Origin of the sequence: Xanthomonas nasturtii, from assembly GCF_001660815.1 — a bacterium.
In the GTDB taxonomy this organism is placed as follows: Bacteria; Pseudomonadota; Gammaproteobacteria; order Xanthomonadales; family Xanthomonadaceae; genus Xanthomonas; species Xanthomonas nasturtii.
Genome location: NZ_LYMI01000022.1, coordinates 1 through 56,506 on the forward strand (window position 1 = coordinate 1; position 56,506 = coordinate 56,506).

Sequence of the window (56,506 nt, forward strand, 5' to 3'; positions counted from 1 at the left end):
CTTCAACCCGGCCCTGCGCGAGTTTTACCAGCGGCTACGCACGCAGGGCAAAGCGGGCAAGGTCGCCCTCGTGGCGGCGATGCGCAAATTATTGGTCATCCTCAACGCCAAGATGCGAGATCAACTGGCGGCTAGCGCCGCCAGTTGATCAAGACAGTTGCTCTCCCGATGGGAGAGGGACTTAGGATCTGCTCCTCTTCGGGAGAGTTTGGTAGTGGCTTGTTGATGCAGAGCCGTTGTTTCCCTGAAGCGTCGTCCGCAACGCCTTTGTTTCGCAAACTTCATCCGCGACATTTTTATGCGGACATAGAACATGCCTCCTGGGAAGCGGATGGTCGGGGAGATGGCCTTGCCCGAAGTCAAAAGCGCACAGCGGCAGAAGCCGATCAATATGCTTTTCTGAAGCCTATGCATCGGCACGGTCGCTCCTGCGCCCGCTGCGCCAGGCAGCGACATGCGAAATGCTAGGCTGCCGATCCCGTCCACTTGCGGTGCTGCGATGAACACTTTGTTTGGGAGCGACAGCTGGCTCTACATCTTGCTGGTCGGTTTTGTGGTCGGGCTGCTGGCCCGCTTCATTACGCCAGGGACGCAACGCCTGGGCTGCCTGCTGACCATCGTGCTGGGCATCGCCGGTGCCGTGGTGGCCAGCTGGTTTGGGCGCTACATGGGGTGGTACCGCGCGGGTGAGCCGGCCGGTTTCCTCGGCGCATTGCTCGGGGCGATCGCCATCCTGGCGTTGTTGCGGTTGTTCAGCGGCAGCAAGCGCTGAGCCCTGCAATCCGCGTCTTGCCCGTTTTATTCATCACTTCACTACACCCATTCAATTCATGACGTCACTCCATCCGGATACCGCGCGCGACGCGCTTCGCCTGCGTTGGGCACAACAGGCGCTCGACGATCCACAAGTGTCGCTGCAGCGCGCATCGGTCGATGCGGGGTTTCGCAGTTACTGGCGCACGCAAGGCCGCGGTGTGGATCGCATCTTGATGGATGCGCCGCCACAGCTGGAAAATGTGGCACCGTGGCTGCGCATGCATGCGCTGTTGGGCGCGAACGGTGTGCGCGTGCCGCAGGTGATTGCGCAGGACCTGGAGACCGGATTTCTGCTGCTGGAAGATCTTGGCGTGCTCACGCTGGCGCAGGTGCTCACCGAGGCCAACGCCGATGACGTGCTGGATGGCGCGATCGGCCAGCTGCTGTTGCTGCAACAGATCCCGCCACCTGCCGCCAGCGGCATGTTCGGTGAAGCGCTGCTGCAACGCGACGCGGGTTTGTTCGAAGAATGGTTCCTGGGCCGCCACCTGGGCGTGCACCTGGAGTGCAGCCATGCCGAGCAGTTGCAACTGGTGCAGCGCCGTTTGATGGACAACGCGCTCGCGCAGCCGTGCGTGTTCACCCATCGCGATTTCATGCCGCGCAATCTGATGCCGGTGCCCGATGGCCCGGCGGTGCTGGATTTTCAGGATTGCGTGATCGGCCCGATTGCCTACGATCCGGTGAGCCTGTTCAAGGACACCTCGGTGAGCTGGCCGATCGCGCGGGTGGATGCCTGGCTGGAGCGCTACCACGCACGTGCCGCAGCGGCCGGATTGCCGGTGCCGCCGCTGGCGCAGTTTCTGCGCGATGCGGACTGGATGGGCGTGCAGCGGCATCTGAAGAATCTGGGTATTTTCTCGCGCCTGAGCCATCGCGATGGCAAGCATTGGTATCTGGAGAACGTGCCGCGTTTCATCGCGTATCTGGACGAGGTGCTGCCCCGCCATGCCGAGCTTGCGCCGCTGATCGGCCTGCTGGACGAGGTGATCAAGCCCGCATTGGCAGCACGCGCGCAGCAGGTCACGACATGAAAGCGCTGATCTTTGCGGCAGGATTCGGCGAGCGCATGCGCCCGCTCACCGAGCGCACGCCCAAGCCGCTGCTTTCGGTCGGCGGCATGCCGTTGATCGTGTGGCATCTACGCAAATTGGCGGCACTGGGCGTGGACGAGGTGGTCATCAACACCTCATGGCTGGCCGAGCAGTTTCCGCAGGTCCTGGGCGACGGCAGCGCGTTCGGTCTACGGCTGACCTATTCCTACGAAGGTGCGACGCCACTGGAAACCGGCGGCGGCATGCTGCATGCGCTGCCGCTGCTGGGCGATGCACCGTTTCTGCTGGTCAATGGCGACATCTGGACCGATTTCGATTTTGCCCGCCTGTCGCGTGCGCCGGCAGGAATGGCGCAACTGGTGCTGGTCGACCAACCTGCATATGCAGCGCGTGCGGATTTCGCACTGGACGCCGATGGCAAGGTACGCGCCGATCTCCCTGCTACGCATACCTACGCCGGCATCGGTGTCTATCGGCCGGCGTTGCTACGCGACTGGCAATCGGTGATTGGCCCGCTGCCAGCACAGGGCAGCACGGCGCCGCGGTTTGCGCTGGCGCCCATCCTGCGCGCACAGATGGCGGCAGGCCTGATCGACGGTATCCACCATGCCGGACGCTGGACCGATGTCGGAACGCCGCAACGATTGGCGGCGCTGGATGCGCAGTTGCTGCACGAGGGCGGCTGATCGCGACCACACTGCTACAACGCCCGGCCGCGCACCGTGCATTGCTTGCACCATGCACACCGACCATCTCGAGGGTGCTTGCGGCCAACCCGAAGGCCGTCGCTCCTGCTCTTATCCATGCACAACGACCATCCCGATGGGTTCTTGCCCGCTCGCCATTGCGGGACCCTGATCGGCATGGAGGCAGCGCCAGGGCCTACATGGACGTACTTGCGGCGTGTCCCGCGATGATGGGCGGGCAAGGGCCTTGCAGCAGCGCCACAGACCCTCTGCTCTGCAAGCTCTAGGCGATGTGCCTCAAGTGCCAGGACACTGCGACAGATGTGCTGATGGGAGGCGCCAGGCAGCCCGTGTCTGCGTAGCGGTGCGAGTGGTAACGCTGTCAGCTGCTCGAAGAGCCACGATCCTCAAGCACCCGCCGCAAAAACGGCACCGTGATGCGGCGCTTGGCGGCCAGCGATTCGCGATCCAGCCGATCCAGCACGGCCACCAGCCCGGCCAGTTCGCGCTCGCTATGGGTCAGCAGCCAGTCGATTGCAGCCTCGTCCAGGGCCAGGCCGCGACGCTGCGCGCGGTCGCGCAGCACCGCCGCGCGTGCGGCATCGTCGAGCACCGGCAACCCGATCCGGATGCATTGCGACAGCCGCGAACGCAGATCGGGCAACACCAATGGCAATCCGTCGGGCATCTGCCGTGCGGTGTACAACAGCGTGCTGCCGGCCGCGCGGGCGCGGTTGTGGAAATCGAACAATGCCACTTCGTCGTCGCGCTGCCCGGCGATGTTTTCCACGCCATCCAACGCGACCAGGCTGCGGCCTTCCAGCGCTTCGAGTGCATCGCGCAAACGACCGGCGGCGGCCTGCAGCGGCAGGTAGGCAGCCGTGCGCCCGGCCTGCTCGGCGGCCGCGCATAGCGACAAGGCCAGGTGTGTCTTGCCGGTGCCGGCCGGGCCGGACAGGTACAGCCAATCGCTCACCTGCCCGGCCGCCAGCGCCTGCAATTGCGCAAGCAGGCCATCGGGTGCGGCGATGTAACTGTCAAAACGCTGATCGGGTGGCGCGCGCAACGCCAGTGGCAATTGCGGAACGCTCACAACCGCTCTGCGTCCTTGCCGGGGTCGATGATCTCGCTGCGCTCGGGCGTGGACTGCAGCACGATGCCGGAACGCTCGCCCGCATACAGATCGCTGCGGGTGTACTGCTCATGCGCATAGCGCAGCAGCACGTTGGCCACCGCCGCCACCGGCAACGCCAGCAGCATGCCCAGGAAGCCGAACAACTGGCCGCCGGCCATCACCGCGAAGATCACCGCAACCGGATGCAGGCCGATCTTGTCGCCGACGATCCGCGGCGTGAGCACATAGCTTTCCAGCAACTGGCCCACGGTGAACACCACGCCCACGCCGATCAGCAACTTCAGGTCCAGCCCCTGCGCCTGCACGATGGCCGCCAGCAGTGCGAGCACGATGCCGGTGGTCGCGCCCAGGTACGGGATGAAGCTGATAAGGCCGGCAATGATGCCGATCAACAGGCCAAGATTGAGCCCGATGATGGACAGGCCGGTAGCGTAGATCGCACCCAGCGCCAGCATCACCAGGAACTGCCCGCGGATGAAGCCACCCAGCACGTCGTTGGATTCCAGCGCCAGCCGGCTCACGGTGCCGATGTAGGCGCGCGGAACCACTGCAGCCACCCGTTCGACCAGGCGGTCCCAGTCGCGCAGGAAATAGAACGCCAGGATCGGCAGCAGCGCCAGGTTGATCACCCAGGTCACCATCGCAAAGCCCGAACGCTGCACGTAGCCGAAGAAGGTCTTGGCAGCGCCGCCGGCCTGTTCCCAGTGGCTGCGGATCCAGTCGATCAGCCGCTCCGGGTCCAGCCAGCCCATCAGTTCCACGCCGGTCTTGGCTTCCAGCCACGGGATCGCCGTGCTGATCGCCCAGGTGCGCATCTGCGGCAGCGCATCGATCAAGGTCATGATCTGGCGCTCGATCATCGGCACCAGAATCATCAGCGCCAACACGAAGATCAGCGTTGCCAGCACGAACACCAGCACCACCGCCACATTGCGCGAGCGCCCGGCGCGTTCGATGCGGTCCACCAGCGGGTCGCCCAACCATGCCAGCAACAGCGCCAGCACGAACGGGGTCAGGATCGGGGACAGCAGCGAGACCACCCACAACACGCCGACAATCACCGCCACCCATTTCAGGCGACGCAGGAACTGGGCAATTTCGGCTTCGGGAGTCAAAGTCATTTCAGGCGGTACTCGGCGTGCTCGTTTTCGAGAATGATCGGGCCCTCGGTCGGTACCGAGACCGAGACCAGCGGGCTGTTGTCGCCGAGCATACGGTTCAGGCCGGAAATGCCCGTGAGCAATTCCAGATCCAACTCCATGCGGTCGCCATTGGCGCTGACCGGGCGGATGCTGCGCACCACCGACACGCCCTGCAAGGCAGCCGATACCCGCAGGTAGTCGTCGGCGCTGCTGATGCCGGTGATCACCGCGCGATAGACGCCGGGCACGCCCGAATCCACGCGCTTGGCGTAGCGCTTGACCAAGGCATCGGCGGCGCCGTCGGCACCGGCGGCCATTGCGCGGCGGGCATCGCCGTCGCTGCTGGTCCAGCTGGACAGCACGTTGCCGTTGTCCACGAACACCCAGTCGGCGATCCAGCCGTCGGCGTTGCGGTAGAGCTTGCCGATCAACTGCATCGGCGGGCTGTACTTGGCGGACGCGCGCGACACTGCGGCGGTGTCCCTGCGCCAGATTGCGCCGGCCAGCGCCTGCTCGGCGGCAGCGCCGCCCGGCAGACCGAGCCGGTAGCCGCGCTCGATGGCACGGTCGAGCACGCTACGCGCCGCGTTGGCCTGGGTCAGCCCGACCAACCGCGGGCCGCTGCCGTCGTCGATGGCCAGCCACAGCACCGGCTTGGGCCGCGGCAATGGCCACACCGGCAAGCCGAGTGCGGCGATCAGGCCATCCACATCCGATTGCCGGAAGCGCGCCACCAGGGTGGTCCGGAAGGTCGGCGCGCCAGTGCGCGAGGTCCCCTGATCCTGGCGGTAGTCGTAGTGGTCGACGTAATTGGGCGCATTGCGCAGCGCCTGCGGCACACCGGGGCGGCTCATTACGCCGCGGTCGCCGGAGACCTTGCCCAGCACCGCGCCCAGCGCGCGCGCCAGTGCGCCGGGGCGATCGGATTCGCTCTGGCTGTTGACCGGCACTTCGGCATCGTAGGCACTTTGCGCCTTGGCAACGTCGCCCTCGGTGCGCAGATCTGCCTGCGCAAAGGCCGGAGCGACGGGCATTGCGACCACGAGGGCGAGAAAGAAAGCGAGACTGCGGCGCATCGACGGTTCCATGACATAAGCGTATCCGGGTGAATTGTTGCCCGAATGGGGCGCTAGCGCCAACGTGGCTGCTAAAATTGCCGCCTTTACTGCCGAGCCACCCCCGCCCGTGACCAGCCAAACGCCTTCCAGCCCCTCGCCCATGACCTACCGCGACGCGGGTGTCGACATCGACGCCGGCAATGCGTTGGTCGAACGCATCAAGCCGCTGGTCAAGCGCAGCTTCCGGCCGGAGGTGATGGGTGGCCTGGGCGGCTTCGGTGCACTATTCGACCTGTCCGGCAAGTACAAGGAGCCGGTGCTGGTCTCCGGCACCGACGGCGTCGGCACCAAGCTCAAGCTGGCGCAGCAACTTGGCCGCCACGACACCATCGGCATCGATCTGGTCGGCATGTGCGTCAACGACGTGCTGGTGCAGGGCGCCGAGCCGTTGTTCTTTCTGGACTATTTCGCCACCGGCAAGCTTGACGTGGACACCGCTGCGGCAGTGGTCGGCGGCATCGCACGCGGCTGCGAGCTGTCAGGTTGCGCACTGATCGGCGGCGAGACCGCTGAAATGCCCGACATGTACCCGCCGGGCGAATACGACCTGGCCGGCTTCACCGTCGGCGCAGTGGAAAAATCGCAGCTGCTGGATGGCGCGCAGGTGCGCGCAGGCGACGTGCTGATCGGCATCGCCTCGTCGGGCCCGCATTCCAATGGCTATTCGCTGATCCGCAAGATCTACGAGCGTGCCGGTGCGCCGGCCGAGCACGTGTTGGACGATGGCACCCGGTTGATCGATGCGCTGATGGCGCCGACCGCGCTGTACGTCAAGCCGGTGCTGGCGCTGCTGAAGTCGCACGGCGAATCGATCCATGCCATGGCGCACATCACCGGGGGCGGGCTCACCGAAAACATCATTCGCGTCATTCCCGACGGACTGGGCCTGGACATCGACGCCAGCGCCTGGACGCTGCCGCCGGTCTTCGCCTGGCTGCAGCGCGAGGGGGCGGTGGCCGATGCCGAAATGTGGCGCACCTTCAACTGCGGGATCGGCTTCGTGCTGATCGCCGCGCCCGCGCAGGCGGCCGCGCTGGAACAGGCGCTGGACGCGCAGTCGCTGGCCCATTGGCGCATTGGCGAGGTGGTGCCGGCGCATGGTGACGAGCGCGTGCGCATCGGCTGAGCGAGGAACCTGCATGGACGCGCCCCCACTCACACCGCCGGCGTTGGCATCGGCCAGCGCCGACGACGTGCAGCATCTCAAGCTGCTGTCGATCTTTCACTACGTGCTGGCCGGCATCACCGGGCTGTTCTCGTTGTTCCCGCTGATCCACCTGTTCATGGGGCTGGCCATCGTCACCGGGCAATTGCCGACGCAGGGCAGCAATGGAGAAGCGGCACCGGATGAACTGCGCTTGTTCGGCTGGTTCTTCGTGGTGTTTGCGGCCGCGCTTATCCTTTGCGGCCTGACGCTGGCCGGTTTCATGGCCTACGCCGGGCGCTGCATCGCCCAGCGCAGACGGCATCTGCTGTGCCTGATCGTGGCCGGCATTTCCTGTTCCTTCATGCCGTTCGGCACCGTGCTTGGCGTGTTTACGCTGGTGACGTTGCTGCGTCCTCAGGTCAAGGCTCTGTTCGGTGCCGGCACCCCTGCTGTCTGAGACGCCCGTGAGCACACTGTTCAATGCACGCCACTGACGCCCCCCTCCGCCTGGCCGTGCTGGCTTCCGGCCGCGGCAGCAACCTGCAGGCCATCCTCGATGCGATCGCCAGTGGACGCCTGCATGCCGAAGTGGTTGGAGTGTTTTCCGATCGCCCGCAGGCGGCGGCGTTGCAGAAGGTCGAGCAGGCGCGGCGCTGGAGCGCCAGCCCGCGCGATTTCGCCGACCGTGCTGCGTTCGACGCCGCGCTCGGCGATGCGATCGCCGCAGTGCAGCCGCACTGGGTGATCTGCGCCGGCTACATGCGCATCCTGGGCGAGCCGCTGGTGCGCCGTTTCGCCGGGCGCATGCTCAATATCCATCCGTCGCTGCTGCCCAAATATCGCGGCCTGCACACCCACGCGCGGGCGCTGGAAGCCGGCGATGCAGAGCATGGCGCCAGCGTGCATCTGGTGGTGCCGGAGCTGGATGCCGGCGCGGTGATCGCACAGGCGCGCGTGCCGGTGCTGCCGGACGACAGCGCCGAGCAACTGGCCGCGCGCGTGCTGCCCCGCGAGCACACGCTGCTGCTGGCCACGCTGGGCCTGCTCGCCAGCGGCCGCGTCGCCGTCCACGGCGAGAGTGTGCATCTCGACGGTCAGTGCCTGTTTACGCCTTTACGACTAGAGTCCGCAGATACCGCACTCGCCTGAATGCGGATACATCTCCCTCATCCCGTCTCGGACATTGTTGCGGCCCCCGTGCCCGCCACCAGCGCATGAACGTCACCCCGATCGCCGCCGCGCTGTTGACCACCGCCCTGCTCACCCAGGCCGGCACCGGCCGTGCGCAACAGCCGCCGGCCGCGCCTGCGCCAGCCACACCTGCTCCGGTTGCGGCGCCTGCCGCTGCACCGGCATCGGCCGCCGCCCTGCCAGCCAGCACCTGGACACCGCCGCCGCTGGAGCCATTCGTGGCGACTTATCAGGCGTTCTACCGTGGCAAGGAGGCCGGCGACGCCACCATGCAGGTCAGCCACGGCGACGGCAGCCAATGGCGCATCGACATGTCGGTGCGCGGCCGCAAGGGCTTCGCCAGCATCCTGGGCCTGAATCTGGAACAAAGCACGGTGTTCCGCGTCGACGGCGACACCTATGTGCCGCTGAGCCAGAGCACGGTACGCAAGGCGGTGTTCTTCGGTAAGAAAGTCACCGGCGTCTACAACTGGCAAGCCGGCACCGCGCAGTGGGACGGCGATCTGAAGAAGGAGCGGCAGCAGCCCATCCCGCTGCAGCATGGCGACCAGAGTGCGCTGTCGCTGAACCTGTCGCTTATGCGCGATGCGCAGCCCGGGCGCAGCCTGAGCTATCGCTACGTCGATGTGGGCAAGGTGCGCAAATACGACTACCGCGCTGCCGATACCACCGAAGTGGTGCAGGTAGGCGATCTGAGCTACGACGCTCTGCGCGTGTACCGGGTCAACAGCGGTGACAACGAAACCATCCTCTGGATTGCCAACGGGGTTCCGACCCCGGTGCGCATCCTGCAACGTGACAAAGGTGAGGATCAGGTCGATCTGCGCCTGGTCGAATACCAAGGAGCCTGACCCATGAAAATTTTCTCCCGTACCAGCGCCGTGATCGCCGCCGCAATGGCGATGACCAGCCTGCCCGCATTCGCCATGCAGCCATTCCAGGCCGAGTACTCGGCCAATTACATGGGGATGCAGGCCAATGGCACCATGACCCTGGCCGCCGCCGGCGCCAATCAGTGGCGCTACACGCTCACCATCCAGAACCAGCTCGCCAACCTGACCCAGAGCACGGTGTTCGAAGAAGCCAACGGTCAGCTGCGCCCGGTCAGCAGCAACGACACCTCGTCGATGATGGTCAAGCGCCGCAACGTCACTGCCAACTACGACTGGAAGACCAGCCAGGCGACCTGGAACGGCGATATCAAGCCGGACCGTCGCGGCCCGGTCAAACTGCAACCCGGCGATATGGACGCGCTGCTGATCAACCTGGCGATCACCCGCGATCTGGCTGCCGGCAAGCCGCTCAACTACCGCATGGTGGACGAAGGCCGCATCAAGCCGATGAGCTACAAGGTGGTCGGCGAGGAAACCATCACCGTCAACGGCAAACAGCAACAGGCCACCAAGGTATCGCGTGTGGACGGCGACAAGGAATTGATCGCGTGGGTAGTCAAGGACCTGCCGGTGCCGGCGCGCCTGCTGCAGAAGGAAAAGGGCCAGGACGCGCTGGACCTGACCATCAAGTCGCTGCGCTGAGCGCTCTGCGTTATCCGACCGTCTTGACTGGTCCTTGCCCGCTCACCGTAGCGGGACCTTCAGCGGCATGGATGCCGCGCCAGAGCTAGAAGGACGTACTTGCAGCGTGTCCTGCGATGGTGGGCGGGCAAGGGCCATGCAGCGAAGCCGCAGATCAGCGGCTCCGCAATCACTCTTTCATTTCAGCCAAGGCCGATCGCTTCTCAAGGCTTGCCGGCAGCCTTGTCGTCGCCGGTCGTAAATACGGTGCGGCAGTCCACCCGGATCTGCTCATCAGTGCCACGCCAATAGAACAGGTCGCAATGGCGCTTGCCCTCGACGGTCTTCTTGACCGCCACCGCATAGAACGACTGCGCAATCTCGTTGCGGCTGGCAGTGCCGTCGCCGTTCCAGTCCATGTTCTTGAACTCGACGCCCTGGGTGATCGCCATGCCCACGCTCCAGGCGTAGGCGAGCCACGCCAGGATCAGCACGATCACGCCCAGAAGGATCTTGCGACGGGTGGTGAAACGGCCGCGCAGGATCATGCGGTACGCCGGATGGTCGCGCCCAGCGCCCCCAGCTTCTCCTCGATGTTTTCGTAACCACGGTCCAGGTGGTAGATGCGATCGATGGTGGTGTCGCCGTCGGCCACCAGCCCGGCCAGGATCAACGACGCCGAGGCGCGCAGGTCGGTGGCCATGACCGGCGCGCCACTGAGGCGTTCGGCGCCGCGCACGATGGCAGTATGGCCTTCGACCTGGATGTCCGCACCCAGGCGCAGCAGTTCGTTGACGTGCATGAAGCGATTTTCGAAGATGGTTTCGTTGATCACGCCCACACCGTCGGCCACGCAGTTGAGCGCCATGAACTGCGCCTGCATGTCGGTGGGAAACGCAGGGTACGGCGCAGTGGTCAGGTTGACCGCGCGCGGGCGCTTGCCATGCATGTCCAGGGTGACACTGTCGGCGGTAGTGGTGATGGTGGCGCCGGCCTCGGTGAGCTTGTCCAGCACCGCGTCCAGCGTTTCCGGGCGCGCGCGGCGCACGGTGACGCTGCCACCGGTCATCGCTGCGGCGACCAGGAAGGTGCCGGTTTCGATGCGGTCCGGCAGCACCGCATGGTGCCCGCCGCCCAGACGCTCGACGCCCTGCACCACGATGCACGGGGTGCCGGCGCCTTCGATCTGCGCACCGAGCGCAATCAGGCAATCGGCCAGGTCGGTGACTTCCGGCTCCATCGCCGCGTTTTCCAGCACGGTGGTGCCCTCGGCCAGCACGGCGGCCATCAGCACGTTCTCGGTGCCGGTGACGCTGACCATGTCGAACACGTAACGGCCGCCTTTTAGACGCCCATTGCTGGTGGCCTTGATGTAGCCGTTCTCCACACTAATCTCGGCACCCAGTGCCTGCAGGCCCTTGATGTGCTGGTCGACCGGACGCGAACCGATCGCGCAGCCGCCGGGCAGCGACACTTCGGCGGTGCCGTAGCGCGCCAGCAGCGGGCCCAGGACCAGGATCGAAGCGCGCATGGTCTTGACCAGCTCGTACGGGGCGATTTGATGAGTCACCGAGCGCGGGTCGACCAGGATCGAGCGGCCTTTGGCCAGCGTGCCTTCGTCGATGGTGACCTCGGCGCCCAGCTCGCTGAGCAGTTTCACCGTGGTGATCACATCGTGCAGGTGCGGCACGTTGCTGATTTCCACCGGCGCATCGGCCAGCAGGGTGGCACACAGGATCGGCAGCACTGCGTTCTTGGCGCCGGAAATATTGACTTCGCCATGCAGCGCTTGGCCGCCGGTCACTACGATTTTTGCCATGGGAGCTTGGGAGATCCGAAAGTAAGTCGGGAAAACAAGGGGTCTGTTGGAACGGGTCGGCGTGGTGGTTCAGACAGCCATGCCGACCAGATGCGTCGCGGTAGGTCGCCGCTCGGAGTGCCTCCCTACCGTGGCGGGTAGTCGCCAGGCGAAATGGGGGGCCGGTTCAGAAGTGTACGAGTGGCGCCTGCCGATTCCGAGCACCAGCCGCGCCGTGTAGCGGTGAGCGCAGGCGTGGTCGGCCGCGCTCAGCCTTCGTCGGGGGTCAGCGTCTTGAGCTGCAGCGCATGGATTGCCCCGCCCATCAGCTCGCCCAGGGTCGCGTAGACCATGCGGTGGCGCGCCAAGGGGGCCTTGCCGGCGAATAAGGCGCTGATCACGGTGGCCTCGAAGTGCACGCCATCGTCGCCGTGCACGTCGACGCGGGCTTCGGGCAAGCCGGATTCGATGAGTTTACGGATGGTTTCGGCGTCCACAGGGCGTTTCCTCATAAAATGAGCGCACATTCTACTCTTCACCCGAGTTCTGCATGGCCGTCTCGCACCTGCCCTCCGCCACCGTCAGCGACGCCAGCCTGATCGACAGCGGCCAGCGCGTGCTGGAGATCGAGCGCGAGGCACTGGCCAGCGTGGGCGCGCGGATCGGCAGCGACTTTGCCGCCGCCTGCCGGCTGGTGCTGGCCTCGCGCGGGCGCGTGGTGGCCACCGGCATGGGCAAATCCGGACATATCGCGCGCAAGATCGCCGCCACCCTGGCATCGACCGGCACCCCGGCGTTCTTCGTGCATCCGGGCGAAGCCGGACACGGCGACCTGGGCATGATCACCGAGGCCGACATCGTGCTGGCGCTGTCGTACTCGGGCGAATCGGACGAAGTGCGCATGCTGCTGCCGGTGCTCAAGCGGCAGGGCAACCCGATCATCGCCATGACCGGCCGCCCCGGCTCCAGCCTGGCCCAGGCCGCCGATGTGCACCTGGATGTCAGCGTCTCGGCCGAAGCCTGCCCGCTGCACCTGGCCCCAACTTCCAGCACCACCGCCTCGCTCGCCATGGGCGATGCACTGGCGGTCGCCTTGCTCGACGCACGCGGCTTCACCGCCGACGACTTCGCCCGCTCGCATCCGGCCGGCAGCCTGGGCCGGCGCCTGCTGCTGCACATCACCGATGTGATGCACGCCGGCGAGGACCTGCCGCGCGTGCGCGAAGACGCCAGCCTGAGCGAGGCGCTGATGGAAATGAGCCGCAAGCGCCTCGGCATGACCGCCGTGGTGGACAGCGACGAGCGCCTGATCGGGCTGTTCACCGACGGCGACCTGCGCCGCGCGCTGGACAGCGACATCGATGTGCGCAGCGCCGGCATCGCGCAGGTGATGACGCGCAACCCGCGCACCATCGGCGCCGACCAGCTGGCCGCCGAGGCCGCGCGGCTGATGGAGGATTACAAGATCAATGGCCTGATCGTGGTCGACGCGCAACAGCGCGCGGTGGGCGCATTGAACATTCACGACCTGTTGCGCGCCAAGGTGGTTTAACAGGTTCAGTTTTCAACCGCCGGAACTCCGTTCTCACCGATTCGTGCCGATGCCCTATTCCCCTTTGCAGCACCTTCCCGCCGAGTTGATCGAACGCGCCGCGCGGATCCGCCTGGCCTGTTTCGACGTCGACGGAACCCTCACCGATGGCCGCTTGTATTACGACCACGCCGGCAACGAGAGCAAGGCATTCAACGTGCTGGACGGCCAGGGCCTCAAACAGCTCGACCATGCCGGCATCCACGTGGCGCTGATCACCGCGCGCGCCAGCCTGTCGGCGGAAAAGCGCGGCCAGGACCTGGGTCTGCACGTTCAGATCGGGGTCAAGAACAAGCGTCTGGCGGTGCTGGCGCTGTGCCAGGAGCATGGCTTGTCGCTGGACCAGGTGTTGTTCATGGGCGACGACCTGCCAGACCTGCCGGCGTTGCTGGCGGTCGGCCTGCCGGTGGCGCCGGCCAACGCGCACCCCTGGATCGCCGAGCGCGTGCAGTGGCATACCCAGGCACGTGGCGGCGAAGGTGCCGCCCGCGAGGTCTGCGATGTAGTGCTGGCCGCGCAAGGCCAGGTCGAGAGCATCATCGAAAGGTTTTCCGCATGAATTGGAACTGGAGAACCACCCTGGGCGTGGTGCTGTTCGCCGCCGCCGTGATCTCCGGCTGGTCGGCCTGGCAACAGCGCGCGCGCCCGGTCGCCGCAGTCGTGGACGAGTCCAAGGCCGATTACGTGCTGCGCGATTTCGAATTGATCGCGTTGGACAAGCAGAGCGGCAAGGAATCGATGACGCTGCGCGCGCCGGAAATGCACCGCAACCGCGCCGACCAGACCTCGGAAATCACCACGCCGGTTTTTCTGTTGCCCGACAACGCCAACCAGCCGTGGACGCTGCGCGCCAAGACCGGCTGGATCAGCCCCAAGGGCGACGAGTTGCGTCTGCGCGGTAATGTCGAAGGCGACAGCCCCACCACCGGCAATACCCCGCCAACCACCTTCCGCACCGAAAGCCTGGACGTGTTTCCGCAGCAGAACCTTGCCAAGACCGCTGCCCCGGTAAGCATGAGCCGGCCGGGTATCATGCAGAGCGGCGTCGGCTTCGAAGCCGACCTCAAATCACGCCAGTACAAGCTCCTTTCTCAGGTCAAGACCCGTTATGAACCGAATGCTGCCCGCTAAACTGGCGTTTGCCGCGCTGCTGTTGCCTGCACTGGCCATGGCCAAGACCAGCGACCGTAATCAGCCGATGGCGATCGACTCCAATGCCAACGATTGCAACATGCTCGACGACAGCGGCAAGTGCCGTTTCAGCGGCAATGTGGTGATCACCCAGGGCACGCTGGAAATCCATGCCGACACCGCCGACATCTTCCAGAAGAACGGCCAGACCGACCGTGTGGTACTGGTGGGCAAGCAGGCCACGCTCAAGCAGCAGATGGACGACGGCGCGATGATGAACGGCCAGGCCGACAACATCGAGTACCAGGTCGCCAACGAAGTCATCGTGCTGACCGGCAACTACAAGGTCGACTCGCCCAAGGGCACCAACGCTGGTCAGCGCATGGTCTACAACACCAAGACCGGCAACATGCAGAGCGGCGGCGACGGCAGCCGCGTGCGCACGATCATCCAGCCGAAGAACGCAGCCCCTGCCGCAGCCACACCGGCCCCGGCACCAGCCGCCAAGCCCGCTGCCAAGCCGCAGGGGAAGAAGTAATGCTGGTCGCCACCGGTCTGCGCAAGAAGTACAAGCAACGCGAAGTGGTCAAGGAATTCGGCCTCACGCTCGAGGCCGGCGAAGTGGTCGGCCTGCTCGGCCCCAACGGTGCCGGCAAGACCACCTGCTTCTACATGATCGTCGGCCTGGTCGAGGCCGATGCCGGGCGCATCGAGCTGGATGGCCGCGACCTCACCGCCGAGCCGATGTATGCACGCGCCAAGCTCGGCGTGGGCTACCTACCGCAGGAGCCGTCGATCTTCCGCAAGCTCACCGTGGCCGACAACATCCGCCTGGTGCTGGAACTGCGCGAGGAACTGGACACTGCCGGCCGCGAGAAGGAACTGGTCTCGTTGCTGGAAGAATTGCAGATCACCCATGTGGCCGATCAGCTCGGTGCCAGCCTCTCCGGTGGCGAGCGGCGCCGGTGCGAGATTGCGCGTGCGCTGGCGGCCAAGCCACGCATGATGCTGCTGGACGAACCATTCGCCGGCGTGGACCCGATTTCGGTCGGCGAGATCCAGCGCATCATCATCCACCTTAAGGAACGCGGCATCGGCGTGTTGATCACCGACCACAACGTCCGCGAGACCTTGGGAATCTGCGACCGCGCGTATATCCTCGCCGAGGGGGGCGTACTGGCGCAGGGGGCACCAGACACGTTGCTTGCCAATCCCGACGTCCGTCGCGTGTATCTGGGGGAAACCTTCCGCCTTTGAGCGTGGCGCCGCGCCATCGTTTTTTCCAGTCAGTGCCCGCATGAAAGCCCGGCTCCAGACATCGCTAGGACAGCAGTTGGTCATGACGCCGCAATTGCGTCAGGCGATCAAACTATTGCAGATGTCAACCACCGAGCTGGAAGTGGAAATCGCCGAGGCAGTGGAAACCAATCCACTGCTGGAGTGGGCCGATGAAGCCGCACAGGCCGCCAACGACACCGCGGTGGAAGCCTCGCCGTCAGCGTCCACCGAAGAACCCCAGCGCGAAGAAGCCGCACCTGCCGAGCGCGACGACGATTGGTCGCAGGACGAACTGCAGTGGACCGGCTCGGGCAGCGGCGGCAGCTTCGACGACGACGAGTCCGGCGATGCCGCCGAGCGTGTGGCCGAATCGGAAACCCTGGCCGACCACCTTCTTTGGCAGTTGCATCTGTCGCCGCTGTCGCCGCGCGACCGCCAGATCGGTGCGCTGCTGATCGATGCGCTGGACGAAGACGGCTATCTGCGCGAACCGCTGTCGGCCATTCTCGAAACGCTGGCGCTGGGCGCGGCGGTGGACGAGGCCGAAGTTCTCACCGTGCTGCATCAGATCCAGCGCTTCGACCCGGTCGGCGTGGGCGCGCGCGCCCTGGGCGAATGCCTGGCGCTGCAGCTGGCCGTACTCGACCCGGCCACGCCGGGGCGCGAGCTGGCGCTGCAGATCGTCGCCGGCCCGCTGGAACGGCTGCCGCGCAGCGGCGTGGCCGGCCTGGCGCACGAACTCAAGCGCTCGGCCGCCGATGTCGAGCAAGCAGTGCAACTGGTGCGCTCGCTGGACCCGCGCCCGGGCAAGCAGATCGGCGACCTCTCGCAAGACACCTATGTGGTGCCCGATTGCGTGATCTGGCGCCAGCGCGGGGTTTGGCGGGCCTCGCTGGCTGGCCGCGCGCAACCCAAGGTCACCATCCACCGCGGCTACGAAAACCTGATCCGCACCTGTTGTGAATCCGACGCCGGCTACCTGCGCGGGCAGCTGCAGGAGGCGCGCTGGCTGCTCAAGAGCCTGGAGGCGCGCGGCGAAACCTTGCTGCGGGTGGTGCGCTGCCTGCTGCAGCACCAGGCCGGGTTCCTGGAATTCGGTGCGCAGGCGCTGCGCCCGTTGACCCTGCGCGAGATCGCAGGCGAGCTCGGCCTGCACGAATCCACCATTTCCCGTGCAATTTCCCGCAAATACGTGCGCACCCCGCGCGGCACCATCGCGCTGCGCTCGTTCTTCGCCTCCGGCATCGACACCGACAGCGGCGGGGAGGCCTCCAGCACCGCCATCCAGGCCATGATCCGACGCCTGATCGATGCGGAAAACCCGCGCAAACCACTCTCCGACGCCAAGTTGGCAGATCTGTTGAAAACATCCGGCGTACCAGTAGCGCGGCGCACCGTTGCGAAGTATCGTGAGGCCATGAACATTTCCGCCTCCCACGAACGCGTCCGCATCGCCTGACGTTGCAACCACCGCAACGCCGGCCTGCGCCGGGTTTGTCGGAATACCGGAACGGTTCACTGGCCCACCGACCAATGGAGGTATCCGATGCGTATCGAGACGTATGGCCACCAGCTTGAAGTGACCCCCGCCCTGCGGGAGTACGTGGCAAGCAAGCTGCAGCGACTGCAGCGCCATTTCGACCAGCACTGTGAAGTCCGAACGCAGCTGGCCGTTCGCAAGCCGGACCACCACGTGGTCGCCACCGTCAACCTCCCCGGTCGCACGCTGCACGCAGATGCCAGCGGCTCCACCATGTACGCCGCCATCGACCTGCTGGTCGACAAGCTGGACCGCCTGGTGCTCAAGCACAAAGAAAAGAAATGTAACCACCATGCACGCGAGGTGCGCGACAATCCCGCGTGACGCTTCCTGCTTGATGCCCTCATGCCTTTAACCGATCTGATGGCGGCCGTGCGCACCGTGGTGTCGCCGGCCGCCGATCGCGACACCGTGCTGCATACCGCCGCCGATCTGCTGTCCTGCCGTCAGGCCGGTGCCGACGAGCTCTACGCCAACCTGTGCGAGCGCGAGGCCCTGGGCAGTACCGCCATCGGCCACGGCATCGCCATTCCGCATGGGCGCTGCCCCAATCTCACCGAACCACGCGGCGCGCTGCTGCGGCTGGACACGCCGGTGGCCTTCGGCGGCGATGAGCCGGTGGACCTGATCTTCGCCATGGCAGTGCCTGCGCACTACACCCACCAGCATCTGATGCTGTTGTCGGAACTGGCCGAACGCTTCTCCGATGCCGACTTCCGCCAGCAGCTGCGCGCCGCGCCCAACGCCGATGCCTTGATGGCGCTGCTGACCGACGCAACGCCACCGCAGGCCAGCGCAGCATGAATACCAGCATCACCGCACGCGAACTGTTCGACCAGCAGCGCGACAAGCTGGCGCTGCGCTGGGTCGCCGGGCAGAAGGGCGAGCACCGCGAGATCCAGGCCGGCAGCAACAATGCGCGCCGCCCGTCGCTGGCTGGCTATCTCAATGTGATCTACCCCAACAAGGTGCAGATCCTGGGCACCGAAGAACTGGCCTGGCTGGATTCGCTGGACGCGCGGCAGCGCTGGGAAACCATCGAAAAGATCATCCAGGTGCAGCCGCTGGCGCTGGCGATCAGCAAGAACCAGTCGTGCCCGGAAGACCTGCGGGCGGCCGCTGACGAATCCAATACGCCGCTGTGGATTTCGCCCAAGCGCGGCCACGAACTACTCAATCACCTCTCCTACCATCTGGCGCGCACGCTGGCGCCGCGGGTCACGCTGCACGGCGTGTTCATGGAGATCTATTCGATCGGCGTGCTGATCACCGGCGAAGCCGGCTCGGGCAAGAGCGAGCTGGCGCTGGAACTGCTCAGCCGCGGCCACCGGCTGGTGGCCGACGATGCGCCCGAATTCACCCAGATCGCCCCCGATGTGCTCGACGGCACCTGCCCCGAATTGCTGCAGGACCTGCTGGAAGTACGCGGCCTGGGCGTGTTGAACGTACGCGACATGTTCGGCGACACCGCGGTGAAGAAAAACAAATACCTGCGCCTGATCGTGCACCTGACCCGGCCGATGACCGAGCCCACGCCGTCCGGCTACGAGCGCCTGACCGGCGATTCCGGCAGCCGCCACGTGCTGGATCTGGACGTGCCGCTGATCACCCTGCCGGTGATGCCCGGCCGCAACCTGGCCGTCCTCACCGAGGCGGCCACCCGGCTGCATATCCTGCGCACCAAGGGTATCGACCCGGCGGCGATGTTCATCGCCCGCCACAGCAACCTGCTGGAGCGACGCACGCCATGAGTACCGCGCCCTCCACGTTGATGATCGTGAGCGGGCTGTCCGGCTCGGGCAAATCGGTTGCGTTGAAGACCTTCGAGGATCTGGACTACTACTGCTCGGACAACCTGCCGGTCGAATTGCTGCCGGACTTCGTCAAGAGCCGCCTGCGCGGCAACCCGCTCGGCGACCAGCGCCTGGCGGTGGGCATCGATGTGCGCAGCCGCAGCGACCTCACGCAGCTGGCGCAATGGCGACAGGCCGCGCAAGAATACGGTATCGAAGCGCGCCTGCTGTTTTTCGAGGCCAGCGACGAGGCGCTGATCAAGCGCTACGCCGACACCCGCCGCCGCCATCCGCTGAGCCATCTCGGCCTGGCCTTGCCGGAAGCGATCACCCGCGAGCGCCAGTTGACCGAGCCGCTGCGGGCGCAGGCCGATGCCATCATCGACACCAGCACGCTCAACGTGCATCAGTTGCGCCGCCGCGTGGTGACCGAATTTGCACTCGGCAGCAACGACCGTCTGTCGTTGCTGTTTGAGTCGTTTGCCTACAAGCGCGGCGTGCCGGCCGAAGCCGACTTCGCCTTCGATGCGCGCGTGCTGCCCAATCCGCACTGGGATCCGGAACTGCGCCCGCTCACCGGGCGCGATGCCGCAGTGCGCGACTATCTGGACAGGGAGCCGGACGTCCAGCGTTACAGCGCGCAGATCGTGGACCTGCTCGACACCTGGCTGCCGCGGTTGCGCAACGATACCCGTAGCTACGTGACCATCGCCTTCGGCTGCACCGGCGGCAAGCACCGCTCGGTGTATCTGGCCGAACGCATGGCCCGGCACGCACGCGAACAAGGCTGGCCGGAAGTGGCGACGTTTCATCGCGAGCAGGACTGAGAAGCCGGGAGTCGGGAATCGGGATTGGGGAATCGGTAGCGCGGAATGCTGGTGACTGACTTGTGCATGCACCCGTCGTTGAGCAGGTGCTGTTGCGGATTCTGGCTCGAAATGCGATTGCTGGCGGACGGTTTGGGTGGGATGGGCGTCGTGGAAGACACCTCGTCTTTAGCTGGCGCTGGTGAAGCGCTGACGCCCTGCAAAAACTGCACTGAGCTTTTTGCCTGGCGCGCAAGGCAGCGCCATATGAAAGGGGCGCATGGCGCAGCGCTGTAATGGCTCTCAGCATTGCCTTGCCTGCTGTCGCGCGCACTGCAGCGCTCGCTTGAGAGCCCGCATGCGCTGCCGACGCGCAACACGTCACAGATCAGCGCTACATAGCACTGCGACACGAAAGCAATACGCGGTGGAATCCGGTCACTGCAGCACTCCTAAACGGCTATTCAGTTCGCAACACATCGATGCCGGCAAACGCTATCGCGCAGTCATGCTGACCTGTTAACGTTTCGGCATGGCCTGTGGCATTCTCCTCATTACTCATCCCGGCATCGGCGCGGCGTTGTTGAACGTGGCGACGGGGCTGTTGCGGCATTTGCCGTTGAAGACCGAAGCATTCGATGTGCCGTTCGATGCGGACCTGGACGCGCTGTTGCCCCAGGCCTCGTCGGCGATGCGCCGGGTCGACAGCGGCGACGGCGTGCTGGTCATCACCGACCTGTATGGCGCCAGCCCCAGCAATCTCGCCAGCCGGTTGGCCAAGCTGGGCACACCGGTTCGCCGGGTCTCTGCATTGAGCCTGCCGATGCTGCTGCGGGTGATGAACTACCCCGAACAAGGACTGCAGGAGCTGCCCGCCACTGCGGCGGCCGGTACCCGCAACGGAGCGATCATCGACGATGCTTGAACGCGAACTCATAGTTTCCAACCGACTCGGACTGCATGCGCGGGCAACCGCCAAGCTGGTGCAGACGCTGTCGTCCTATCGCAGCAACGCCACGCTGGCGGCCAAGGGCCGCGAAGTGAATGCCAAGAGCATCATGGGCGTGATGTTGCTGGCCGCCGGTCAAGGCACCAGCGTGGTGGTGCGCCTGGATGGCGAAGACGAAGCGCAGGCCCTGCAGGCATTGGTCGACCTGTTCGAGCGTCGTTTCGACGAGGACAGCTGAGCATGCGCGGCGTCGGTGCAGTGACGACCGACACGGCGCGGCTGCGCCCGGGCCACGCGTGAGCCTGCGCGGACACGGCGCGGCGCGCGGCAACGCGCTTGGGCGCGCACGCGTGCGCCAGAGCCATACGCTGGAAGTGGCCGAACAACGCGTGCCCGCCAACCAGGTGGAGACGCAGTTGCAGCGTCTGCACACCGCCATCGAAGCGGCACGGGTGGAAATGCAGCAACTGCGCGATCGCCTGCATGGCGCACTTGCGCGCGAAGTCGGCGAATTTCTCGAGCTGCATGCCTTGCTGCTCGACGACCCGGAGCTGCTGCAAGGCCTGGATGAGCTGATCCGTACCCACCGCTACAGTGCCGACTACGCCTTGCGCGTACAGCGCGACCGGCTGGCGGCGGTGTTCGACGGCATGGAGGATGCGTACCTCAGAAGCCGCATGGACGACCTGGATCACGTCATCGGCCGCATCCATGCGTTCCTGCACAAGCGCGCGCCCGACCTCAAGGGCGTGGCCGGCGAGATCCTGGTCTGCGACAACGTGGCGCCCTCCGAGCTTGCGCAGCTGCAGGCGCAAGGGGTGGTCGGCATCGTTACCACCGCCGGCAGTGCGCTGTCGCATAGCGCGATCCTGGCGCGCAGCCTGCACCTGCCGTTGGTGGTGGGCGTCGGCGATGCGGTGCAGCGCATCGAGGATGGCGATGTCTTGATCGTCGATGCCGGCTCGGGCCAGGTGATCGTCGACCCCACCCCCGAGCACCTGCGCGACTACCGCGAACGCCTGCGCGCGCTGGCCAAGGAACAACGCGAGCTGGGCCGGCTGCGCTCCAAGCCCACGCGCACGCGCGACAACGTCGACATCACCCTGCTGGCCAATGCCGAATCGCTGGAAGATGTGGCAAAAGCGCATGCGCTGGGTGCCAGCGGGCTGGGGCTGTACCGCACCGAATTCCTGTTCCTGCAGCGCAACGAGTTGCCGGACGAAGACGAACAGTTCCACACCTACCGCGACACCGTGCTGGGCATGAGCGGCCGCCCGGTCACCATCCGCACGCTGGATCTGGGCGCCGACAAGGCCGACCGCACCGGCCTGACCTTGAGCGACGAAGACAACCCGGCGTTGGGCCTGCGTGGCGTGCGCCTGTCGCTCGCCCGGCCGGCGGTGGCGCAGACGCAGTTGCGCGCGATCCTGCGTGCGTCCGGCTACGGGCCGGTGCGCATCCTGGTACCGATGGTCAGCGGCCGCGAAGAAATCCTGCTGCTGCGCAAGCAGTTGAAGAAGCTCACCGCGCAGCTGCGCGAGGAAGGCCACGAGATCGCCGAGCACATTCCGCTGGGCGCAATGATCGAAGTGCCGGCGGCGGCACTGGCGCTGGATTGCTTCATCGACGACATCGATTTCCTCTCGATCGGCACCAACGATCTGGTGCAGTACCTGCTCGCGGTGGATCGCAACAACGAGGCCTTGGGCGAGCTGTATTCGCCGTTGCATCCGGCAGTGCTGCGCCTGATCGCGCAGGTGATCGCCACCGGGCGCACCTACGGCAAGCCGGTGGCGGTGTGCGGCGAGATCGCCGGCGACCCGCGCTTCGTGCCGATGTTGCTGGCGTTGGGGCTCACCGAATTCAGCCTGCATCCGGCCACCTTGCTGGAAGTGCGCCGCGCGGTGCGCGATATCCATCTGGGCGAGTTGCGCGTGCAGGGCGAAAAACTGCTGCGCGCCCGCGACCGCAAGGGCATCGAGAAGTGGTTGGCGGGCAATGCGCAGGGGCTGCTGCGCTAGCGGCGACCCGCACGACCCACACGCTGCGCCGAGCTGCATCGCGCCAAGCATCGCCAGCGAAAAACAGCGTGCGTTGGGCACGGCAGCTCTCGTGCCTTGACACCGGCAGTGTGCCGCCAGCTGCATCCGCTCAGCTATTGCTCGCTGCCTGGCGATGGCTCTCCTGGGTTGGATGCGCGATTGCGGCGCTGCTGTTCGAGCAGCGTGCGAGCGGCACTGTATGTTTCGTCACCATGCGCAAGCGATAATACCGTGCTGATCCAGCACCGCGTCTTCGATTGACGACGCGTCCACTCTTCCGGGGAGCCGCGCATGGCCGAAGCCGTCCGCCACGACAAAACCGCGCGCCAGCTACGCCTGCTGTCCGACGCGCTGGATAGCGGACGCTTAGGGCCGGTACGTCGGTTGGTCAACACGCTGGCGCCGGCGGAGATCGGCAACCTGCTCGAATCGCTGCCGCCCGGCAAACGCGAAGTGGTGTGGGGGCTGGTCGACCCGGAGGACGATGGCGAGGTGCTGCTGCACGTCGGCGATGAAGTGCGCGAAAGCCTGCTGGCAGACATGGACACCGACGAGATCGTCGCGGCGGTCGAAGACCTGGACATCGACGATCTGGCCAACCTGGTCGAAGACCTGCCCGACACCGTCATCGACGAAGTGCTCAAGTCGATGGACCGCGAGAACCGCGAGCGGCTCGAACAGGTGCTGTCGTATCCGGAAGACACCGCCGGCCGCCTGATGAACCCGGACGTGGTGACGGTGCGCGCGGACGTCAATGTCGATGTGGTGCTGCGCTACCTGCGCCTGCGCGGCGAGCTGCCCGACCATACCGACCATCTGTACGTGGTGAGCCGCCGCCATCAATACCTGGGCCGCGTGTCGCTGGCCGCACTGGTGACTCACGAAGACAGTACGCCGGTCAATCGCTTGATCGACGACGAGCAGCCCGCCATCGACGTGGGCGATGGCTCCGACGAAGTGGCGCGGCGCTTCTCCGACCACGACTGGATCTCGGCGCCGGTGGTGGACGACAACAACATCCTGCTCGGCCGCATCACCATCGACGACGTGGTGGACATCATCCGCGAGCAGGCCGAGCACCAGGCCATGAGCGCGGCCGGCCTGGACGAAGACGAAGACATGTTCAGCCCGGCACGGCGCGCATTCCGGCGCCGGCTGATCTGGCTGGGCATCAATCTGTGCACCGCGTTTCTGGCTTCCAGCGTGGTCAGCCGCTTCGAAGGCACCATCGAAAAGCTGGTAGCACTGGCGGCGTTGATGCCGATCGTGGCCGGCATGGGCGGCAATGCCGGCACCCAGGTATTGGCGCTGATGGTGCGCGGCCTGGCGCTGGGGCAGATCGGCTCGTCCAACGTGATGACCCTGCTCAAGAAGGAGCTCACCGTTGCGCTGATCAATGGGCTGTGTCTGGGCGTAGGGCTTGGGCTGATCGTGCTGGCCTGGTTCGGCCAGCCGATGCTGTCGCTGGTGATCGGCACTGCGCTGACGTTGAACATGCTGACCGCTGCCTTTGGCGGCGTGCTGGTGCCGGTGACGCTCAAACGGCTGGGCTTCGATCCGGCCCTGGCCGGTGGCGTGATCCTGACCACGCTGACCGACGTGATGGGCTTTTTGAGCTTCCTGGGCCTTGCCACGTTGATCTTGATGCCGTGAGCGCGTGCGCCCGACCGCATGCACGCGCAAGCGAGAATGAAGGGCGGCACGCGCATCCCCGGCGCTCGCCGCAACGCCACGTGCCAGCGCACCTGCATGCGGCGATACTGCGGCTTGATGATCGATGGGGAGTGCTGCGTGATCGTTCGTTGCGTCTTACTTGGAATTCTTGCGCTGGTGCTCGCCGGTTGCTCCAGCATGGCTGAGCGCCAGCACGATGGGCGGCGCGGCCACTTTGTCGCCCGCACCCTGCAGTTGGAGGGGCGGCTTTACCGCTACCAGGTGTTTGTGCCGGCCGCCAAGGCGCCGCAGCCACGGCCTATCGTGTTGTTTCTGCACGGCTCCGGCGAACGCGGCGATAACGGACGCGATCAGGCCGAAGTCGGCGTGGGCCCTTACCTGAGCGAACACACCGCCGAATTTCCCGCACTGGTGGTGCTGCCGCAAGTGCCCGACGACGAAGAATGGCTGGGCATCAACGCGCGCATGGCGATCGCCGCGCTGGATGCGGCCAGCGCCGAGTTCAGCGCCGATCCGCAGCGCACGTATCTCACCGGCATTTCGATGGGCGGCTATGGCGCCTGGGAAATCGGGCTGATGCAGCCGCAACGGTTTGCCGCAATCGTGCCGATCTGTGGCGCGCTCAAGGCACCGCGCGATGAGCGCCGCACGCTGTACGTGAGCCTGGTGGCCAAGGAAGCGGACCCGTACACCGCGGCAGTGACGCAACTCAAGCACGTGCCGATCTGGATGTTCCATGGCGCCAAGGACGATTCGGTGCCGCCGCACGACGACCGCGCGTTGTACCGCGCCGCAAAAGGCATGGGCGCCAACCTGCGCTACAGCGAATATCCCCAAGGCAACCACAACGTCTGGGACGCGACCTATGCGGACCCGGCGATGTGGGAGTGGATGTTCAAGCAGCGCCTGCGCTGAGCGTACTGCGGTTGGGCGCGATCCCCGCGCGCTCAGCCGCATGGGGATCGCTGCAGCGGGCGAACCCCGGCCCTGATCATGCCGGCACCGATCCAGGGTCATCGCGCGCTGCGCCTGCCGGTAAGCGCGACCCGCGCAGACGCGAAGCGACGACCGCTAACCGCTGCCATCAATGGTGGTAGCCGGTCTCGGCGGTGATCTTGCCGCGAAATACCCGATACGACCAAACCGTGTAGCCCAGGATCAGCGGCAGCAACATCACCAACCCCACCAGCGCGAACAGTTGCGACGACGGCGGCGCGGCAGCCTGCCAGATGGTGTACACCGGCGGCACCAGGTACGGCCACATGCCCAGCACCAGGCCCAGGAACCCGAGCACGAACAAGCCCATCGCCAGCAGGAACGGCGCCGTGTCCGGTCGCCCCGGCTCGGCCGCGCGCCACAGCGCATAACCCACCACGGCAACCAGCACCGGCACCGGCATCAACCACAGATAATGCGCATCGTTGAACCAGCGATCCATCACATGCGATTGCAACGACGGCAGCCACGCGCTGACCAGGCCGATGAAGACCAGTACGCTGAGGGTCAACGGCCGGCTCAACTGCCGCGCCAGCTGCTGCACATGGCCTTCGGTCTTGAGGATCAGCCAGGTGCTGCCGAGCAGCGCATAACCGAACACCAAGGCGGCACCGGTCAGCATCGCGAAGGGGCTGAACCAGCCCCAGATACCGCCGACATAGCGGTCGTTCTCGATCGGCAAGCCTTGCACCAGCGCGCCCAGGATCACGCCCTGCGCGAAGGTGGCCAGGATCGATCCGGCCGCAAAGGCGTTGCTCCACAAACGCCGCGAGCGATGTGCCTTGAAGCGGAATTCGAACGCCACGCCACGAAACACCAAGGCCATCACCATCAACAACACCGGCAGATACAGCGCCGACAAGATCACCGCATACGCCTTGGGAAACGCCGCCAGCAGCCCTGCCCCGCCCAGCACCAGCCAGGTTTCGTTGCCGTCCCAGATCGGCGCGGCGGTGTTCATCATCAAATCCAGTTGCGCTTCGTCCTTGCGGAACGGCGCCAGGATGCCGATGCCCAGGACGAACCCGTCCAGCACCACGTACATCAGCACGCCGAAGCCGATCACCGCAAACCACGCCACCGGCAACACGCTTGTCATGTCCATCATGCGGCTCCATCGATCGGTTCGTCGGCCGCAGAGAGCGGGCGTGCGGGCGTGTGTTCGCCATGGTCCAGCTGCGGGGCGTCGTGCGGGGTCGGCCCGATCTTGCCGATCTTGACCAGGTACCAGATGCCCCAGCCGAATACGAACGCATAGCCAGCCACATACACCGCCAGCGAGATGGCGGTCATCAGCGCAGACTGCGGGCCCACTGCATCGGCGGTGCGCAACAGGCCATAAACCACGTAGGGCTGCCGGCCGATTTCGGTAACGAACCAGCCCGAAATGAGCGCGATGAAGCCGCTTGGCAACATCCAGCGCCAGGTCGCCAGCAACCAGCGCCACTGCAGCAATTTGCCGCGCCACCAGGCGAATGCAGACACCCAGGCCACCAGCAACATCAACGAACCGATTCCCACCATGATGCGGAAGGCGAAAAACACCGGCGTCACCGGTGGACGCTCGCTGGCCGGCACCGAGGTCAGCGGCGCGATGCTGCCCTCCAGGCTATGGGTCAGAATCAGGCTGCCCAGGCGCGGAATCGCCACCTCGTAATCGTTGCGTTCGGCCTGCGTGTTGGGCAGCGCAAACACCACCAGCGGAAATCCCTTGCCCGGCTGCTCGGCATGCCAGTGCGCTTCCATTGCGGCGATCTTCATCGGCTGGTGCTTGAGCGTATTCAAGCCATGCATGTCGCCGACGAAGATCTGCAGCGGCACCGTGATGGCGGCGAAAGCCACCGCCAGCTTGAACATGCGCAGCCCGGCCTCGCGGTGCACGCCGCGGTGCAGGTACCACGCACCGACTGCGCCCACCACAAAACACGTAGTGATGAACGAGCCCAGCGCCATGTGCGCAAGCCGATACGGAAACGAGGGATTGAAGATGATCTGCAACCAGTTCACCGGATGCACAATGCCGTCGATCACCTCGAAGCCCGCCGGCGTCTGCAACCAGCTGTTGGACGAGAGAATCCAGAAGGTGGAAAACAGCGTACCCAGCGCCACCATGCAGGTGGCAAAGAAGTGCAGGCGCTCGGAAATGCGGCCCCAGCCGAACATCATCACGCCCAGAAAGCTGGCCTCGAGAAAAAACGCAGTAAGCACTTCATAGCTCAGCAACGGCCCGATCACGCTCCCGGCAATCCGGCTCAGTTCCGGCCAGTTGGCGCCGAACTGAAACGCCATCACGATGCCGCTAACCACGCCCATGCCGAACGACACGGCGAAGATCTTCTGCCAGAAAAAATACAGCTCGCGCCAGACCGGCAGGCGCGTGCGCAGCCAGCGCCATTCCAGGAACGCCAGCAGGCTGGAAAGCCCGATGGTGAATGCCGGAAACAGCACGTGGAAGGCAATGACAAACCCGAACTGGATCCGTGACAACAGCAAGGCATCCATGGAGATCCCTCAAGGAAAAGTGGGGTTAATCGTCAGCGTGCAGGTCGCACATCGATCGCCGGGTAGACGCTGCGGTGGTCGATGTGGCGCTGCCGCGCTACGTGATCATGATAGGGACGGTCGGGCCCGTTCCCGATGCGACACGGCGTCGCATCTGCGGCAAAACGTCGCTTCTGCGCTTTGGAGCGGCTGACAAAACTACGTCATGCCGGTCGGCTGGGGGCTGGCTGATCAGCGGTCTGGCTGCAAGCACGCTGATCTGCGGGTTGGCTGCAGGGCCCTTGCCCGCCCACCATCGCAGGACACGCCGTCAATCCGTCCCTGGAGGCTCTGGCGCGGCATCCATGCCGCTCAAGGTCCCGCGACGGTGAGCGGGCAAGGACCAGTCGAGATGGTCGGTGCGCACAGGTTTCGACAAGCGATCAGCAAACTGGTGAAGCTGTGTCTTCGCTCTTCCATAAAACCACCGACCAACTGTCTGGCGCGGTGTCCTTACCGATTGCGGGACCGTTGGCGGCATGGATGCCGCCACCGAGCCCCCATGGACGGGTTAACGGCGTGTCCCGCGAGCGGTGAGGGCACCGCGCACTCGACATCTTTGCGCTTGCTGCAGGGCCCTTGCCCGCCCACCATCGCGGGACACGCCGCAAGTACGTCCGTGTAGGCTCTTACGCGGCATCCATGCCGCGTAAGGTCCCGCGACGGTAGGCGGGCAAGGACCAGTCGAGATGGTCGGTGTGCACGGTAGGGGCCGTGACTAATGCGCATTGTTCGATCATGACGCGCAGGCTCAACACCTGATGCGCAGCGCGCTACAAGCAGCTTTAACGCAACCACCGACCAACTGTCTGGCGCGGTGTCATCGCCGCTTGCGGGACCGTTGGTGGCCTGGATGCCACCAACGGTTCCGCAAGGGTGGGTGCACGACCTGTCCCGCAAGCGGTGAGAGCACTGCGCGCTCACTCACTCAGCGTTTGACCCCGGACTACCGGCGCCGCTCCATCGCGCGCCAGCGCGCTGCAACCAAACGTTGTGGATGTTCAGTGCTGGCGACGCATCCGCCGTGCAAGCTCGCTGAACAACGCAAACGCTGCGGTCAAACCGACCATCGACAGGAACTGCGCGCGCGTGTCGGCCGAGCTGGCCAACAGCACGAAGATCACCGCCAGGATCGCCAGCGCCAACACCGTCAGAAACGGATAACCGCGCATACGGAACGGCAACGCGATGCCGGCGCGGTCGGCGCGGCCGCGCAGGATCAGCTGCGACACCAGCGAGATCGTCCACACCAGCAGGCAGGTGGCGCCAACGATGTTGAGCAGCATCGGCAACACCTTGTTGGGATACAGCAGCTCCAGCGCCGCCGCGGCAAAACCGAACAGCACGCTGGCGATCACTGCCACCAGCGGCACCTGCTCGCCGCTGGTCTTGCCAAGCAAGCGCGGCGCTTCGCCACGCTGGGCCAATGAGAAGATCATCCGCGAGGCGCCATACAGATTGGCATTGAGCGCCGACAGCAACGCCACGACCGCCACCAGGGTAATGGCCGTGGCCGCGCCGGGAATGCGTGCCACTTCCAGCACGGCAGCGAACGGCGAGCTGAGCGCGGCGCTGGTCCACGGCACCACCGCCACGATCACGCTGATCGAGCCGATGTAGAACACCAGGATGCGCCAGGCCACGGTGCGGATGGTGCGCGCCAGGCTACGGCCCGGGTCGGCAGTTTCTGCCGCGGCCACCGCCACGATCTCGGTGCCGCCAAAGGCAAACACCACCACCAGCAAGGCCGAACCGATACCGGCCAGGCCCTTCGGCGCAAAGCCGCCGTTCTGGGTGAAGTTGGACAACCCCGGCGACACCACACCGGGCAACCAGCCGGCCAGCAAGGCCACACCGATCAACAGGAACACGATGATCGCCACAACCTTGAGGATGGCGAACCAGAATTCGAACTCGCCGAAATTGCGCACCCCCAGCAGATTGATCGCGGTGAAGGTGGCCATGAACAGCAGCGCCAGCAAGGGCACCGGCAACGCGGGCCAGACGGTCGCGAGCAGGCCGGCGGCGCCGACGGCTTCGGCGGCAATCACCACCACCACCTGGAACCACCACAACCAGCCCACGGTCGCGCCGGCGGTCGGGCCCATCGCATCGGCCGCGTACACCGAGAACGCGCCGCTGGCCGGCTTGGCGGCCGCCATTTCGCCCAGCGCGTTCATCACGATGATGACCAACGCACCGGCAATCAGGTACGAGATCAGCACCGCCGGCCCGGCCGCATGGATCCCCACGCCGGAACCGAGAAACAGCCCGGCGCCGATCGCCGTGCCCAGGCCCATCATCATCAATTGCCGCGGCTTCAGCGCGTGGCGCAGTGCAGGCGCGGCGGACGCAGCGGTCTCAGCAACGGGATCGGTCGGAAGCGGCATGGACGGGTTTGAACGAATGGAATCGCCACACGATACCGCGTCGCGGCGCCTGCCGCGCCTCTTGACGCCGGCCCGGCGAAGGAGTGGCGAAGGAGTGGCGACGCCACGAAAGCGTGCCCTGCCCTCACTTGCAGCAGGCAACGCTCGGCCACCTGCCGGGACGTGCTGCCGCTTGCCTGCAGGTCCCGGTGGCCGATCTCGCTGCTGTCGCGCGAGGTCAGCGGTTTCCTGATGTTCTCGAAGGAGTTCGACGCGATCTTCGCCGCGCCGCCCGTGCGCACGTCGATGCCCGAACTGATCACATTGTTGACTGCGTAAACCCACATCCCCGGGCGGGCCGGGGATGTAGGTTGCTGCCACTACGCGCTGCCGGTCACTCGGCCAGGTTCTTGCCCGCACCCGCCGTGGCGATCACCTTGGCCTTGACCTGCGCGGCCGGGGTGATGGTGTAGGTGTAGCCCAGCGATTCCGGGAACACCTTGGAGCTCACCCAGTTGGTGGCATTGGCGTAGGGCTTGCTGCCATCGGGCGTGCCCCAAGTGATGCCGCTGCCGACGTAGTTGTTGATCAGGTCCCAGTAGCCGATCTCGCTGCTGTCGCGCGAGGTCACCGGGTTCTTGATGTTCTCGAAGTAGTTCGACTCGATCTTCGCCACGCCGCCCATGCGCACGTTGATGCCCGAGGTAAACACATTGTTGAAGTAGTTGTTGTAGATGTGGCTCAAGCCGCGGCGCTGCAACGGCACGCGCGATTCCACGTTCTCGAAGCGGTTGTGGTGATACGTAGTGCGCGCGGCCGAGTTCTTGGTGTCGCTGTCGCTGTAGCCATTCAGCGCGACCTTTTGATAGTTGTAGACGTAGTTGTAGGACACGGTGACGTGGTGCACGCCCTTCTTCATGTCGATGCCGCCATCGAAGGAGGCATCGCCCGCACCGGAGCATTTGGTCAACGAGGCGAACACGGTGTTGTGGTCGACCCAGATCCTGGACGGCGAGCCGCTGGAGTTGCCTTCCAGCGAAATCGAATCGGCATCTTCGCCACCTTGCAGCAGGCCGATGGTCATGTTCTGGATGATGATGTTGTTGGCGTTGCCCACGACCCACAGACCGAAGTTGGCCGCCGAGCCATTCGCCCCCCTGATGGTGACATCGCTCTTGTTCTTGATCTGCACGGTCTTGGCCGGCAGCTTCCACTGCGCGCAGACGTCCTTGATGGTGCCGTAGTCGAACTTGCCGGTGTAGTTGAGCACCAGCCCACCGCTGCCGGAATAACTGTCGATGGCGGCCTGCATGGCTTCGAACGTTGCCACGTTGACCGGTGTCTTGTTGCCGCCACCGGTGGTGGCCGCACCGTACCCGACCGGGCCGGCGATGGCGCTTGCTGCGCACGTGGATAGCGCAAGCGCGAGCGCGCCCTGGAGCATCTTGCTAGTCATGCAGCCTCTCCCAAAGAAGTCGATAAGCGATGCGTGCCGTCTGCGCAGTGGCAACGACAACGACAAAGCGGTGCGTGGGGGCCGCATTCTTCGCGCGATTTAAAACATAAAACAATTATCCATCACTGAAAGTTTGACGCACCACGGTGTTCTCTTTGCGGGACATGCAAAAGAGACAGCACAGGACAGCCGGGACAGGACACGGCATTGCGGCGAGATGCGATGGATGTGCTTGATCGATGCGCGTCTGCGCTGGTGCAGGCATGCCTGTGCTGCAGGTGCGTGTGCTCGAGCACGCACACCTGCGTGGATGCTTGCCACTTCACGCCTGTGGTGCTTGCGTACTGGTCGCCATTGCGGGCATGAGCTGCACATGCGCCTGGCGATGACAGCTGCGACGCAGCGAATTTGCAGCGCAGCAATACAACACGTGCACCGGAAAAGACGCGCCGATGCGTGTCGCCCGGTTTCTCGCGGGCTTCTGCAGGTTGCTTGCAGCGTTGCTGCACAGCAGCAGAACGCTCGCGTGCATTTACATTGCAAGCCTACGGTGGCGAAGACGCTGCACGTGGTGCGCGACGGCGCACGCAAACAGATTGCACCAGCAATCAGCACGCCGTCGAATCAAGCAGCTGTCTGCGTGTTCGTCCGCATGCCGCACGGTCCGCTCAACGTCGGACGCACTCAGAGATCGCAATGGTGAAGAATCGCAAACCACGCATATCGAACGTCAGCGTCCGCACACCGCGCACTCAAACAGCGCGATTGACCAGCGCCGAAGAACGCACCATCTGCCCACCGGGCCAGGGTGTCTGATCGTCCAGGAAGTTGCCGACCAGGCGCATGCAGGCCGCGCGTTCTTCCACGTGCGGCATGTGGCTGGAATTGGCGAACACATGCCAGCGCGCATCCGGAATCAGCCGCGCATACGGCTCGACGGTTTCCGGCGTGGCTTCGTCGTACTTGCCAGAAAGCACCAGTGTGGGCGCGGTGATGCGGTGCAGGCGCTCGATGATGCTCCAGTTGCGCAAGCTGCCCACCACATGAAACTCGGTCGGGCCGTTCATGGCGTGATACACGGTCGGGTCGGCATCGATGGCGGCAAAGGTGCGTGCCACTTCGGCAGGCCATGGCACGACGCGACACACGTGCTGTGCGTAGAACACCTGGCTGGCGGCGCGGTAGGCCGGATGGTCCAGCGTACCGGCGGCTTCGTGCTCGTCCAGCGCGGCCTGGATGTCCTCGGGCAGCCGTGCACGCAAACGTAGCGCCGCAGCACGCCACAAACCCATCGAAGCGGGGGAGTTGGCGATCACCAGCGCACGCAGGCCGGTAGGACGGCGCACTGCATGTTCGGCCGCCAGCATCCCGCCCCAGGACTGGCCCAGCAACGCGTACTGCGAAACCCCAAGATGCGCGATCAACGTCTGCAGCTCGTCCAGAAACAGCCCAACCGTCCAGAAGCCTGGGTCGGCGTTGGGCAGATGGGTGGAGTTGCCGTTGCCGAGCTGGTCGTAATGAATCACCGCACGGCCGCTGGCCGCCAGGTCCGTGAAGCTGTCCACGTAGTCGTGGGTGCACCCGGGGCCGCCATGCAGCACCAGCAACGGGCAGGCATCCGCGCGCAGGTCGCCGGTGATGCGGTACCAGGTGCGATAACCGCGAAATTCGACGTAACCCTCAGTGCACTGCATGACCTGCGCCTGCCTGCGGCAATAATGAGCCTTGAGCTTAGCGACGGCGCCGACTGGCGTTAACTGGCAAATCTCACAGGTTTGGATGCACCGGGGACGCGGTTGGCGCTGGCGGAAGACCAGTTCGACCGCAGGCTGCGCGTCGCCGCATGCCGCAAGGCATCGCACGACGCCACTTCGCATCTCGATCGAACCGTGCGCTTCGAATCAGCGTAACTATCTCGCGCGCGCAACGTCGCCGACGTTGGAGCTGTCAGGCATGCGACACCAGCGCTCGCGATTTGATGCACTGGCGAAAGCGTGCGAATAGCGCACGAGGACCAGGATTGCGTGGCGTAACGCCGATTCGGAGTACCTGCTGCGCCAGCGTGCCGGCACCGCAGGCACCGGCCAGCGTTGCTTACGGCTCTAGCAAGCGATAGTGCATCCCGCGCACCACTGCTTCCACGCGGTTGCGGGCGCCCAGCTTGCGGGCGGCCGAATTCAAATGCAGGTTGACCGTGGCAGTGGAGCGGTTGAGTGCCGCCGCGATACTTTTGGACGTCAGGCCTTTGGCCGAATACTGCAGGCATTCGCGCTCGCGACGGGTCAATGCAATGTGGTGGCAGCGGCGCTCCTGTGGGTCCAGCACTTCCTGCGCACGCGCCTGGAAGGCGTGTGCCAGCAGCAGGAACGGCAACAGCTGCGCCTCGGCCAGGCGCGGTGCTTCTGCAGCGCCGGCATCGACCGCGCCGCTGAAAGTGGCGAACGCGCCACCGGGCAGATGCAGCGGCACGGTGACACCGGTTCCCATGCCGCTGTCGCACAGATACCGGGTCACTTGCCGGTGCTGCCCGCCCACGTATTCCACGCCTGCACGGTTGCCGTCGTTGCGGTACGACCACACGAACGGAGTGGTGCGCCGCGCTGCACGCTGCTGAACGGGGTCATGCTGGTAGTAGCCGTGCTCGCACCAGACATGCTGCATATCGCCCGGCGCATTGCGCTGCATGAACACGGTGGGCGTGATCAGCGCACCTTCCATACTGAGCGGCACTGGCGCGTAGTCGTAGACCAGCGACTGGAAACCGAGTGCACAGACGTCGCGAAACACCCGATCCAGGCAGCTGTTGAGCGTATGCAGCACCTGCAGATCGCGGCCCAGGCTGGCCAGAGTGTCGAACATGGTGAGTCCTTGGGTACCGATGTTTGCCAGCAACTGGCAAGCAGCATGGAAAACCTAGCACTTTTACCAATGGATGGGCTTGCCGGCCACATTATCGTCACAATGCCGGTCACATGGCTGCAGCGCCGCATCGGCGTTCAGGTCCTTCAAGCGCCTGCGCTGTGCGCCGGCATTCCTTTCAGCGGACACCTGCATGACCGACACCCCCCGCCGCGACGATGCGGCCACGCTGGAACGCTTTGGCTACGCACAGGAGCTCAAGCGCCAGCTCACGCTCAAGGATCTGCTGATCTACGGGTTGGTCTTCATGGTGCCGACGGCGCCGTTTTCGATCTTCGGCGGCGTGTTCGACATCAGCGCCGGGATGGTGCCGCTGACCTACCTGGTTGGCTTCGTGGCCATGCTGTTCACTGCGCTGAGCTACCAGCAGATGTCGCAGGCATTTCCGGTGGCCGGCTCGGTGTATGCCTATGTGGGGCGCGGGCTGAGCAGCGGCATGGGATTTCTGGCCGGCTGGGCCATCCTGCTCGACTATCTGCTGGTACCGACCCTGCTGTACGTGGTCGGCGCCAATGCGATGCATAACGTATTGCCGGCGGTGCCGCAGCCGGCGTGGATCGCGTTCTTCGTGGTGCTCAACACCCTGGTGAATCTACGCGGCATCGAAACCACCGCGCGTGCCAATCGCTTTTTTCTGCTTGCGCAATTGGTGGTGCTGGCGGTGTTCGTGGTGCTGGCGACCCTGGCGATCCAGCGCGGCGTCAACGGCGCGCACTGGAGCTGGCGCCCGTTCTACAACCCGCAGGCGTTTTCGCCGCAGTTGATCTTCAGCGCGTTGTCGGTGGCGGTGGTGTCGTTCCTCGGCTTCGATGCGATCTCCACCTTGTCGGAGGAAGCGCGCGGCGGCAACCGCGTGGTAGGGCGTGCGACCTTGCTGGCGTTGCTGATCGTGGCAGGCCTGTTCGTCCTGCAGACCTGGCTGGCGGCGTTGCTGCAGCCCACCCTGCAGCGCTATCCCAGCGCGCAGGCATCCAACGATGCGTTCTTCGAAATCGGCCGCCTGATCGCCGGGCCGTGGCTGCAGATCGTCATTGCACTTACGGTGGCGATCAGCGCGGCGATTGCCAATTCGCTGGTGGCGCAGGCGGCTACATCGCGCCTGTTGTTCGCGATGGCGCGCGACCGCCAGTTACCGGCGTTCCTGCGCTACATCCACCCGCGCACCGGCGTGCCGCAGCGTGCGATCTTGCTGGTGGCGGGCCTGAGCATGGTGCTGGGCGAAGTGTTCGTTGGCCAGATCGCGTTGCTGTCGTCGCTGTGCAATGTCGGCGCGCTCACTGCGTTCGTGCTGCTGCATGTCGCGGTGTTGTGGCACTTCCGCGCCGAGGGGCGCCGCGTGCTGCATGGCGTGGTGCCGTTGGTCGGCATCGTCATCCTGGCCTATGTATTGATCAATGCAGACGCGCATGCGCAACTCGGCGGCACTGCATGGATGCTGATTGGGCTGGCGGTGCTGGCCTTTCTGAAACTCAGCGGACGCTCCACCGAATTCCGCGCCAGCGATGCGCTGGAATAGCCGCGGCAGCAGCGGTGCCTGTTGCAGTGCAAGGTTGGTGATGAGTCCAGCAAAACGCGGACTCTGATGCCACCGCAGGGCATGGCCTGCAAGCGGTATCAGGCGCCGGAAACGCGTTGCTGCAGATGAAGTGATGGACGTGTTGCGGCATGCATCGCGTATGCATTGGGCACGCACCAGACAGAGGTGCGCCTAGCGCGCACAGCAGTGCGCGGGCGCACGCCGCGGTGGGTCAGCGACGCTGCCACCTCATCGGCATGCGCACACCCACCATCCGGCTCACCGTCCGCAAGACGCTGTCCGTCGATGCGTGAAAGATCAACTGTATTTTTCGTGACTGTTTATCTCTGAACTAGATTTTCAGCACATATTCAACTATGAACTTTCGCTAGTCTCGCTGGGCGCCACCGATGGCGCCGCACGTTGCAGCCCCCGCTGCAGCCTGCCGATCCCTGACGAGAAGGACTACCCATGAATCGCAAGAACGCGTTGTATCTGGCGCTGTTTTCCGCTGTTTCCGGTACTGCAATGGCCGCACCTCCCACCGAGATGGATGCAGCGCCGGTGACCACCGCGCCGCAGGCGGCCAAGCTCGGTGCGGCGACGTTGCAGTCGGCAAGTTTGCGTGGCGGCATCCTGCCCACGCGCGTGGCGCAACTGACCGCGCCGACCAGCACGGAGATCAGCCGTGTGCGCGAGCGCCGCATTGCGCAGGTCAAGCATGGGCAGCCGTTGCAGATCGGTTTTTCGCGTGCAGTGGCGCAGCCGCTGGTGAACCTGTCCAAGCTCGATTGGCAGATGGCACCCGATGGTTCACGCGTGGCCAGCCTGAAGGTCAGCTCCGCACAAGCCGCGTCGCTGCGTGCGTCGCTGACCTTGCGTGGCGCCGGTGCGACGCCGGGTGACCCGGCCAAGGTGACGCTGCGCTTTGCCGGCGACGATGGGCGCGTGTTCGAACAATCCGGCGCCAGCTTCGCGGCCGGCGGTAACGACATCGGTTGGTCGCCGACGGTAAGCGGCGAGAATCTGCTGGTCGAGTTGTCGTTGCCGGCCGGCCTGTATCCGGAAAATTTCAGCCTGAGCATTCCGCAGCTCTCGCATCTGGACATCAGCCCCACCGCCAGCCCGCGCGACATGATGACCATTGCCATTGGCGAAAGCGATTCCTGCCAGAACGACATCGTCTGCCGCGCCAACCCCACCGCCGGTTTCACCAGCGCCGCAAAGGCGGTGGCGCGCATGGTATTCACCACCAGCCAGGGCTCGTTCCTGTGCACCGGCACGCTGCTCAACAACACCAATTCGCCCAAGCGCAATCTGTTCTGGACCGCAGCGCATTGCATCAGCACGCAGACCGTGGCCAATACGCTGCAAACCTACTGGTTCTACGATGCTGCCAGCTGCAACGGCAACACTGCCAGTTCGCAGGCAACCACGTTGACCGGCGGTGCGTTCCTGCGCCATGCCAACACCACGCGCGACACCGCCTTGCTGGAGCTGAAGACCGCACCGCCAAGCGGCGCCTTCTATGCAGCGTGGAATAGCGCGGCGATCGGCACCACCAACACCTCGATCGTCGGCATCCATCACCCGTCTGGCGACGTCAAGAAGTATTCGCTGGGCAGCGTGAATGGGCTGAACACCTCCATCGACGGCAAGAGCCCGCTGTACCGCGTGGTCTGGAACGATGGCGTGACCGAAGGCGGCTCGTCCGGCTCGGGCCTGTTCACCATCGCCAGCGGTGGCGCCTACCAGCTGCGCGGCGGCCTGTATGGCGGCTACTCGTACTGCACTGCGCAGACCGATCCGGATTACTACTCGCGCTTCTCGGACGTGTATTCCACCATCTCTACCTACTTCGGCCCGTAAGCGGCCAGCCCACGTGGCAGGCGGTGTTGCGCCTGCCACGTCCGATCGCGCTTCGCCTGGCATCGCACTCTGCACTTCCATGGCGACGCCGCTTACGGTGTTGGTGCTGCACCATGCGCACGCACGCGCAGCCAGCGGCACGCCGCGCGATGAGGCAGACTTGCCGGGTCTCCATCAGCACCCATCGCCCATGCTTCGCGCACGCACTGCACTCGTCATCATCACCCTCGCCGCCCTCGCACTGCAGACCACCGCGCTGGCAGCCGGCAAACCGGCCGATCGCGAGGACATCAAGGCCTACGCGCTGCAGCGCTGCCTGGATAACAACTACGCGCGCAGCGGCAAGTACGCGCCAGACCAGCTGCGCGACCGCTCGTATCTGCTGACCACCTATGCGATGGACAACGCCAAGGCCGGGGCGACCGATCGCCTGCATCGCTTTGTCGACGCCAATACAGCGGATTTCGACAACGGCGAAGTCCCGATGAAGGACGAAGCACGCCGCGGCCCGTTCAACCGCATCTTCGCCCAATGCATGGCGTTCTACCGTTCGCCGGCATTGACCCAGTTCATCGCGCGCGAGCTCTGAGCCTGGCGGCAAGAACCGCAGCGCCTGACCTCACTTGGTGGATCAGCGCGCTGCCGCCACACCCGCAGCATCTGCGACGCAATCCGCAGCGCTTCATCGGCATATAGAACGCACCCCTCGACAGGAGCCGCAATGACCGCACCTCGCCTATCCGGCTCCCGTCGCGCACTGCTGCGCAGCGCATTGGCTGCAGGCGCGCTGGGTGCAGTGGGACCGCTCGCTGCAGCTGCGCGACAGGCTGCACAACACGCGCCCTCCACGCCCCAACCCGCACCGCCGGTGCCCTTTCCGGCCACTGGCAGCGTGCTGGTGTTGCTGGGCACCAAGGGCGGCCCGACGCCTTCGCCGTTGCGGGCGGCGACGGCCAATGCGCTGGTCGTCGACGGGCAGCCGTATCTGATCGATTGCGGTAACGGGGTGGCGCAGCAACTGGCCAAGGCCGGCATTCGCCTGCCCATGCTGCGCGATATCTTCCTGACCCATCACCACTCCGATCACAACGCAGATCTGCTCAATGTGGTGTGGCTGGCCTGGGCCAGCGGCCTGCAGACGCCGGTGCATCTGTACGGCCCACCCGGCATCGCCAGGATGGTGGATGCGTTTGTCGACATGAATGCCATCGACATCGATGCGCGCATCCGTGAGGAAGGCCGCCCGCCCTTCAGGCCGCTGATTCATGTGCATGAGTTCGACCAGCCTGGCACGGTGCTGAAGAACGATCAGCTCACCGTGACCGCCACCTTGGTGGACCATTACACGCTCAAGCCGGCATTTGCGTATCGGTTCGAGGCACGCGACCGCAGCGTGGTGTTCTCCGGCGATACGCGCTACCTGCCTGCGTTGGCAGAGTTCGCGAAGAACACCGACATCCTGGTGCATGAAGTGATGTATCTGCCGGCGCTGCAGAAGATGCTGCAGACCAACGACAACGCACCGACGCTGCTGGACCATCTGCTCAAGAGCCATTCCACCAGCGAAGAGGTCGGCAAGATCGCCGCCGCGGCCAAGGCGAGCCTGCTGGTGCTCACGCATTTCGTGCCCGGTGGCGATGCATCCATCACCGATGCGATGTGGAGCGAAGGTGCGCGCAAGCATTACACCGGGCCGATCGTGGTCGGCCAGGATCTGATGCGGCTGTAGCGCAGGCACGTACTGCAGCTGGCCTACAGTGCAATGCCGGCGCTAGGCCGGCAGCGGGTTGCGTCCCCCCCACACCTGTTCGCCTGTCTTGCAATAGCGCTCGATGAAGGCCTGTTGCGACGGCATCTGCTGCACCGCGTGCTGGATCGGCTGGGCGATACCCTCGAGCAGACGGCGCAGATCGTGATCGGAGAATGCGCGGGTCAGCGGGTGATGTTGTTCCGGCATCAGGCCATGCCCCATCAGCACATGGGTCCAGGAATCGACACGAAACAGCTCGTCGGCGCCCTGCCACGCGTGTGCGCGTTCGCGCCAGGCACGCAGGCGCAGCGCCAGCGACTCGGGCAGTTCCATCTCGCGGCATTGCTGCCACAGCGGTTCCTCGCGCTGGGTGGCGTGATAGTGCAAGGTGACGAAGTCGCGCACATGTTCCATTTCGGCGCGGCTGACGTCGTTGAACAGCTGCACCTGCGACGGTGCGATGCCTTCGGCCGGAAACAGCGCCAGCAGCCGCACCACCGCAGAGATGGTGAGATGGATGCTGGTGGATTCCAGCGGTTCGATAAAGCCACTGGCCAGGCCAAGCGAAACCACGTTCTTGTTCCATGCCTTGAGCCGGCGGCCGGTGCGGAACGGCACCATCCAGGGATCCTTCACTGCCGGCGCGGCGGCGTCGCGCAGCAACTTGGCATGCGCTTCATCATCGGACAGGTGCTTGCTCGAAAACACCAGGCCATTGCCGACGCGATGCTGCAGCGGAATATGCCAACGCCAGCCAGCCGCGTGCGCGATGGCGCGGGTGTACGGCACCGGCGGGCCGACCGCTTCGGTCTGCACCGCCACCGCGCGGTCGCACGGCAACCAATGGCTCCAGTCTTCATAACCGGTGTGCAGCGTCTGCTCGATCAGCAGGCCGCGAAAGCCGCTGCAATCGATGAACAGATCGCCTTCGATCACTTGCCCGTCTTCGAGCACCAGGCTGGCGACATCGCCGCTATGCGGCTGCACGGTCACCTGCTGGATCTTGCCTTCGATGCGCTTGACGCCGCAGGCCTCGCTGCGTGCGCGCAGGAACCTGGCGTATAGCGCCGCATCCAGGTGATAGGCGTAATTGACCGCCGGCTCGCCCTGCAGCGCAAAACGGTCCACGCGCGAGGCCACCGTTTCCAGGCAGTAATCGCCGAAGCTGCCCGGCATGCCGCGGCGCCGGCTTTCCAGCCATAGATGGTGGAACGCGCACACCAGGGTGCCCTGCCCGGTGATGCCGAACGGATGGATGTAGCGCTCGCCCTGGCGGCGCCAATGCTCGAAGGAGATCGACAGCTTGAAGGTGCCGGCCACCGCGCGCAGGAATTCCTGCTCGTCGATCTGCAAAAACCGGTGGAAGGTGCGGATGGGTGGCACGGTGGATTCGCCCACGCCCACGGTGCCGATCTGTTCCGACTCGACCAGGGTGATGTCCAGCAGGTCGCGAAATTGATGCGAGAGCGCACAGGCTGCAATCCAGCCGGCCGTGCCACCACCGGCGATCACCACCTTGCGAATCTGAGCCTGAGTCACTGCGCACTCCTGGGAGATGGGTTGCAGGCGGTCTTGCACATCAGCGGTTCAACTTGCCGATCAACATGGCGCGCAACTGCCGCGCCAGCATCGGGTCGAGCGGACCAAGCGCCTGCCGCGCCGGTTCGGGCAGATGTTCGCCGGCCTGCCCGGCAGGGCCGAACACGTAGTAATCGAACAGCGCGCGCCATGCCTGCTTCTCTGCTGCCGGGCGGTCGCGAATAGCCCACAGCGCGTGGTAGAGCGCCGGCATCGCGGCCGGCAGCTGCGCGGGCGCACTGCTCCACCAGTAGTTGATGAGCACGTTGAAGGGCTGCAGCGATTCGACGTGATGCCACCACATGCCGGGAATGAACAACGCATCGCCCGGCGCAAGCACCACGCTGCGCGCATGCGGCAAGGCCTCGGCAAAGCGCGGAAAGCGCTGCAGATCCGGCTGGGCGAAATCGACCATGCTCACCACCTGCCCCCCCGGCGTGGGATCGAGCGGGCCCGGGTAGAGATTGGCCACCTGCTCCGGTGGAAACAGCGTAAACCGCCGTTGCCCGACTGCGCAGCACGCCAGATTATCCAGTGCATCGTAGTGACACGAGGCAATCACGCGGTTGCCGATCCAGATGCTGGGCTGCACGGGGCTGCCGTGGGCAGTCACATCCAGCGAGTTGTCTGCACGCAAACCCGGCAGGTTGGCATCCACCGGCAACGAGGCCAGGTAATAGGTGGGCGGTTGCACGTCGTTGCGATGTGCCGCAATGGCATCCAGCAAGGTGCTCACGCTGCCGCGCTGCACCTCGAAGTTGAGCGCACTGCAATCGTCGCGATAGAACGGGCGGCTGCCGATGTCCGGGCCGCCGTAGGAATACTGCAGATGCCGGCCGGTATCGTGCGCCCGTACCAGCGCCATGGCGTCCTCGGCGCTGCGCAGCCCCGCCTGCACCAGCGACCAGTGGCGTGCCACGCCACGCAGCACCACCGGCTCGGCGGCGTCGCAGAGTGCAGCCAGCGGCAATGCGTCGGGAGTGCAGTCGCTGCGCTCGGCAATGACGGCACGTGCGGCGACAGAGGGATCGGTTGCGCGTACGGCCATGTGCTTAGGCAAACGCGGCAACGGGGTCGCTGTGCGATAGCTGCAGGCGGCGCTGCTTCTCGGCCATCAGCCGGCGCACATTGTGCTGCGATGCCAGCATCAGGAAGGCGCCTTCCAGATAACCGGCCTGATGCAACTGGTGCAGCGCAGGTGCATCGAGCGCGGCGAGCCGCTCGCGGTCGATGGCGAACAACCCTTGCAACTGCGTGGCATGGCTGGCATCCAGGGCCACGTCCAGGCGCACCGGCTGGATCAGGCCCAGCGTATCGAAGGCGGCCGCCATCGCCTGCCCGGCGTCCACGCCCTCGCGAATGCCGCGCAACACGCCGATGATGTGCTCCAGATACGGGCTGTGGCCGCCCTGCGGCAGGAACACCGGCTCGCCCTCGCTCCGGCTCACGCGCGGATGCTCCATATCGAGATGGATCACCGGCTCCTGCACCAGCGCGCCGTCGATGTGCTGCTCCTGGAACCCGATCAGGAACGGCCCCTTGGCGACGATGCCCGGCAGGTAGCTGGCATTCCAGCGCCCGTCCTGCAGAAACAGGTTTTCGTCCTGCGCAAAGCCCAGCAGCGCGACCGACTGATAACCGCCGTTGGCCGGGTCCTTGCGGAAGAACAGCGGGTACTCGCGCTGCAGCTCGGCGTACTCGGTGACGAAGGCCGGCACCACGCCAACCGCATCGCCGAACTCGGCGCCGAAGCGCAGGATCACGTGCAGATCGTGATGCGCCACATTGTTGAGCACTGCGTATCGCGTCATTAAAAACTCCGGCCGCCATCCCTCGCGGAAGACTGCAGTCAATAAAGAATTCGGTCGCACGCACTACACCGTGCGTGTCGACACTGAGCATTGCCAAAAATCGCTGCGCCGGCAAGTCGCAAGGCAGCAATGCGCGGCATGAGTGCGAACGCCAGCGTGCGGGACGTCCGTGCGCACAACGCATGCGGTGACCAGACGCATGCATACAGCGTGCGCGACTGCCGTGTGGCTGCATGCGGTGCGCGAACGCCTGCCTGCACAACCGGTCGCGGCCGCCATCAGATGATGGCGGCCGCAGGTGCACCCACCGGCATGCACCGGCTCGCCGGATCAGAACGCGTAACGCACACCCAGCGTGTAACGCGGCTGCTGGTCGATCAAACGCACGATCTGCTTCTCCGAACGCCCATGCCACCGGACATCTTCGCCGGTGAGGTTGATCGCCTCGAAGCCAAACGACAGCTGCTTGTTGAGTGCATAGCTGACGCTCAGATCGAACTGGTGGTACGCCTCGACGTAGTACGGGTTGCGGTTGGATGCATCCTGATTGGCCGCAATCAGATACTCGTCGCGCCAGTTCCAGGCCAGGCGTGCGCTCCAGCCGTATTTTTCGAACATCAGCATCACGTTGGCGGTATCGCTCAGGCCCAGCAACGCAAACTGGTCGCGGTCGATGACGTTGTTGTCGAAGGCCACATCGCCTTCGACGATGGTGTAGTTGGCATAGATACCGAAGCCGCTGCTGCCGAAGAAGTACTGCCCGCCCAGCTCCCAGCCGTGGATGTTGGCCTTGTTCTGGTTGATCGGGCGCGACACGTCGAACTGGTACAACGGGTCGGCCGCGGTGCCGACCAGGTCGTAGGCATTTTCCAGCGCCAGGCTCTGCGCGGAGCTGCCGTTATAGGCGCCCAGGCCACCGGTGGCCGCTGCGTTGCGCAACAAGGCGGTGGCGGCGAACAGGGAAGTGTCGTTGGCCGAACAGGCCGCCGCCACGTCGTTGCCGGCCGCACCGACCTGCGCGGCGCAGGCACCGCTTTGCAGGAAGGCCAACGCGGCTTGTGCATCCGGCCCCGAGGTGGGGTCGGTCAGCCCGTACAGCGTCTCGCGCGATACCGTGGTGCCGATGAAATTGCTGACGCGCTTGTTCCAGAACGTGGCCGAGATATAGCTGGCGTCGGCGAAATACCACTCCAGCGCCAGGTCGAGGTTGTCCGATTCCAGCGGGTCCAGCGTAGGCGTCTGCGAATCGCCGCTGGCCCGGTTGGACGGGTTGATCAGGATCGAGCCGGCCGGCGTGTTCGGCGTCGGCCCGGCGAGCAGGTTGTTGTACGGCGCCCGCGCAATGGTCTGGCCGAACGAGGCGCGGCCCTTCAGCGACTCGGTGATGTCGATGCTGAAATCCAGATTCGGCAGGATGTAGTTGTAGCTGGTCTTTTCGCTGAAGGGCTGCTGCTCGGCGGAACGCAGCAACTGGAAGTCGTTGTTTGCCTGCCATTGCAGCGCCGTCGGTGTGGCCACCTGCGAGGTGGATTCCACATCGGTGCGCTCGTAACGCAGGCCCAGGCGCGTATTGGTGGTCATGCCGGAGATGTCGCCGGTCAGTTCCAGTTGCACGTACGCCGCACGGGTCTTTTCTTCGACCTGGTTGTTGGCGCTGTACAGCGGGTTGTAGCGCGTCTGCGCGCCGTACTGGCTGCCACCCCACAGCGCCAGCTGGCTGGCATCGCCGCGCCACGCATTGCGTGCCGTGCCGTTGGCATTGAAGTCGTCGAACATGCCGACAATGCTTACCGGCCGCAGCAAGTCCGTCATGCCCGGCTCCCTGCCGGCATTGGCCACGCCCCAGTCGCCCAAGGTGGAGTTGTTATCGCTGGTCAGGCGATGCATGGTGGTGTTGGACGAACTGACACCGAACTGGAAGCGCCCGTCGTCGAAGTCGAACTTGCCATCCAGGCGGCCTTCCTTGGTTTCGGTCACCTGCTTTTGATAGTAGATGCGCTGCACCTGCGAGCCGAGATTGTTGGTGGTGAAATCCGGATTGACCACGCCATTGGTGCCGGCCAGCGAATCGGCCACGGTGGGGTACCACGTGCGCGCGCCGATCGGCAGCGAATTGTTGAACCACAATTCCTGCCCCCATTGGCCGCCGCACGAAGGGCCATTAGTGCAATTGTTGGTGCCGGCAAAGCTGAAATAGGTCGCGCTGCCGCCGGTGATCGGGTCGTTGGGCAGGCTCTGGGTCTTGGAGTTGTGCGCATCGAAGGTGAGCTGGAAGCGGTCGCTCACCTGCCAGTCCGCATTGAAGCCGAGCGAGCCGAGCGTGTACTTCTGCTCGTTGCGCTGTTGCTCCATGCCGAAGTCCTTGGCGCCATTGGGCACATCGCGCAGGTAGACCGGCGTGGCGACCGTCTGGCCGGTATCGAAGGTGAGATCGGTGAAGCTGTTGGCGCGTTGCAGCCAGATGCCCTGCTCGCCACGTTCTTCGCGGATTTCGTTCGCCGAATAGGTGTAATCCAGGGTCAGCGTGACGCTGTCGGTGGGCGCGAACTGCAGCACCGCCTGGCCGTTCATGCGCTCGCGCTGGAAATCGGCGAATGCGTAGCGAATGTCGTTGGGCAGGCCATACAGCTGGCCGATCGCCGGTGCGTTGGTGACCACGGTGTCCGGACGCAAGGCCGGGTCGGTGCCGGTCCAGCGCTGGATGTTCCAGCGGTTCTCGGTGGCCTGCACCGAACCGCCGTGACGCTTCTGGTAGCTGGCGCTCAGGCCGATACCGAAGGTCTTGTCCGGGTTGGTGTAGCTGAAGATGCCCGACACTTCCGGGGTGAGCGAATCGCCGAACGGCTGCGAGCGGTCCGACACCATCTTGGCGCCGGCATTGGCCACCACGCCCTCGTGATTGAACGGCTTGTCGGTCTGGATGTTGATCGTCGCACCGATACCGCCGCTGGGCGCGGTGGCGCGGCTGGTCTTGAACACCTCGATACCGGTGATGGCTTCGGACGCGAGCTGGGCGAAGTTGAACGCACGCGTGCCGACATCCACACCGCCGATCGGCGTCTGGCCGGGCGCACCGAAGGCATCGGCACCGGGAATCAGGCGGCCGTTGAGGGTGACGGTATTGAACTGCGGGCCGAAGCCGCGCGCGGTGACCTGCGCACCCTCGCCGTCGCGACGCTCGATCGAGATGCCGGTGATGCGTTGCAGCGATTCGGCCAGGTTGGTGTCCGGAAACTTGCCGATGTCCTCGGCACTGATCGCATCCACCACACCGGCGGCATCGCGCTTGATGCCCATCGATTGATTGAGGCTGTTGCGGATACCGGTGACGGTCACCGTATCCAGCGTGGTGGCAGCGTCGCTGCTGGACTGCGGCGCCGCTGCGGGCGGCTGCGCGACATCCTGCGCAAACGCGGGATTGATGACCAACAGGCCGCCAACGAAGGTGAACATGGCCTTCGACTTGAAGCTGTTCAACGTACGACGCATCGATGTGTCCTCGGGAGTGGAGTCCAACCGCCAACGGCCGATATCGCGGCATGCGACATGGCAGAATCATGGCCGCTGCCCAACGGGCCGTGGCGACCGGTGCTGCAACTGCTGGAGCCACCAACCCGACGCCTGCGCGTTCGCCATGCGCGCGCAGCCGGCATGCGGATCCGACATGCGCTGCGCATGTCTTTCCGTTTTTGCCGTGCCACACGCACTACTCGACCACTGCGCTACGTTGTGTCAGCCGCTCTTCGAACTTTCCCCTAGCACGCAACCCACCGGTCGCCCCTTCGACCGTTGACCTGCGGTGTGCTTGCACCTGGACGCTGCGCATCAACGGCAACGTGTGCCATTGCTGCAGGTTCGAACGGATGCTTTGCACCGCATGTCAGCCAGTGATAGCGCTAACACGCAGCGCAGCCTAGTCAGGGCATAAAGGGCTTGTCACCGTGCGTTGCAGCATAGTGATGGGGGTGCACTGTTACAGCCGATACGGCAGCCGCTTGAGCCCGCATATGGTTTTCAACGCTGGCGCGGCTGTAAGCGTTATCACGGCATTACGCAAAAACCGGCAAGGCACGCGGCGAAATTTGCACAATGAAACGGCCGCAGCAGTGCCGGATGCGGCGAGTGCGCAAACGCAGAATCGAACTGACGCTGTTGGCGAAGTGGTTGTATGGCACAGGCCGCGCAATCTACCGGACGCAGCAGCGACGCGGCGGGCGATCTCGTTACTACTTCCGCCCGCGGATGTGGAACGCAGCAGGCACGGCGCATAGAAAAACGGCGCAATCTTCGCAATCGATTGCGCCGTTGGTAGAGCGTCCGACAACACGAAGTGCGCCGTCATCAGATGAGCGTGAATGGCGTAGAGGCACCACGGTGTGCGAATGCGACCTGCCGCATTTAGCACCAGCCGCGTCCGCCAGGCGTCTAGCGCAGTCGGTGTGTTGGCCGCTCTTTTCGCCGCCACCGCGATCGCTGCTGACGCGATCGCGGTGGCGACCGCGTCAGCCTGTGTGCCCTATCGCAACACTCAGCCGATCACGTCCACACGCGCATCGCTGCGGTCGGCGTCCGGCAGCACGTGGTCCGGGTCCAGCGTTACGTGCAGCACTTTCTGGGTGGTCGGCAGGGTCAGCGTGGGGGTGCTGGTCTGCAGCCAGGTTTCCACCGGCACGCGCCGGTCCAGGTGGCTGCCATCGGCCAGATCCACGCGCACGGTCACCGGCATCACCAGTTTCTGCCGGCTGCGCAAGGTGAGCTGCACGCCCTTGGCCGGGTCATGGTCGACGTAATGCGCCTCGGTGATGCCCATGTCCAGCTGCCAGTTGTTGAAGTACCAGCCGCGCCACCACCACGACAGGTCTTCGCCACTTTCGCTTTCCATCAGCCGGAAGAAATCCGACGGCGTGGGATGCTTGTAGGCCCAGGTGGCGATGTATTTGCGAAACGCCGGATCGAAGCGCGCCGGCCCCAGGATCTGTTCGCGCAACAGCACCAGCCCCAAGGCGCCCTTGAAGTAGGTCAGTGGATGGCGATAGGTCTCGCTGGTGGAATCGGCGTTGTCCATCAGCGTCGGCGCACTGGCATCGGCCAGCAGCGGCAGGATTTCATCGACCGGGTTTCCGCCCTTGGGCGCATATTCCGAATCGCGCTTGGGCGCGTATTCGCCCTTGTTGAAGGCATCGGATGCATATACGTCGATGAAGGTATTGAAACCTTCATCCATGAAGGCGTGCCGGCGCTCGTTGGAACCGACGATCATCGGGAACCAGGTATGGCCGATCTCGTGTGCGGTGATCCAGAACAAATCCTTGCCGCCGTCTTCGAAGCCGTCGAAGACGATGCCGGGATATTCCATGCCGGCGCCATAGCCACCCAGATTGATCGCTGCCGGCCACGGGTACGGGTACCACTGCGAAAAATGTTCGATCGCGCCTTTGACGTATTCGGTAGAGCGGTTCCACTTGTCTGCGCCCACGCCCTCCACCGGGTAGACCGACATCGCCAGCGATTGCTTGCCGCCGGGCACGTTGATGCGCGCCGCGTCCCAGACGAACGCCGGCGATGCAGCAAACGCCACATCGCGGGTGTGCTCCATATGGAAGCGCCAGGTCTGCGTGCCCTTGCCCGCCGGTTTGGCTGCACGTGCCGTCACTTCGGCGGGGGTGCGGATCAGTACCGTGCGGTCGCTGCCGCGCGCCTGCTCCAGGCGTTGCTGCTCGGTGCGGCTGAGCACGTCCTGCGGGTTGGTCAGCGCGCCGGAGCCGGCGACCAGGAAGCCCTCCGGCACGGTCACTGCGTAGTCGAAGTCGCCGTACTCCAGATAGAACTCCGAGCCCAGATACGGCTGCGTGTCCCAGCCGCGCAGATCGTCGTAGACCGCCATGCGCGGGTACCACTGCGCAATCTCGTAGATTTCTCCCTGCTTGCTGGCGCTGAAGGCGGTACGCCCGCCCCAGGTGCCGGGAATCGTGTAGCGGTAACGGATATGCACGGTCAGCGCCTTGCCCTGGCCGGCCAGCGGCTGCGGCAAGTCCACGCGCATGCGGGTATCGTCGACGACGAACTGCGCAGGCTGGCGGCGCCCACCTGCATCGACCTGGACACTGGCGATCTGCATGCCTTCGGTGAACTGCTTGCGTCGTAGCGGACGGCTGGCGGCAGCACGCGCATCGGCCCGGTAGATGTTCTGATCCAGCTGCAGCCACAGCACGTCCAGCGTGTCGGGGCTGTGGTTGGTGTAGGTGATTGCGGCCTCGCCGGTGAGCGTATGCGTTGCAGGGTCGATGCTGGCGGCAAGGCTGTAATCGGCACGGTTCTGCCAGAACGCCGGGCCGGGCACCCCACCGCCGCTGCGATAGGCATTGGGGACATCGGGCAACTGCAAGGGCGCGAACAAGGCCAGCGGGTCGAATGCGTTCGCAGGAGCCGTTGCGGCGCCAACTGGTGCGGCAGCGACAAGCCCGGGCATGGCAACACATGCCAACGACACGGCAAGGGGGAGCGATCGGCGCACGGTGGGGGGCATGCGGAATCCTTCGGCGGAGGGGGATTGCCATCCTACGGCGCCCCGCGCCGCGCACGGGAATGCCATTGGTCCCGGATGGCGCACCTGGCGACATCGGTCTGCTGCTTGGCTGCAAGGACTGGTGGAGATGGTTGGTGTGCATGGTTTTCAACGAGCAACCGGCAAGCCGCGATGCGCTCCTCGCACTTCAACAAAACCACCAGCCAACTGTCTGGTGCGGTGTCCTTGCCGATTGCGGGTCCGTTGGCGGCATGGATGCCGCCACCGAGCCTCCAAGGACGGATTCACGGCGTGTCCCGCGAGCGGTGAGGACACCGCGCCCTCGACCCACCCAGCGTTTCCGACGGCCACCACCAAGAAACGGCCGACAAAACCAGACTCACCGCCAGGCGCCCGCGCGCTACGTGTCTTAGCCACTTTTATTCGGAATCACGCTACCCAGCCGCGACGCCCCCGCACCACCCTCGCCCATGGCGTCGTCCGGATTGCTCAAGCGGCAGCGGCGCAGCGACAGACAGCCACAGCCAATGCAGTCGGTGAGCTGGTCGCGCAGCGCCTGCAATTCGCTGATGCGCGCATCCAGCTGCCCACGCCAGCGCGCCGACATGCGCGCCCATTCCGCACGCGTGGGCGTGCGCTGGTCGGGCAATACCGAAAACGCATCGAGCACCTGCTGCAACGGCACCCCGAGCCGCTGCGCCACGCGAATCACCGCAATCCGCCGTAACACATCGCGCGCATAGCGGCGCTGGTTGCCGGCAGTACGCAGGCTGCGGATCAAGCCCTTGCGCTCGTAGAAATGCAGCGCCGACACCGCCACGCCACTGCGCTTGGCCACTTCGCCCACGGACATCTCACGCTGCATCGCCTTGACCTCAACCTAGGTTGAGGCAGGATGCTGCGCGGCCATCACCGGTGCAAGCACCTGTGTCATGGCTCCACACACTTCTGTTCCTGGATGTTCGATGCCCACCGAAATGCCGACCACTGCCGCTACGCCGCGATACGCCACGCAGCCTACGTCCATCCTTGCCGCGCCCTACCGTGCGGCGACGCTAGGCATGGTGGCGCTGGTGTCGCTCAACGCCTTCGAGTCGCTGGCCGTTGCCGCCGCCATGCCGACCGTGGCGCGCGAATTGAACGGGCTGCCGCTGTATGCATTGGCGTTCGGCGGCACCCTGGCTACCAGCGTGGTCGGCATGACCGCAGCCGGGCGCTGGAGCGACCGGCGTGGCCCAGCGGGTGCTTTGGCCGTGGGTTTGCTGTGTTTTGTAGTCGGCCTGCTGGTTGCCGGGCTGGCGCCGAGCATGCCGCTGCTGATTGCCGGGCGCCTGCTGCAGGGCCTGGGCGCCGGCGCCTATTCGGTGGCGTTGTACGTCATCGTCGGGCGGCTGTATCCGGAAGCCTTGCGCCCGCGGGTGTTTGCGGCGTTTTCGGCCGGTTGGGTGGTGCCATCGTTGATCGGGCCGGGCATCAGCGGATTGATCGTGCAACACGTGGGCTGGCGCTGGGTGTTTCTATCAGTGCCGCTGCTGGCGATTCCAGCTGGATTGATGCTATGGCCGGCGCTGCGCGGGCGGACCTGGGCGAGCGACGCATCCGATGCGCCGACTGCATCGCTGGGCTGGGCCGTGGGTGCGGCGTTGGGCGTGCTGGGCGTGTACCTGGGTGGGCAGCTGCACGGCATGCTGGTACCGGGCGCGATGCTGCCGGCACTGTTGCTCACCGCGTATTGCGCCTGGCACCTGCTGCCGACCGGCACCTTGCAACTTGCACGCGGCCTGCCCAGCGTGATCGCGTTGCGAGGCATCGCTGCCGCCGCATTTTTCGGTTTCGAGGCCTTCCTGCCGTTGCTGCTGTCGCGCGAACGCGGGCTCTCGCCGCTGCTGGCCGGCGTGGCGCTGAGCGTGGGCGCATTGGGCTGGTTCAGTGGCTCCTGGTACCAGGGCCACAGCCGCGCCGGTTGGTCGCGCCCGCGCCTGCTCAAGACCGGCGCGCTGCTGATGACGCTGGGCATCGCAATCAGTGCAACTGCGGTGTGGCCGGCGATGCCGGTGCCGCTGGCAATCGCCGGCTGGGCGCTGACCGGCCTGGGCATGGGCCTGCTGTATCCCAGTTTGTCGGTGGTGATGCTGTCGCTGTCGCCACCGGCGCAGCAAGGCGCCAACAGTTCTGCCTTGCAATTGAGCGAAGCCATTGCCGTGGCGGCTATGCTGGCGCTGGCCGGTGCCTTGTTCGCGGCGCTGCTGACATCGGCAACGAGCGCGGCATACCTGAGCGTGTTCGGGTTGGCGTGGCTGCTGGCGGTGGCGGGCTTTTGTGTGGCGCGGCGGGTGTGATGGGTGCGCGGTGTGCGCAGAGTGTCGAAGTAAAGCGGCACCGAGCGCCGATGCTGGCGCGTCTTGCGCGCGGCGCTGGTGCGGTCTGCGCGATCTGCATGCTCAATACGTCGCGTTGGCATGCCGCAACACAAGCCACGACATCGCAGCACAACCGACTTTGCCGATCCTGTCGAGATCGCTGCGACGGAGACTGAAAAAACTTCGCCGCTCACGACTGGTCATTTTTTCGCCACCCATCTTGACAGCGTTGCAGGCCGGGGCCTGCACCCACTTGCCCACAGCCTTGTGCAAGTTCCATCCACAGGGGGTGTGGAAAAGATGCGCCGCCTTGCATGCGCCAGAGGCCTTGCGCGGCGCCGGTGCTTGTGCAATGCGCGATAAAAACAGCCGGCGCAGCTGCGTCGTGGGCACTTGCGGCAGGCCCGCCAGCATCCAGAAAGCGGATTCCGCTACACCGCACAAGACGGTGGCTCCCACGCGCAACACCGCCAGCTCACGGTGGCGATGCACGCACAGCTGCGGATCAATCGATGATGACGTGCGGCACGAAGCGCGACGTGTCGCGGGTGATCGGGCCATCGTCGTCGCGCAGGCCCAGGCCGGCAGGGCGATCGGCGACCACCCAGCTGCCCACCAGCGCATGCCGGCCGTCGAATACCGGCAACGGATGGTGTGCCTGCAGGATTGCCGGCCCGTCCAGATACGGGCCATCCGTCTGTGCAGTGGCGCCCTGCGCGGTGACCAGGGAGATATTGGCGCCCTCGCGCGACAGCAGCGGCTTGCGCACCCAGCCTGCGGTCGGTGCTTCGCCGGCTTGCGCAAAGCGTGCCGGCAGCAGATTGGGATGGCCTTGATGCCGCTCCCACAGCAGCGGCAGGATGCCCTTGTTGCTCAGCACCGATTTCCACGCCGGCTCGATCAGGCGCACACGGTCGGCGATCAGGGCCGGCCCGAAGCGTTCTTCCATCATGAATTCCAGCGGGTAGAGCTTGAACAGCGTGTGGATCACCCGGTCCTGCTCATCGGTGAACCAGCCATCGGCGCTCAGGCCGATGTCTTCGATGGCCACTTCCTCGGTGCTGATGCCCACCTGATGCGCGCAGTCGCGCAGGTAACGCACGGTGGCACGATCTTCCAGCGAATCGCGCACCGCCGAAAAATGCATCTGCGCGCCGATCGCGCCGTCCACCGCCAGCGCACCCAGCGTCTCGCATAACAGGTCCTGGATCAGGTTGTACTGATCGGTACCCTTGGGCAGCGCGCCGCTGGCGATCTGCTGTTCAAGCCACAACCACTGGAAATACGCCGACTCGTACAGCGAGGTCGGCGTGTCGTAATTGAGCTCGTACAACTTGGCCGGGCCATCGCCCGAATACGCCAGGTCCATGCGCCCGTACAGATGCGGGTCGCGGTCTTTCCACGAATTGGCGATCCAGTCCCAATAGAACGGCGGGATCGCCAATTGCGTCATCAGCTGTTCCGAGCGCACCACCTCGTCCACCAACTGCATCGCCATATCGTGCAGGTCTTGGGTGGGCGCTTCGATGTCGTCTTCGATCTGCTGCAACGAAAACGCGTAGTAGGCGCTTTCGTCCCAATACGGCGCGCCGTCGATGGTGTGGAAGTGGAAGCCGAGCGACTCGGCCTGCTCGCGCCAGTCCGGGCGTTCGGCAATTGCGATCCGTTGCATGTCAGCCGCCGAACCCGGAACTGCGACCGCCGCTGCCGAACGAGCTGCGCGCCGCCGCGCTGGAGCCGAAGCCCGAGCGCGATACGGTGATGGCGCGGGTCGGCATGTCGATCGCGCCGCTGCGCCCGCGCACCGTGCCGATGCGGTTGCTGGCCAGATCGCCGTTGGGCTTGTAATACCCGCCGCTGCGGTAGTCGCGGTACAGCGGAATCGAGCCGCCGTAGCGGTAGCCGCCGCCACCGGTCATGTTGCCCAACGCGTAGCCCAGCAGGAACCCGCCCATCGGCGGGACCCAGCTTTGCTGGCCCTGCGCCGTCTGCACCTCCGTGCAACTGCCGAACTGCGCATCGCACTCGTAGCGCGTGTTGAAGCGCGGCGCGGCCTGCTGATGCTTGGCCACCGCCTCGTCGTAGGCCTTGAGGCATTGCTGGATGTCGCTCTGTTCCTGTTTGATCTGGTAGCAGTCCGAGGCCGACTGCAACACCACACCGGTCTCCGGCTCGGAGCCGCAGCCGGTGACGAAGGCGGCCGGCAGCGCGGCCATCAAGGTGAGTTTGAGATTGCGTGATCGCTTCATGCCTGCGCTCCGTTACGGCGTGATCGCGGCGGCATTGATCAGCCCCACCGCGATCGACACGCCCGCCGAAAAGATGCCGGCGGCGGTGACGTTGTCGGTGATCTGCCGCGAGATGCGCCCGGCCACCAGGTTGGCCAACAGGTACGCCACCACCTGGATGCCGCAGGCCACCACGCCCCAGATCAGCGCATCGACCAGGCTCACCGAATGGGTGATGGCCGAATGCAGCGGCAATGCCACGCCGATCAGGTTGCCGGCCAGCGCGGTGGCTGCAGCCACGTTGCCCTGCCGCAGCAGGGTGAAATCCTTGTGCGGGGTGACCAGGGTCACCAGCACCACCGCGACGATCAGCACGCCCAGGCCGGTGCCGAAGTAGGAAAGAAATGCGAGAAAACTCTGCAGGTTGATCGGGTTCATGACAGGACCGTTTGAGTGAAGGGCGAGCGCATGCTCAGGTGATATCCAGATCGGCGACGGTGACATCGATACCGACCGCATAGGTGACGCAGAATTCGTTGGGGCCGGAATCCTCACCGGTCACCAGCAGAAATTCTTCGCGCTGCAGCTCGGGCACATCGCGGCTATAGAGCATGGCGTAGTGGGTCAGGTCGCCATCGCGGCGCGGCGGCTGATAGCGGTACAGCACTTCGTCGTAGGCGATCGGCGGAATCCGCGCAGCATCATCGGTGGACTGCGTGGCGCGTTGCCAGCGCTTGCCGGCGTAATCGATCTGCGCGGCACCCAGATGCGGATGCTGCATCACGAACTCCTGAAACGCCTGCTTGCTGGGCGGGTTCACCGTTTCGCAATACACGAACGCCTTCATCGCTTCCAGATCGCCACCCACGGTGGTGACCTGCAGGAACGCATCGTCATCCAGATAGAAGCGGTGCAGCGAATAGCCATCGCCCAGATTGACATGGCCATAGCACGGAATGCCCTGGTGCCCGCCCGGCAATTCGGCGGTCATGGCATCGGGCGCCATGCGGTACAGGGTGGTGTCGATTTCCACCTGGCCGCCGACACGCAGCCCCAGCGGCAACGTGTGGCCGATCGCGCCGGTGCCGGACGTGGGCAGCGGCGGCGGTTGCGGTTGACCGAACAACTTGCTGAAAAAACTCATCGTCATGCACCTTGTGGCGATGGGGAAATGGGGGCTGTCTCGCTGCGCATGGCCTGCCACGCAATGGCGTGGACGGGCACGCGCTGCTCGGCCAGGTAATACAGCATGGCACCGGCGGCGACAGCGGTGCGTGCTGGCGGGTTCAAGCGCAACGCGCCGTCGGGTGCGCGCAGGCCCAGCAGCAAGGCGCCGCGCTGACCGAAATCGGCCGCAAGCCGGCTGTAATCCAGCGCTTGGACATTCGCTGGCACGGCAAGACTGAACTGGGTGGGGCCATCGTCCACCGACAGCAACTCGGCGGTGATCGCCGCGCTGCCCGGGTCCTGCGCGGCGCGGGCCAGGATTTCGGCGGTCATCGGGCGTGTGCATTCGATGGCCGGGTAATGGTGGTTGACCAGCCGCGCGGCGCTGGCCGAATCGAAATGCGCCACGATGTGCGCAGCCGGTGCGTGCGCCATCAACGCGAAGACCGCTGCCAGGGTCTGGTCGTCGGAGGGCGGGTTGACGATCACCCGCGCCGCACCGGCAATGCCGGCACGCCGGTACACCTCGGTGTGCGTGTACGACTCGGCGGCGATGAAGCGCATGTGGTCGGGCATCGGGTTTTCGGCCACGCCCTCGGCGATCAGCACCACGCCTTCGTCATCGGTGGCAGTATCGGAGAGCAGCAACTCCAGCAGGCGCACCGAGGCCGCGCCCTGCCAGCCGATCAAAATGGTGTGCCCGCGCAGATCGGCATAGGCCATCTTGCCCATGTGGTGGCGCCTCCAGAACGTGATGAGGACGCCGCTGGTCTTGGCCAGCACCGTGGCGAACAACGCCACCGCACCCGGCATCAACACGAAGGCGGCAATATAGCGCCCGGCCACCGAGCCCGGCGACAGGTCGCCGTAGCCGATGGTGGTGGCGGTGGTCATGTAGTAGTACGGAAACGCGTCCAGGCCGACGAGCTTCTGCTCGCCGGCCCACAGCAGCAACACCCAGCTCAGCCCCATGTGCGCCAGCAGTGCCAGCGCCACCATGCCCCAGCTGACGCG

At 65.2% G+C, this 56,506-nt stretch carries 54 protein-coding genes and 1 pseudogene (1 of these 55 cut by a window edge); 31 read left to right on the top strand and 24 right to left on the bottom strand.

Annotated elements, in window-relative coordinates; genetic code table 11:
• The 4 genes and pseudogenes from A7D16_RS22465 to murU form a co-directional block, all read left to right on the top strand.
• A pseudogene (locus A7D16_RS22465) lies at positions 1–148 on the top strand (IS110 family transposase); the annotation flags it as partial.
• A gap of 351 nt (positions 149–499) precedes the next feature.
• A complete protein-coding gene (locus tag A7D16_RS09435) occupies positions 500–772 on the top strand; it encodes a GlsB/YeaQ/YmgE family stress response membrane protein (RefSeq protein ID WP_064632004.1) in 273 nt (90 codons plus the stop codon).
• Positions 773–830: 58 nt separating this feature from the next.
• Positions 831–1,850 carry an aminoglycoside phosphotransferase family protein gene (locus A7D16_RS09440; RefSeq protein WP_064632006.1) on the top strand — a complete coding sequence of 340 codons (1,020 nt, stop codon included), beginning with the start codon at positions 831–833 and terminating at the stop codon, positions 1,848–1,850.
• Positions 1,847–2,557 carry an N-acetylmuramate alpha-1-phosphate uridylyltransferase MurU gene (murU, locus tag A7D16_RS09445; protein WP_064632010.1) on the top strand — a complete coding sequence of 237 codons (711 nt, stop codon included), beginning with the start codon at positions 1,847–1,849 and terminating at the stop codon, positions 2,555–2,557. Before A7D16_RS09440 ends, murU begins: the two co-directional genes overlap by 4 nt.
• A 382-nt stretch (positions 2,558–2,939) precedes the next feature.
• Here murU and hda read toward each other — a convergent pair whose 3' ends face one another.
• Genes hda through A7D16_RS09460 form a run of 3 tightly spaced genes read right to left on the bottom strand, consistent with a single transcriptional unit; the run spans position 2,940 to position 5,922 of the window.
• The gene (gene hda / locus A7D16_RS09450; protein WP_064632012.1) at positions 2,940–3,650 is read right to left on the bottom strand and encodes a DnaA regulatory inactivator Hda; all 711 of its coding nucleotides are present in this window, start codon (positions 3,648–3,650) and stop codon (positions 2,940–2,942) included.
• Complete coding sequence (locus A7D16_RS09455) at positions 3,647–4,813, bottom strand: AI-2E family transporter (RefSeq protein ID WP_064632014.1); 1,167 nt, start codon at positions 4,811–4,813, stop codon at positions 3,647–3,649. Before A7D16_RS09455 ends, hda begins: the two co-directional genes overlap by 4 nt.
• Positions 4,810–5,922, bottom strand: coding sequence for a DUF2066 domain-containing protein (locus tag A7D16_RS09460; RefSeq protein ID WP_064632016.1), 1,113 nt, complete (start codon positions 5,920–5,922; stop codon positions 4,810–4,812). The genes A7D16_RS09455 and A7D16_RS09460 overlap by 4 nt, the downstream gene beginning before the upstream one ends.
• 22 nt (positions 5,923–5,944) lie before the next feature.
• Here A7D16_RS09460 and purM point away from each other — a divergent pair, with 22 nt between their 5' ends.
• The 5 genes from purM to A7D16_RS09485 all read left to right on the top strand — a co-directional run bounded on the left by purM (position 5,945) and on the right by A7D16_RS09485 (position 9,825).
• The gene (gene purM, locus A7D16_RS09465) at positions 5,945–7,078 is read left to right on the top strand and encodes a phosphoribosylformylglycinamidine cyclo-ligase (protein WP_181920539.1); all 1,134 of its coding nucleotides are present in this window, start codon (positions 5,945–5,947) and stop codon (positions 7,076–7,078) included.
• A 13-nt stretch (positions 7,079–7,091) separates the two neighbouring features.
• Entirely contained in the window at positions 7,092–7,556 is a 465-nt protein-coding gene (locus A7D16_RS09470) for a hypothetical protein (RefSeq protein ID WP_064632020.1), read from the top strand.
• Positions 7,557–7,579: 23 nt separating this feature from the next.
• Positions 7,580–8,248, top strand: a complete 669-nt coding sequence (purN, locus tag A7D16_RS09475) for a phosphoribosylglycinamide formyltransferase (protein ID WP_064632022.1) — start codon at positions 7,580–7,582, stop codon at positions 8,246–8,248.
• Between the two features lie 65 nt (positions 8,249–8,313).
• Positions 8,314–9,141, top strand: a complete 828-nt coding sequence (locus tag A7D16_RS09480; protein ID WP_064632024.1) for a DUF3108 domain-containing protein — start codon at positions 8,314–8,316, stop codon at positions 9,139–9,141.
• A gap of 3 nt (positions 9,142–9,144) precedes the next feature.
• Complete coding sequence (locus tag A7D16_RS09485; protein WP_064632026.1) at positions 9,145–9,825, top strand: DUF3108 domain-containing protein; 681 nt, start codon at positions 9,145–9,147, stop codon at positions 9,823–9,825.
• Positions 9,826–10,028: 203 nt separating this feature from the next.
• Here the strand turns inward: A7D16_RS09485 and A7D16_RS09490 are convergent, their stop codons facing one another.
• From A7D16_RS09490 to A7D16_RS09500, 3 genes are all read right to left on the bottom strand, one after another.
• Positions 10,029–10,352: a hypothetical protein gene (locus tag A7D16_RS09490; RefSeq protein ID WP_064632028.1), complete on the bottom strand. Its 324-nt coding sequence runs from the start codon at positions 10,350–10,352 to the stop codon at positions 10,029–10,031.
• Positions 10,349–11,623, bottom strand: a complete 1,275-nt coding sequence (gene murA, locus A7D16_RS09495) for a UDP-N-acetylglucosamine 1-carboxyvinyltransferase (protein WP_064632030.1) — start codon at positions 11,621–11,623, stop codon at positions 10,349–10,351. The genes A7D16_RS09490 and murA overlap by 4 nt, the downstream gene beginning before the upstream one ends.
• A 248-nt stretch (positions 11,624–11,871) precedes the next feature.
• Positions 11,872–12,099, bottom strand: coding sequence for a BolA family protein (locus tag A7D16_RS09500; protein WP_055823246.1), 228 nt, complete (start codon positions 12,097–12,099; stop codon positions 11,872–11,874).
• Between the two features lie 53 nt (positions 12,100–12,152).
• On the opposite strand from A7D16_RS09500, the gene A7D16_RS09505 reads away from it, so the two are divergent.
• The 15 genes from A7D16_RS09505 (at position 12,153) to A7D16_RS09575 (ending at position 25,321) form a co-directional block, all read left to right on the top strand.
• Positions 12,153–13,154, top strand: coding sequence for a KpsF/GutQ family sugar-phosphate isomerase (locus A7D16_RS09505; protein ID WP_064632032.1), 1,002 nt, complete (start codon positions 12,153–12,155; stop codon positions 13,152–13,154).
• Between the two features lie 49 nt (positions 13,155–13,203).
• The gene (locus tag A7D16_RS09510) at positions 13,204–13,752 is read left to right on the top strand and encodes a KdsC family phosphatase (protein WP_064632034.1); all 549 of its coding nucleotides are present in this window, start codon (positions 13,204–13,206) and stop codon (positions 13,750–13,752) included.
• Positions 13,749–14,324: an LPS export ABC transporter periplasmic protein LptC gene (gene lptC, locus A7D16_RS09515; protein ID WP_064632036.1), complete on the top strand. Its 576-nt coding sequence runs from the start codon at positions 13,749–13,751 to the stop codon at positions 14,322–14,324. The genes A7D16_RS09510 and lptC overlap by 4 nt, the downstream gene beginning before the upstream one ends.
• Positions 14,302–14,862 (top strand): lipopolysaccharide transport periplasmic protein LptA, encoded by a 561-nt coding sequence (gene lptA, locus A7D16_RS09520; RefSeq protein ID WP_095522332.1) that lies wholly within the window; start codon positions 14,302–14,304, stop codon positions 14,860–14,862. The genes lptC and lptA overlap by 23 nt, the downstream gene beginning before the upstream one ends.
• Positions 14,862–15,581: an LPS export ABC transporter ATP-binding protein gene (gene lptB, locus A7D16_RS09525; protein ID WP_064507313.1), complete on the top strand. Its 720-nt coding sequence runs from the start codon at positions 14,862–14,864 to the stop codon at positions 15,579–15,581. Before lptA ends, lptB begins: the two co-directional genes overlap by 1 nt.
• A 40-nt stretch (positions 15,582–15,621) precedes the next feature.
• The gene (locus A7D16_RS09530; protein WP_064632040.1) at positions 15,622–17,061 is read left to right on the top strand and encodes an RNA polymerase factor sigma-54; all 1,440 of its coding nucleotides are present in this window, start codon (positions 15,622–15,624) and stop codon (positions 17,059–17,061) included.
• Positions 17,062–17,148: 87 nt separating this feature from the next.
• On the top strand, positions 17,149–17,466 hold the full coding sequence (hpf, locus tag A7D16_RS09535) for a ribosome hibernation-promoting factor, HPF/YfiA family (RefSeq protein WP_005913379.1): 318 nt from the start codon (positions 17,149–17,151) through the stop codon (positions 17,464–17,466).
• 21 nt (positions 17,467–17,487) lie between these two features.
• Positions 17,488–17,946, top strand: coding sequence for a PTS sugar transporter subunit IIA (locus tag A7D16_RS09540; RefSeq protein WP_064632042.1), 459 nt, complete (start codon positions 17,488–17,490; stop codon positions 17,944–17,946).
• The gene (gene hprK, locus A7D16_RS09545; protein WP_005993219.1) at positions 17,943–18,893 is read left to right on the top strand and encodes an HPr(Ser) kinase/phosphatase; all 951 of its coding nucleotides are present in this window, start codon (positions 17,943–17,945) and stop codon (positions 18,891–18,893) included. The genes A7D16_RS09540 and hprK overlap by 4 nt, the downstream gene beginning before the upstream one ends.
• A complete protein-coding gene (rapZ, locus tag A7D16_RS09550; RefSeq protein WP_064632044.1) occupies positions 18,890–19,762 on the top strand; it encodes an RNase adapter RapZ in 873 nt (290 codons plus the stop codon). The genes hprK and rapZ overlap by 4 nt, the downstream gene beginning before the upstream one ends.
• A 511-nt stretch (positions 19,763–20,273) precedes the next feature.
• Entirely contained in the window at positions 20,274–20,666 is a 393-nt protein-coding gene (locus tag A7D16_RS09555; protein ID WP_064632051.1) for a PTS sugar transporter subunit IIA, read from the top strand.
• Entirely contained in the window at positions 20,659–20,928 is a 270-nt protein-coding gene (locus tag A7D16_RS09560) for an HPr family phosphocarrier protein (protein ID WP_016904613.1), read from the top strand. Before A7D16_RS09555 ends, A7D16_RS09560 begins: the two co-directional genes overlap by 8 nt.
• A 58-nt stretch (positions 20,929–20,986) precedes the next feature.
• The gene (gene ptsP / locus A7D16_RS09565) at positions 20,987–22,711 is read left to right on the top strand and encodes a phosphoenolpyruvate--protein phosphotransferase (protein ID WP_064632053.1); all 1,725 of its coding nucleotides are present in this window, start codon (positions 20,987–20,989) and stop codon (positions 22,709–22,711) included.
• A 312-nt stretch (positions 22,712–23,023) separates the two neighbouring features.
• A complete protein-coding gene (gene mgtE / locus A7D16_RS09570; RefSeq protein ID WP_005993208.1) occupies positions 23,024–24,385 on the top strand; it encodes a magnesium transporter in 1,362 nt (453 codons plus the stop codon).
• 117 nt (positions 24,386–24,502) lie between these two features.
• A complete protein-coding gene (locus tag A7D16_RS09575; protein WP_181920545.1) occupies positions 24,503–25,321 on the top strand; it encodes a carboxylesterase family protein in 819 nt (272 codons plus the stop codon).
• 169 nt (positions 25,322–25,490) lie between these two features.
• Here A7D16_RS09575 and cydB read toward each other — a convergent pair whose 3' ends face one another.
• The 3 genes from cydB to A7D16_RS09590 form a co-directional block, all read right to left on the bottom strand.
• The gene (gene cydB, locus A7D16_RS09580; RefSeq protein WP_064632055.1) at positions 25,491–26,507 is read right to left on the bottom strand and encodes a cytochrome d ubiquinol oxidase subunit II; all 1,017 of its coding nucleotides are present in this window, start codon (positions 26,505–26,507) and stop codon (positions 25,491–25,493) included.
• A complete protein-coding gene (locus tag A7D16_RS09585; RefSeq protein WP_064632057.1) occupies positions 26,507–27,904 on the bottom strand; it encodes a cytochrome ubiquinol oxidase subunit I in 1,398 nt (465 codons plus the stop codon). The genes cydB and A7D16_RS09585 overlap by 1 nt, the downstream gene beginning before the upstream one ends.
• Before the next feature lie 1,040 nt (positions 27,905–28,944).
• Complete coding sequence (locus A7D16_RS09590) at positions 28,945–30,333, bottom strand: amino acid permease (protein WP_064632059.1); 1,389 nt, start codon at positions 30,331–30,333, stop codon at positions 28,945–28,947.
• Positions 30,334–30,495: 162 nt separating this feature from the next.
• On the opposite strand from A7D16_RS09590, the gene A7D16_RS23615 reads away from it, so the two are divergent.
• Positions 30,496–30,651 (top strand): hypothetical protein, encoded by a 156-nt coding sequence (locus A7D16_RS23615; protein ID WP_162577192.1) that lies wholly within the window; start codon positions 30,496–30,498, stop codon positions 30,649–30,651.
• A 55-nt stretch (positions 30,652–30,706) separates the two neighbouring features.
• On the opposite strand, the gene A7D16_RS09595 is transcribed toward A7D16_RS23615, so the two are convergent.
• The gene (locus A7D16_RS09595; RefSeq protein WP_064632060.1) at positions 30,707–31,768 is read right to left on the bottom strand and encodes a pectate lyase family protein; all 1,062 of its coding nucleotides are present in this window, start codon (positions 31,766–31,768) and stop codon (positions 30,707–30,709) included.
• Between the two features lie 373 nt (positions 31,769–32,141).
• Between A7D16_RS09595 and A7D16_RS23035 the strand changes: the two genes are divergently transcribed.
• Positions 32,142–32,471: a hypothetical protein gene (locus A7D16_RS23035; protein WP_153043148.1), complete on the top strand. Its 330-nt coding sequence runs from the start codon at positions 32,142–32,144 to the stop codon at positions 32,469–32,471.
• A gap of 49 nt (positions 32,472–32,520) precedes the next feature.
• Here A7D16_RS23035 and A7D16_RS09600 read toward each other — a convergent pair whose 3' ends face one another.
• Positions 32,521–33,462: a proline iminopeptidase-family hydrolase gene (locus A7D16_RS09600; RefSeq protein WP_064632061.1), complete on the bottom strand. Its 942-nt coding sequence runs from the start codon at positions 33,460–33,462 to the stop codon at positions 32,521–32,523.
• A 400-nt stretch (positions 33,463–33,862) separates the two neighbouring features.
• On the bottom strand, positions 33,863–34,627 hold the full coding sequence (locus A7D16_RS09605) for a LuxR family transcriptional regulator (protein WP_064632115.1): 765 nt from the start codon (positions 34,625–34,627) through the stop codon (positions 33,863–33,865).
• Positions 34,628–34,820: 193 nt separating this feature from the next.
• Here A7D16_RS09605 and A7D16_RS09610 point away from each other — a divergent pair, with 193 nt between their 5' ends.
• The 4 genes from A7D16_RS09610 to A7D16_RS09625 all read left to right on the top strand — a co-directional run bounded on the left by A7D16_RS09610 (position 34,821) and on the right by A7D16_RS09625 (position 39,801).
• Positions 34,821–36,203 carry an APC family permease gene (locus A7D16_RS09610; protein WP_064632062.1) on the top strand — a complete coding sequence of 461 codons (1,383 nt, stop codon included), beginning with the start codon at positions 34,821–34,823 and terminating at the stop codon, positions 36,201–36,203.
• Between the two features lie 471 nt (positions 36,204–36,674).
• Positions 36,675–38,072: a trypsin-like serine peptidase gene (locus A7D16_RS09615; protein ID WP_064632063.1), complete on the top strand. Its 1,398-nt coding sequence runs from the start codon at positions 36,675–36,677 to the stop codon at positions 38,070–38,072.
• A 190-nt stretch (positions 38,073–38,262) separates the two neighbouring features.
• Complete coding sequence (locus A7D16_RS09620; RefSeq protein WP_064632118.1) at positions 38,263–38,661, top strand: hypothetical protein; 399 nt, start codon at positions 38,263–38,265, stop codon at positions 38,659–38,661.
• A 132-nt stretch (positions 38,662–38,793) separates the two neighbouring features.
• Entirely contained in the window at positions 38,794–39,801 is a 1,008-nt protein-coding gene (locus A7D16_RS09625) for an MBL fold metallo-hydrolase (protein WP_064632065.1), read from the top strand.
• 42 nt (positions 39,802–39,843) lie between these two features.
• Here the strand turns inward: A7D16_RS09625 and A7D16_RS09630 are convergent, their stop codons facing one another.
• The 6 genes from A7D16_RS09630 to soxR all read right to left on the bottom strand — a co-directional run bounded on the left by A7D16_RS09630 (position 39,844) and on the right by soxR (position 50,602).
• The gene (locus A7D16_RS09630) at positions 39,844–41,361 is read right to left on the bottom strand and encodes a tryptophan halogenase family protein (protein WP_064632121.1); all 1,518 of its coding nucleotides are present in this window, start codon (positions 41,359–41,361) and stop codon (positions 39,844–39,846) included.
• Positions 41,362–41,401: 40 nt separating this feature from the next.
• Complete coding sequence (locus A7D16_RS09635; protein ID WP_064632067.1) at positions 41,402–42,448, bottom strand: cupin-like domain-containing protein; 1,047 nt, start codon at positions 42,446–42,448, stop codon at positions 41,402–41,404.
• Between the two features lie 4 nt (positions 42,449–42,452).
• The gene (locus A7D16_RS09640; protein WP_064632070.1) at positions 42,453–43,211 is read right to left on the bottom strand and encodes a SapC family protein; all 759 of its coding nucleotides are present in this window, start codon (positions 43,209–43,211) and stop codon (positions 42,453–42,455) included.
• A gap of 330 nt (positions 43,212–43,541) precedes the next feature.
• Positions 43,542–46,700, bottom strand: a complete 3,159-nt coding sequence (locus tag A7D16_RS09645) for a TonB-dependent receptor (RefSeq protein WP_064632073.1) — start codon at positions 46,698–46,700, stop codon at positions 43,542–43,544.
• Positions 46,701–47,739: 1,039 nt separating this feature from the next.
• Positions 47,740–49,737 (bottom strand): M1 family metallopeptidase, encoded by a 1,998-nt coding sequence (locus tag A7D16_RS09650; protein WP_064632075.1) that lies wholly within the window; start codon positions 49,735–49,737, stop codon positions 47,740–47,742.
• A gap of 409 nt (positions 49,738–50,146) precedes the next feature.
• A complete protein-coding gene (soxR, locus tag A7D16_RS09655) occupies positions 50,147–50,602 on the bottom strand; it encodes a redox-sensitive transcriptional activator SoxR (protein WP_064632077.1) in 456 nt (151 codons plus the stop codon).
• A 100-nt stretch (positions 50,603–50,702) separates the two neighbouring features.
• Between soxR and A7D16_RS09660 the strand changes: the two genes are divergently transcribed.
• On the top strand, positions 50,703–52,076 hold the full coding sequence (locus A7D16_RS09660) for an MFS transporter (protein WP_064632078.1): 1,374 nt from the start codon (positions 50,703–50,705) through the stop codon (positions 52,074–52,076).
• A gap of 102 nt (positions 52,077–52,178) precedes the next feature.
• Here the strand turns inward: A7D16_RS09660 and A7D16_RS23860 are convergent, their stop codons facing one another.
• The 6 genes in view from A7D16_RS23860 to A7D16_RS09690 are tightly spaced (at most 46 nt apart) and all read right to left on the bottom strand, a layout consistent with a single transcriptional unit that may run on beyond the window.
• Positions 52,179–52,556: a hypothetical protein gene (locus tag A7D16_RS23860; protein ID WP_153043149.1), complete on the bottom strand. Its 378-nt coding sequence runs from the start codon at positions 52,554–52,556 to the stop codon at positions 52,179–52,181.
• A 46-nt stretch (positions 52,557–52,602) separates the two neighbouring features.
• The gene (locus tag A7D16_RS09670) at positions 52,603–53,769 is read right to left on the bottom strand and encodes a glutathionylspermidine synthase family protein (protein ID WP_064632083.1); all 1,167 of its coding nucleotides are present in this window, start codon (positions 53,767–53,769) and stop codon (positions 52,603–52,605) included.
• Between the two features lies 1 nt (position 53,770).
• Positions 53,771–54,346 (bottom strand): DUF1190 domain-containing protein, encoded by a 576-nt coding sequence (locus tag A7D16_RS09675; RefSeq protein ID WP_064632085.1) that lies wholly within the window; start codon positions 54,344–54,346, stop codon positions 53,771–53,773.
• A 12-nt stretch (positions 54,347–54,358) separates the two neighbouring features.
• Complete coding sequence (locus A7D16_RS09680) at positions 54,359–54,763, bottom strand: DUF350 domain-containing protein (RefSeq protein ID WP_064632088.1); 405 nt, start codon at positions 54,761–54,763, stop codon at positions 54,359–54,361.
• A gap of 34 nt (positions 54,764–54,797) precedes the next feature.
• Positions 54,798–55,475, bottom strand: coding sequence for a YjfK family protein (locus tag A7D16_RS09685; RefSeq protein WP_064632090.1), 678 nt, complete (start codon positions 55,473–55,475; stop codon positions 54,798–54,800).
• On the bottom strand, positions 55,472–56,506 hold the 3' portion of the coding sequence (locus A7D16_RS09690) for a potassium channel family protein (RefSeq protein WP_064632092.1). It continues 48 nt past the right edge of the window; only the last 1,035 of its 1,083 coding nucleotides appear in the window; its start codon lies beyond the right edge, outside the window; the stop codon is at positions 55,472–55,474. The genes A7D16_RS09685 and A7D16_RS09690 overlap by 4 nt, the downstream gene beginning before the upstream one ends.

Excerpts from the sequence above, each read along its gene's own strand:
- A7D16_RS09530 (WP_064632040.1), top strand. The coding sequence starts at position 15,622 with ATGAAAGCCCGGCTCCAGACATCGCTAGGACAGCAGTTGGTCATGACG.
- hpf (WP_005913379.1), top strand. The coding sequence starts at position 17,149 with ATGCGTATCGAGACGTATGGCCACCAGCTTGAAGTGACCCCCGCCCTG.
- A7D16_RS09670 (WP_064632083.1), bottom strand. The coding sequence starts at position 53,769 with ATGCAACGGATCGCAATTGCCGAACGCCCGGACTGGCGCGAGCAGGCC.
- A7D16_RS23035 (WP_153043148.1), top strand. The coding sequence starts at position 32,142 with ATGCGCCTGGCGATGACAGCTGCGACGCAGCGAATTTGCAGCGCAGCA.
- lptB (WP_064507313.1), top strand. The coding sequence starts at position 14,862 with ATGCTGGTCGCCACCGGTCTGCGCAAGAAGTACAAGCAACGCGAAGTG.
- A7D16_RS09590 (WP_064632059.1), bottom strand. The coding sequence starts at position 30,333 with ATGCCGCTTCCGACCGATCCCGTTGCTGAGACCGCTGCGTCCGCCGCG.
- A7D16_RS09510 (WP_064632034.1), top strand. The coding sequence starts at position 13,204 with ATGCCCTATTCCCCTTTGCAGCACCTTCCCGCCGAGTTGATCGAACGC.
- cydB (WP_064632055.1), bottom strand. The coding sequence starts at position 26,507 with ATGGACATGACAAGCGTGTTGCCGGTGGCGTGGTTTGCGGTGATCGGC.
- rapZ (WP_064632044.1), top strand. The coding sequence starts at position 18,890 with ATGAGTACCGCGCCCTCCACGTTGATGATCGTGAGCGGGCTGTCCGGC.
- A7D16_RS09600 (WP_064632061.1), bottom strand. The coding sequence starts at position 33,462 with ATGCAGTGCACTGAGGGTTACGTCGAATTTCGCGGTTATCGCACCTGG.
- A7D16_RS09680 (WP_064632088.1), bottom strand. The coding sequence starts at position 54,763 with ATGAACCCGATCAACCTGCAGAGTTTTCTCGCATTTCTTTCCTACTTC.
- A7D16_RS09560 (WP_016904613.1), top strand. The coding sequence starts at position 20,659 with ATGCTTGAACGCGAACTCATAGTTTCCAACCGACTCGGACTGCATGCG.
- A7D16_RS09460 (WP_064632016.1), bottom strand. The coding sequence starts at position 5,922 with ATGGAACCGTCGATGCGCCGCAGTCTCGCTTTCTTTCTCGCCCTCGTG.
- A7D16_RS09675 (WP_064632085.1), bottom strand. The coding sequence starts at position 54,346 with ATGAAGCGATCACGCAATCTCAAACTCACCTTGATGGCCGCGCTGCCG.
- A7D16_RS09595 (WP_064632060.1), bottom strand. The coding sequence starts at position 31,768 with ATGACTAGCAAGATGCTCCAGGGCGCGCTCGCGCTTGCGCTATCCACG.
- A7D16_RS09635 (WP_064632067.1), bottom strand. The coding sequence starts at position 42,448 with ATGGCCGTACGCGCAACCGATCCCTCTGTCGCCGCACGTGCCGTCATT.
- mgtE (WP_005993208.1), top strand. The coding sequence starts at position 23,024 with ATGGCCGAAGCCGTCCGCCACGACAAAACCGCGCGCCAGCTACGCCTG.
- A7D16_RS09605 (WP_064632115.1), bottom strand. The coding sequence starts at position 34,627 with ATGTTCGACACTCTGGCCAGCCTGGGCCGCGATCTGCAGGTGCTGCAT.
- A7D16_RS09625 (WP_064632065.1), top strand. The coding sequence starts at position 38,794 with ATGACCGCACCTCGCCTATCCGGCTCCCGTCGCGCACTGCTGCGCAGC.
- lptC (WP_064632036.1), top strand. The coding sequence starts at position 13,749 with ATGAATTGGAACTGGAGAACCACCCTGGGCGTGGTGCTGTTCGCCGCC.
- A7D16_RS09585 (WP_064632057.1), bottom strand. The coding sequence starts at position 27,904 with ATGGATGCCTTGCTGTTGTCACGGATCCAGTTCGGGTTTGTCATTGCC.
- murU (WP_064632010.1), top strand. The coding sequence starts at position 1,847 with ATGAAAGCGCTGATCTTTGCGGCAGGATTCGGCGAGCGCATGCGCCCG.
- A7D16_RS09435 (WP_064632004.1), top strand. The coding sequence starts at position 500 with ATGAACACTTTGTTTGGGAGCGACAGCTGGCTCTACATCTTGCTGGTC.
- A7D16_RS09660 (WP_064632078.1), top strand. The coding sequence starts at position 50,703 with ATGCCCACCGAAATGCCGACCACTGCCGCTACGCCGCGATACGCCACG.
- A7D16_RS09490 (WP_064632028.1), bottom strand. The coding sequence starts at position 10,352 with ATGATCCTGCGCGGCCGTTTCACCACCCGTCGCAAGATCCTTCTGGGC.
- A7D16_RS09640 (WP_064632070.1), bottom strand. The coding sequence starts at position 43,211 with ATGACGCGATACGCAGTGCTCAACAATGTGGCGCATCACGATCTGCAC.
- A7D16_RS09485 (WP_064632026.1), top strand. The coding sequence starts at position 9,145 with ATGAAAATTTTCTCCCGTACCAGCGCCGTGATCGCCGCCGCAATGGCG.
- A7D16_RS09620 (WP_064632118.1), top strand. The coding sequence starts at position 38,263 with ATGCTTCGCGCACGCACTGCACTCGTCATCATCACCCTCGCCGCCCTC.
- A7D16_RS09575 (WP_181920545.1), top strand. The coding sequence starts at position 24,503 with ATGATCGATGGGGAGTGCTGCGTGATCGTTCGTTGCGTCTTACTTGGA.
- purN (WP_064632022.1), top strand. The coding sequence starts at position 7,580 with ATGCACGCCACTGACGCCCCCCTCCGCCTGGCCGTGCTGGCTTCCGGC.
- murA (WP_064632030.1), bottom strand. The coding sequence starts at position 11,623 with ATGGCAAAAATCGTAGTGACCGGCGGCCAAGCGCTGCATGGCGAAGTC.
- A7D16_RS09615 (WP_064632063.1), top strand. The coding sequence starts at position 36,675 with ATGAATCGCAAGAACGCGTTGTATCTGGCGCTGTTTTCCGCTGTTTCC.
- lptA (WP_095522332.1), top strand. The coding sequence starts at position 14,302 with ATGAACCGAATGCTGCCCGCTAAACTGGCGTTTGCCGCGCTGCTGTTG.
- A7D16_RS09480 (WP_064632024.1), top strand. The coding sequence starts at position 8,314 with ATGAACGTCACCCCGATCGCCGCCGCGCTGTTGACCACCGCCCTGCTC.
- soxR (WP_064632077.1), bottom strand. The coding sequence starts at position 50,602 with ATGCAGCGTGAGATGTCCGTGGGCGAAGTGGCCAAGCGCAGTGGCGTG.
- A7D16_RS09505 (WP_064632032.1), top strand. The coding sequence starts at position 12,153 with ATGGCCGTCTCGCACCTGCCCTCCGCCACCGTCAGCGACGCCAGCCTG.
- A7D16_RS09455 (WP_064632014.1), bottom strand. The coding sequence starts at position 4,813 with ATGACTTTGACTCCCGAAGCCGAAATTGCCCAGTTCCTGCGTCGCCTG.
- A7D16_RS09470 (WP_064632020.1), top strand. The coding sequence starts at position 7,092 with ATGGACGCGCCCCCACTCACACCGCCGGCGTTGGCATCGGCCAGCGCC.
- A7D16_RS09645 (WP_064632073.1), bottom strand. The coding sequence starts at position 46,700 with ATGCGTCGTACGTTGAACAGCTTCAAGTCGAAGGCCATGTTCACCTTC.
- A7D16_RS09610 (WP_064632062.1), top strand. The coding sequence starts at position 34,821 with ATGACCGACACCCCCCGCCGCGACGATGCGGCCACGCTGGAACGCTTT.
- A7D16_RS09440 (WP_064632006.1), top strand. The coding sequence starts at position 831 with ATGACGTCACTCCATCCGGATACCGCGCGCGACGCGCTTCGCCTGCGT.
- hprK (WP_005993219.1), top strand. The coding sequence starts at position 17,943 with ATGAATACCAGCATCACCGCACGCGAACTGTTCGACCAGCAGCGCGAC.
- A7D16_RS09555 (WP_064632051.1), top strand. The coding sequence starts at position 20,274 with ATGGCCTGTGGCATTCTCCTCATTACTCATCCCGGCATCGGCGCGGCG.
- A7D16_RS09685 (WP_064632090.1), bottom strand. The coding sequence starts at position 55,475 with ATGACGATGAGTTTTTTCAGCAAGTTGTTCGGTCAACCGCAACCGCCG.
- A7D16_RS09650 (WP_064632075.1), bottom strand. The coding sequence starts at position 49,737 with ATGCCCCCCACCGTGCGCCGATCGCTCCCCCTTGCCGTGTCGTTGGCA.
- A7D16_RS09540 (WP_064632042.1), top strand. The coding sequence starts at position 17,488 with ATGCCTTTAACCGATCTGATGGCGGCCGTGCGCACCGTGGTGTCGCCG.